Raw genomic sequence first — 49554 nt, forward strand, 5'->3', positions numbered from 1 at the left:
AGACAGTGCCGCGGGCGTCCGAGAGGTGGGACCGGTGGTCAGCCGGCCTGTTCGAAGAGGAGGGCGCCCGGCCGGGAGCCCCTGGACTGGAGCTCGGCGGCGAAGAGCTGCCAGCTCTGTGCGTAGACCTCGGCCAGCTCGGCCACGGCCGCCTTGCAGTGCGCGGGCAGGCTGGCCGCGATCCCCTCCCGGTTGCGGGCCACCACCGCGCCCGCGTCCAGCAGGCGCAGCACGGAGCGCCCGGTCTCGTTGAGGCGCAGCGAGGGGTCCCGGCGCAGCAGGTTGAAGATCTCCGCCGCGTCGGGCGGCGGCGCGCCGGCGTGACGGCGTACGGGGGCCGGCGCCGCCGCGTGGGGCGGGGCCGGGATCTCGGGAACCGCGGCGAGCTGCGCGCGGCGCGTGGCCTGCCGGGGTGCGGCCACGTCCTCGCCGCGCGCGATACGGTCGCGCACGTCGGAGACGGTGGCGGGGGAAATGCCCGCCTCCCGCGCGATCGAGCGCAGGGAGGCCTGCGGGTTGCGCTTGATGAGCTCGGCGGCCAGGCGCCGGCCGCGGGCCGGGTCGACCGGCCTGGCCCGGCCGTCGCGCCCCACCCGCTTGGCGTCGGGCGCCTCTTCGCCGAAGAGACCGCGGCGGATGTCGGCCGCCCTGACCGGGGAGACGCCCGCCACGGAGGCCACCGCGCGGTCCGACCAGTCGGGGTGCGCGGCGAGGATGTGCTCGACGGCCGCGGTGCGCTCCGCCATCGACAGGGGCAGCCCGTGGGCGACGTTCAGGGCCACCGCCAGCAGGCGGCTGTCGGCCGTGCTGCCGGCGAAGAAGCGTACGGGGATGCTGGTGCGGCCCCTCAGCTCGGCCGCCCGCAGCCGGTGGATCCCGTCGATGACGGTCATCGACGCCCGGTGCACCAGAACCGGCGGGAGCCGCTCGCCCAGTTCCGCGAGCCTGCGCGTGTGCTCCGGGTCCTCCACGGTGCTGCGCGGGGAGCCGTCCACTTTCAGGGCGCCGAGCGGAACGCTCTCCACCGGGATCTCGAGCACACCGTCCCGGAGCCTGAGCACGTACTCGGAGTCGTGCATCCCGGACAGCACCGCCATCACAGCCGACCCGCGGCGGCCGCCCGGACGACCGGCGACTGCCAGCCGGAGTCCGCCTGGACGGAGACCGGCTTCCCGGCCGACGGCCCGGCCGTGGTCATCCCCCCGGCGATGGCGGCCACGGCCGCGAGCACTCCCCCGAAAAGCGCGACTCGACGCATCGTCATCTGTTCTCTCCCCTGTTTCGCGTTCCCCCGGGCCATCGATCGACCCGGTACGAGTCTCCCCCGGGGCGGGGGCGCGCAGAAGCGTCTACGGGAGGGGCAGAGCGGCCATGGCCGCCACAGGCCAGTTGGCCGCCACAGGACGGCTCAGGTCACCCGGCGGTGCGGGGCCACCACTCGACGTCGGGGATCAGCGGGGCCTCGGCCTGCAGGAAGGCCCATGCGCCGAACCACGGCAGGGCCCGTACGACACCGTGCCAGGCGCGGCGCGCGGCGGCCTCTGCGAGGTCCAGCGCCGCGGACTCCAGGTAGACGCCGACGACCGGGCCCGGCCCGCCCGAGGGGTGCACCGCGACGTGCAGGACCCCGGCGTCGGGCGGCACGGCTCCGGCTATCACGGGGGCCGCCTGGAGGGGCAGCGGTATGCCCGCCGGGTGCGGCGCGAGGTGAACATGGATCAGGTACAGCATATCGCCCATCGCCTAAATAAATGGAGACGGCCGAGCGAGAGGCAGACCACAGCGGCCCCCGACCCCCTCATCCATATAATCGATACGAAGATCTCGGTTTGCGCTCGACGGACAACTCGACGGACAAGACGTTCAGGGACGGGGAGGAATTCCATTGCTTTCCGGACTGGGTATTGATTCGGTCACCGAGGCCGTCTACCGAAGCATGCTGTCCCGCCCCGAGGGGGGCATCTGCGACTGGGCGCTCGACCTCGGCCTGCCCGAAAACCAGGTGCGCGAGGCACTGGACCGGCTGAGCAGCCTCGCACTGGTGCGCCGCTCGGCGGCGGACCGGGCCGAAGTGCGCGCGGTGAACCCCCTCCTCGGCCTGGAAGCCCTGCTCGCACAGCAGCAGGCGGAACTGGCCGCGCATCAGCAGCACGTCGAGGCGAGCCGCGCGGCCATCGCGGATGTCATCGCCCAGTACGCCCATCAGTACGCGCCCGGCGCCGGTCCGAGTTTCCATTACCTGGCGGGCCTGGACGCCATCCGGGAACAACTCGAAATTCTCAACGGCCAGGTCCGGGAAGAGTTCCTGACGTTCGCGCCCGGAGGCCCTCAGACCCCGGCCAACATGGCCGCATCACGCCCTCTCAACCTCCGGCTGCTCCATCGGGGGGTACGGATGCGAACGGTATACACCGACAGTATCCGGCGCGACCCGCCCACCGTTGAACACGCCGAATGGCTGGCGGCCCAGGGCGCCCAGGTCCGCACCGTGCCCGCGCTGCCGAACCGCCTCATCGTGATCGACCGGCGCGTGGCGCTCATCGCCGCCGACAGCCACAACACCGGTATCGGTGCGGTGGTCGTGGAGAACCCCGGCACGATCACCCTCCTGTGCGCGCTCTTCGAGACCGTGTGGCAGTCCGCCCAGCCGCTGGGATCGCGGCCGGAGCGGGAACCGAACGGGCTCACCAAGCAGCAGGCCGAGGTGCTGCGCCTGATGGCCGACGGATGCACGGACGAGGCCATCGCCCACCACCTCGGCATCTCCGCCCGGACCGTCCGCCGGACCACGGCGGGCCTGCTCGCGGACCTCGGTGCCCGCAGCCGCTTCCAGGCCGGCGTCCGCGCCGTACAGCAGGGGTACTTGCCGGCCGACGCCGACTGAGGCGCGCGCGCCGGGACGCCGGATCAACTGCCTGTGGACGGCAGTTGAACACCCGGCGGGGACACCGCCCGGCCGGCGCGGGCCCCCGGCTGACTCCGGGCCCGCGCCGACGCCGGAGCGGCCTACTGGGGCAGCGGGCCGCTGAGCCGGGCGACGAAGCCGCTGCCGCTGTAGCCGGTGGTCCACAGGGTGGCGCCGCCGGGATCGGTGCGCAGCCGCTCGATCGAGGTGGCGCTCAGGGGCGGGCTGGTCTTGACCCAGGAGGTGCCGTTCCAGCGGCGCAGCGCGTCGTACCGCTGGGCGGCGCCCGGGGAGTGCAGTCCGACCAGCCACTCGCCCCCGTACTTGGCGTACGTGTTGATGAGCGGGGAGGTGGTCTTGTCGGTCCCGCAGATCTTGGACGTCTGGAAGGCCGAGCCGTTCCAGTGCACGGCGGTGCTGCATCCCGCGCCGGTGTCGCGGCCGCCGAGCCACAGGTCCGTCGAGGTCCCGGCGATCTCGCCGTCGGTGGCGTAGAGCCCGCCGGGCAGGGTGGGCGCCGCCATCCGCGTCCAGGTGGTCCCGTTGAAGCGGGCCACGTAGAACTCCGAGGTCGTGCGGTCCGCCGACTCGATGGTCCCGGTCACCCAGAGGTCGCCGGGTCCGGCCTGCCGGATCTTCTCCAGCCGGACCGAACGCCCGGCGGGCTGGGGCAGGGCGGTACGCGCCCAGGCGCTGCCGTCCCAGCGCAGTACGACGGGTACGGCGGGCTGGGCCGGGCTCTGCGACCAGTCGCTGCCGGCCACGAGGACCTCGCCCGCGGTCACGGACACGGCGCCGCCGTAGGAGAACCCGCTCGGGAAGGGCCGCTCGGTCCAGGTCTGCCCGTCCCAGTGGTGGGCGTCGGCGGCGCCGAGGGTGGGGAGGCCGACGGCCCAGACGTCATCGGGCGAGGTGCCGGTGACGGCGTCGGCCGATCCCTTGAACGGGGGCGGGGCGGGCTTCTGCGTCCAGGTGGAGCCGTTCCAGTACGTCATGGTCAGCGGGAAGGCGCAGGCCGGGAAGGCGTCGCAGAATCCGTCGTACGAGGCTTCCACGACGACCACCGAGTCCGGGCCGAAGGCCAGGACTCCGCTGTGCCCGGCGCCGGGGCCCGAGCCGTAGCCCGGGATGGGCTGGGTCACGTTCTCCCAGGTGCCCGCCGCCGCCCGGGCCGAGGTGGCCCCGGCCAGGGCGAGGAGGGCCGCCGACGCGGCGACCGCGAGGCGGCCGAGGGCAGGGGTGCGCAGGTTCATCACAGCGCTCCGGTGAACCGCGACACGAACCGGCCGGTCGCGTCGTTGCCGACGGCCCAGAAGCCGGCGCCGCCGGGCTCCGCCGTGAAGCGGCTGACCACCGTGCCGGTGGTGCGCGGGGACGCGATCGGGGACCAGGCCGTGCCGGTCCACTTGCGCAGGCCCGTGGAGCCGCCGTTCGCGACCCAGGTGGTGCCGTACTTCACGACCGAGCTGATCTCGGTGCCGTCACAGGTGGGCACGGTCGTCCACGTCGTCCCGTTGAAGCGCAGGGACGTGAAGCAGCCGTCCTTGGTCTTCTTGCCGGTGATCCACAGATCGGTCGAAGTGCCGGCGATCTGCTCGCGGACCAAGTCGTAGGGGGCGTTGAGGGCGGGTGCGGCGACCTGCGTCCACGTCGTGCCGTTGAACCGGGCGACGTACATCTCCGTCACCCCGTTGCCCATCTGGGTCTCGCCGACGACCCAGATGTCGTTCGGGCCGGCCTGGTGGATGGCGTCCACGTGGACGTTCTTGCCCGCGGGCGAGGGCAGGACCGTCACGGTCCAGGCACCGCCCGCCCAGCGCCCCACGGCGGGGCGCCAGACGGAGGTCGTGTTGTCGGTGCCGACGGTCAGGACCTCGTTGCGGGTCACCGCGATGGAATCGGTCCCCCCGCTGAACGTGGAGGGAAAGCCGTACGTGGTCCAGGAGGCGCCGTTCCAGTGCTCGACGCCCCCGTTGGCGATTCCGCCCGGGTAGCCGAAGGACCACAGGTCGTCGGGGGCGGTGCCCGCCGTACGGCCCTCCGGGTAGTCGTAGCCGTAGCTCGCCTGCTGCGCGGTCACGGCGGAGCCGTTCCAACTCCACACGTACTCGGGCAGCCAGCAGCCCCCGATCCCGCACGGTCCCGTGTGCTCGGTCAGGACGGCCGACGTCGCCGAGAAGGGCAGGATGGTGGCGCCGCCGGGGGCGTACCCGCCCGGAATCGGCTGCTGGACGAACTGCCAGCTGCCCGCCGCTTGCGCTCCCTGTGCGGGGAGCAGGGCGGCGGCGAAGGCCAGCAGGCCGGCGGCGGCGCCCATGGCGAACTTGCGTGCGTCCCCTGTTCGGAACTTCAAGACATGCCTCTCCGTAGGCCGGCGCCGCCCGGTGGCGTCGCCGGGGATGGTGCGCTCAGCCGAGGTCGAAGGTGGTTCCCAGGCCCTGGGCCCGGGCCGCCTCGACCGCGGCGAAGCCGGACATGATGTCCTGCACGCCGAGGCCGAGGGACTTGTAGACCGTCACCGCGGCGGGCCCGCTGCGGCCGCCGTGGCGGCCGAGCAGCACCTCGCCGAGCTCCGCCCGCAGGTGGTCCGCGCCGGCCAGGCCCTGGTCCAGCGCGGCCCGGATGTCGCCGGACTCCGCCAGGGCCGACTCGCGGCTGTCGACGAAGAGTTCGGCGCGTGCGACCGCCTCGGCGGTCAGTTCCCGCTGGTCGGGGAAGGAGCTGCCCACGGCGTTGACGTGTGCGCCCGGGGCCAGGTCGATGGCGTCCAGCAGCGGGGTCGTCGAGGAGGTGGTGGTGCACACCAGGTCGGCGCCGGTGACGGCCTCCCGGGGCCCGGCCACGACCTCGACCTCGATGTCCAGTTCGGCGGCGGCCCAGTCGCGGTAGGCACCCGCGTTCTCCCCGCTGCGGCTCCACACCCGTACGCGCCGCAGTACGCGTACCTCGTGCATGGCGCGCAGGTGGCTGCGGGCCTGCACCCCCGATCCGAGGATCGCGAGGTCGCCGGCGTCGGGCCGCGCCAGGGTGTCGGTGGCCACGGCGGAGACCGCCGCGGTACGGACGGCCGTGACGGCCCCCGCGTCGAGCAGGCCGACCGGCTGCGCGGTGTCCGGGTCGAAGACGATGACCATGCCGATGTGCAGGTCGAGTCCGCGGGCCGGGTTCTCCGGCTTGAGGGCCATCACCTTGACGCCGAAGCCCGCGTACCGCTCTCCCGACACGTGGCCGGGCATGGAGCCGAGCAGTCCGCTCTCCCCGGCGGGCCGGACGATGGTGCGCAGCGGCTGCGCCGCCCGGCCGCCGCTGTAGCGGCGCATCGCCTCGGCCATGACGGGGATGGCGGCGCGGACGGGGTAGACCCGCTGGACGGTGTCCCGGTCGAGGAGCAGCACGTCAGTTCTCCAGGACGAAGACGGACCACACCATCTGGATGGTGCGGGTGGAGGAGATCAGCACCAGGTTGTGGCGGCGGGCGGCCGGCAGCGTGGTGAGCGCCAGGTCGGCCTCGCCCTCGCGGACCGCGCGGGCGGCCGCGCTGGTGGAGCTCACCAGCGAGACGTGCGGCTCTCCGAAGGACTCGTCGAGGAGCTGGCCGATGATGGGCACCGGCGCGGGGTGGCTGGCGACGGTCGGGCGGTTCATGTTGGTGCCGCCGGGCAGGGCGACGATGCCGTAGGGCGGGGTCTCCATGAAGAAGGCGGCGGCCAGCTCCAGGCGCGGGTCCATGTAGAACCGGTTGACTCCGGCGTAGGCGTTGGCGACGACGAGGTGGCTGGCCCGCCCGTCGAGCAGGGCCTCGCCGGCCTCCTCGTACGTGTCGAACAGGCGCAGTTCGGGGGTCCGCCCGCGGCCGTCGGGCAGCCGCTGCCACAGCTGGCCGGCGGCCTGCTCGCTGCTGGTGCCGGGCGGTCCGAGGGTGGCGACGGCGGTCAGCGGGTGGCGCTCCAGCGGGGGTCTGGTGACCCAGTCGGCCGTCGCGGCGAGGGCCGCGGGGAGCGCGGAGGCCATGGGGATGGGCAGGGTCGCGGTGATCGTCATCGGAAGTCAGCCTCGCTCGATCGGAACGATGGTGAGCCAGTGGTCGTGGCGGGGGTCGCCCGCGCCCCGCACGGTCCTGTCGTACGCCTCGACGATCCGCGTGGTGAGCGGGCCGGGGGCGCCGTCGCCGACGGGACGGCCGGCGACGGCGACGACGGGGGTGATGCCGACGCCGGTGCCGGTGAGGAAGACCTCGTCGGCGGTGAGCAGGTCGGGGACCTGGAGGTCGTGTTCGCGGGTCTCGACGCCCATGGCCTCGGCGAGCACCCGCACGGTGTCGCGGGTGATGCCGGGCAGCAGGTCGGCGCTGGGCGGCGGGGTGATCAGGTGTCCGTCGCGCAGGGCGAAGACGTTGGCGGTGCTCGCCTCGGCGACCTGGCCGCGGTCGTTGAGCAGGATCGCGTCGTCGTGGCCGGCGGCCCGCGCCTCCTCGACGGCGAGTGCGCTGTTGACGTAGCCGCCGGTGACCTTGGCCTGGACGGGGATGGCGGAACTGCGCGGGCGGCTCCAGGAGCTGATGGCACAGCGGATCCCGCCGGGCGGCGTGTACGCGCCGAGGGTGAAGGCGGTGATGGACACGCTCTCGCTGAGCCCGGTCAGCCGGACGCCGGGCGGGGTGCCGGGCAGCAGGCCGAGTTTGTACGCGATCGGGCGCAGGTACGTGTCGTGCGCGACGGCGTTGCGCCGCAGCAGGTCGAAGGTGCGCTCGACGAGTTCCTCGGCGGTGTGCTTGACGTCGATGCGCAGCAGCCGGCAGGAGCGCAGGAACCGCTCGTAGTGGTCGTGGGCGCGGAAGATCGACAGCTCGCCGGGGCGGCCGGCGACGGAGTAGGCGCGGATCCCCTCGAAGACGCCGGTGCCGTACTGCAGGCCCTGGGTGGTCAGGGGCAGCCCGACCTCGGCGAAGGGCACCAGCGCCCCGTCGTGGAAGACCCAGGGGGCGACCCCGGGGCGTACGGGCGCGGCCGCACCCTTGAGCTCCTGGACGGTCATCAGGACCTCCCCGCGGCGATGCCGGCGGCGGCCAGCGCCTCGAGCTCGTGCGCGTCGTCGATGCCGGTGCGCAGGTCCACCACGCGGGCCGCCTTCCAGCTGACCATCGCGCCGGTGCTGGTGACGCTGCCGAACGTGGACTCGCTGACGTCGAGTTCGAGCCCGAGCCCGGCCCGTACGTCGGCCTGTGTCGCGGCGACGGCCTCCAGGTCGGCGGTGCGGCCGGCCGGGTGCTCCAGGCGCAGCGAGAGCCGGTCGACGCCGTCCTGCCGGTCGATGACGACCTGGTAGTCGAGCCAGCCCCGGACGTGGCGCAGCACCAGGTTCTCCAGGTCGTAGCCGGTCAGGCGGTGGCTGCCGAGCGGGATCCGGTCACGGACCCGGCCGAGCGCCTCCAGCGTGGGGGCGGGCACGGTCTGACCGGGGCGGGCGTCGCGCATGCGGACGAGGTCGCCGGTGCGGTAGCGCACGAGCGGCTTGGCGCCCTGGTAGAGGTGGGTGACGACGAGTTCGCCCTCGCGGACCCCGGCCGGGTCGGGCAGCGCCCAGCGGCCGGTGTCCGGGTCGATGACCTCGGAGTAGGAGATGAGCGGGGCGGTGTAGAGCTTGCCGTCGGCGGCGACGGCGCCCTTGACGCTGGCTTCCTGCGAGGCGTACAGGGCGTTGTGCGCGCGGGCGCCCCACAGTTCGCCGAGGTTGGCGAGGAGGTTCGGGGAGGCGAGCTCGCCGGTGGTCATGAGGACCTGGAGGCGGAAGTCGCGGCGCGGGTCGAGCCCGGCCCGTACCGCGTGCTTGGCCAGGGTCATCGCCATGCCGGGGGTGCAGAACAGGCCGGTGATCGGGAAGTCCCGCATGACCTGCAGGGCCCGCTCGAAGCCCACCATCGGGGAGTGCGGCCACATCTTGGCGACGGTCAGGTTCAGGTTGCGGCAGACGTCCCCGAAGGTGTCGGAGAAGGCGTGCAGTTCGGTGGGGCCGCTGGAGCCGATGACCTGGCCCTCGCCGAACTCCTCGAAGACGGTGCCGTAGTAGTGCGTGAGCACGGTGTTGTTGTGGATCGAGTCGATGTCGTCGCGCGGGCACGGGGTGGACCGGCCGGTCGTCCCGGTGGTCTCGTAGAAGATCCACGCGTCGGACAACGGCCGGGACAGCATGGCCTGCTGGGCGCTGCGCAGGTCCTCCTTCGTGGTGAAGGGGATCGAGGCGAGGGTCTCCTCGTCGAGCCGGGTGATGCGGTCGGGGTCGACGGCCGCGAGGTGTTCGCGGTAGAAGGGCGAGTTCTGCTTGACGTAGCGGACGGTCTGGCGGGCGAGCGCGGCCTGGTGAGCGGCGACGCGCTCGGCGTCCCACTCCCCCGCGAGGAAGGAACGGTGCTGATCGCGCAGCGTGGCCGCGATCTCGGCGAGTTCCGGCCGGTAGACGGTGTACATGGCGAGCCTCTCTCTTCGTGCGGGGGGTGTACGCCCGGCGGGCTGGGTTGCCGCGCGGCGGCACGTCCAGCCCCCGGCGGCAGCGGCGGGGCGGGCGGTCAGGCGGCGGCGGCCGGGTCCTCCACCAGGTCCGCGATCACCCAGGTGCTGATCTCCTTCCACAGGTCGGCGGACCTCTGGTGGAAGGGGTGGACGAGGTAGCGCCCCAGCGCCTCCTCGTCGGGGACCAGCCCGACGATCGCGTAGTCGTACGCGACCGGCCGGTCCGTGACGTTGCGCCCGGCCCGCCACTCCAAGAGCTCCGGCACCTCGGCGCCGATCCGGACCGCCAGCGCCTCGGCGGCAGCGACCCGCGGGTGCTCCCAGTCGTAGCCGGGCTTGAACTTGAACAGCGCGATGTGCCGGATCATCTGATCACCACAGGCTCTCTTCGCTCTCGCCGAAGGCGAGCAGCGCCTCCAGCTCGTCCTCGCCGGCCAGCGGTACGTCGGCCACCACCGCGGCCGGGTCGGCCACCGCGGCCTCCAGGAAGCGCAGGTAGGCGGCGGCGAAACGGTCGGCGGTCGCCGCGTCGAACAGGTCGGTGTCGTAGCTGAAGACGGCCGTGGTGCCGGCCGGTTCCTGCTCCAGGCGCAGCATCAGGTCGAGCTGCCCCTCCTGCTGCGGTACGTCGATCAGCGCGAGGCCCAGTCCCTCGTACTCCAGCGCCGGGCCCTCGGGCAGCCCGCGCGGCACGGTCGGGACCGGCGGCTCCATCCGGTCCATCTGCACCAGGAACGCCCCGATCCGGAACAGCGGGGAGCCGGCCGGCCGCGGCCCGATCAGCGTGCAGGGGTAGCGGGCGTTGACCATGCCGCCGAGGATCCCCTCGCCGGCGGCGGTGGCGGCCCCGGCGAAGGTGGTCGCGGCGGTGAACCGGCCTCGTACCGGCAGGGTGTTGAGGAAGCAGCCGATCAGGTCGCGGGCGTGGCGGCCCATGCGGCTGCTGGCCGGAACCCCGACGAGGAAGTCCTCCTGCCCGGTCCAGCGGGCCACCAGGGACTGGAACACGCCCAGGTGCAGGGCGAAGGGCGTCTGCCCGATCTCCTTGGCCCGGGCGGCGACCCGGTCGGTCAGCCCGTGCTCCAGCGGTACGGCCACGGTGTCCCCGCGGTGTCCGGGGCGCGGCGGGCGGGGCCGGTCCAGGGGGAGTTCGGCGGCCGGCACCCCGTGGGTGAGCTCCTGCCAGTACGCGGCTCCGCGCAGTCCGGCCGGGGAGTCCAGGTAGGTCTGCTCCTGCTCGACCTGGTCGGCGTAACTGCTGGTGAGCGGGCGCCACTTGGGCCCATCACCGGCCGCGATGCCCCGGTAGGCGTCGAGCAGGTCGCGGACCAGCAGCCAGCGGGAGGTGAAGTCGCCGACGATGTGGTGCGTGGCGGGGACGAGCGCGAAGTCGTCGTCGGCGCGCCGCAGCAGGACGACGCGCAGCGCGCCGTTCTCCTCCAGCGCGAACGGCCGCTCGCCCTCCTCGCGGGCCAGGCGCCGCAGCCCGTCCTCGTCGATGCCGGGCACGTCGCGGACCTCCAGGACGGCGAGCGGCTCGGCGCTCTCCTCCCGTACGGGCACGCCGTCGACCTCGGTGAAGCGCGAGCGCAGCTGCGCCTGGCGGCGGCCGGTCTCGGCGACGGCCTCGGCGAGGGCGGCCACGTCCAGCGGGCCGCGCACGCGCAGGGGCATCACGATGTTGTAGACGGAGCTGTCCGGGGAGATCCGGTGGGCCGCCCACATCATCCGCTGGACGGCGCTGAGCGGGGCGGGCGTCATCCGCAGCCTCCGGCGTGGCTCATGTCGGTGGTGCGCCCGCCGACGAGCGCGAGCTCGCGCTCCTCGAACGCACCGGCCAGGGCCGCCGCGGAATCCGGAACCTCCGCCGGGACCCCCGCCGGGACCTCCTGCGGGACCTCCTGCGGGAACGAGGCCGTGAAGTCGGCGAGCCGGTCCAGACCCCAGTAGGGCTCCGAGCCGTTCACGAAGTACGGCACGCCGAAGACCCCGTCGCGCTGGATGTCCTGGAGCGCCTTCACGCCCAGGGCGCGGATCTCCGGGTCGGTCACCGCGCCGGCCGCCTCGTCCGGGTCCAGGCCGATCGACTCGGCCAGGTCGCGGACGGTGGCCAGGGAGCAGATGTCGCGTCCCTCCTGCCAGCGGGCGCGGGAGACCCGCTCGACCCATTCGACGCCCTTGCCGTGCCGCTCGGCCACGAACCAGGCGAGGTGGGCCGGCTCCCACCACGGGTCCTTGTCCACCGGCCAGGTCACCGCGAGGCCGCGCTCCGCCGACAGCCGGCGCACGTCGCGCAGGATGTAGAACTGCTTGGCGCGGGACATCGGCGTGTACGGGAACTCCCCGCCGGCCTCGCCGAGCAGCCGGGCGCTGGTCGCGTCGGGCTCCCAGAACGGCCGCCACTGGAGCCGGGCGGCGAGCTCCGGATGGTGTTCGCGCAGCTCCAGCAGCGCGAACCACGAGTACGGGCTGCGCAGGCTGAAGTAGAAACGGGGTGGCTTGGGCGCGCGCGCCATGGGCCTACTCCTTTCGAAGAGGGTGTGATCCGGTGCCGGTCCGGTGCGGACGCGGCTCAGACGACGAGTCCGCCGTCGACCTGGAACACCTGGCCGGTGATGTAGGCGGCGCGCTCGGAGGCGAGGAAGGACACCAGCTCGGCGACCTCCTCGGCGGTGCCGAAGCGGCCGAGGGGGATCTTGGCGGTCATCTCCTTGACGTGCTTGTCGGAGAGGCCCGCGACCATGTCGGTGTCGATGAATCCGGGGGCGACGGCGTTGGCCCGCAGGCCCGCCCGCCCGGCCTCCTTCGCCAGGGCCCGGGTGAAACCGATGATCCCGGCCTTGGAGGCGGAGTAGTTGGTCTGGGTGGCGTGCCCGGCGGCCGCCACCGAGGACAGGGTGATGACGGTCCCGCGGCGCCGCTTCATCATCGGGAAGGCCACGGCCTTGGCGAAGTTGAAGGTGCCGTCGAGGTTGGTGCGCAGGACGTCGTCCCAGTCCGCGTCCGACATCATCGCCAGGTGGCTGTCGCGGACGATGCCGGCCGCCGTGACCAGCACCTCGACGGGCCCGAACTCCTCCTCGACCTCCGCCACCAGGGCGCGGACGGCGTCGCGGTCGGTGACGTCGGCCTTGCGGACCAGGACCCGGCCGCCGTGCTGGGCGGCCGACTTGGCGGTGAGCGCCGCGGCCTCTTCGTTGGACTGGAAGCACAGCGCCACGTCGTAACCGTCGCGGGCCAGGGTCTCCACGATCGCGCGCCCGATGCCGCGTGATCCTCCGGTGACGAGCGCCACCGGCCGTACTGCTGCGGCGGGGCCGCTTGTCTCGGACATGCTCGTCCGCCTTCCTCAGGGGTGGGTGGTCGGAATCACGAGCCCAGGCGCAGCAGTCCGGCGCCCGCCGTGCCGTCCCGGTCCACGGCGGTGACGAGCGCGAGGCGCCCGTGCAGCGCCGGATTGGCGGCCGACTCGGCGAGTACCGCGGCGATCTGGAACGCCCCGGACGCGGCCGAGGTGTCGCCGATGAGCCGGCGCGGGGTGAGCGTGAGGTACGGGCCCGGCAGCGCCCGCAGCGCGGCCTCCTCCTGCTTGCCGAGCACGCCCGGCGGCAGTCCGGGGGCGACCAGGGCCAGGTCCTCGGGCCGGGCGCCCGCGGCGTGGAGCACGTCGGCCACGCAGCGCTCCAGCGCGGCCTGCGCCCGGTGGCTGTCGGGGAAGGCCCGGAAGCGCAGGCCGAGCACCGAGGCGAGCGGGGTGCGCCCGCCCACCAGCGCGCCCGCGGCGCTCTCCAGGACGAACAGCGCGGCGCCCTCGCCCAGCGGCTGCGGATCGTCGCCGCCGTGGTCCGCGACGTGCTCCAGGCGGGCGCGCTGCGGGGAGAACTCCTCGACGGCGCCGGCCAGCAGGGTGTTCGCGTGGCCGCCGCGCAGCAGCCGGGAGGCGTAGTTGAGGGCGAGCAGGCCGGTGGCGGAGCCGCCGGAGACGGTGACGTTGGGCCCCTTGAGGGTGTGCCGGATGGCGCTCTGGCCTGCCGGGCAGTTCATGACCGTGTTGGGAAACTTCGCCGGGTCCACGTGGAACGGCTTGTCGCCGGTCAGCGCCGACTCCGTGAAGTCCATGATCGACTGCACGCTGCCGGAGGTTCCGAGCACCAGCCCGGTGCCCTCCGGGTCCGCGTCCAGGCCGTGGCCGTAGTCGGCGAGCAGCATGCCCACCGTGGCGGCGGCGATCCCGGTCACCCGGTCCATGGATCGGGTGCCCTTCTTGCCGAGCACCTCACGGACGTCGAAGCCGGGGATGAGCCCGGCCTCCTCGTACGGGACGGGCCACTGCTCGCCGTCCAGCGGGGCCAGGGCGCTGCGCCCGGCCCGCAGGCCGTCCGTGAACTCCTCGCGCCCCAGCCCGTACGGCGAGGCGACGGCCCACCCGGACACGACCAGCGAGGCCGCGGGGGCGGTTCGTACGGTGACTTCTGCGTCGGGCACGGTGGCCCTCCTCTCGGGGATCTCAGGACGCGGCTGCATCGGGACCGTCCCAACGGCCCATGACGAGCACGGCGTTGTTCCCGCCGAAGGCCAGTCCGTTGTTCTGGACCACCTTCAGGTCGGCGGCCACGGCCTCGTTGGGCACGCAGTCCACTCCGCACTCGGGGTCGGTCTCGCGGTGGTTGACGGTCGGCGGCACGAACCCCTCGCGCAGTGCGAGCGCGCAGGCCGCGGCGCCCAGGGCGCTGGCCGCGCCCATGGTGTGGCCGATCATGGACTTGATGGAGATGGTGCGCGGCAGGTCCTCGCCGAACACCTGGCGGATCGCGCCCACTTCGGTGACGTCGTTTGCCTTGGTGCCGGTGCCGTGGGCGGAGATGAAGTCCACGTCCCGGGGCGTGATCCCGGAGTTGCGGTGGGCCGCCTTGATGCACCGGGCGATGCTGTCGCCGTCCGGGGCCACGGGGTGGCTCGCGTCGCAGGACAGCCCGTACCCGAGGACCTCGGCGTAGATCCGCGCTCCGCGGGCGAGCGCCGATTCCAGGGACTCCATGAGCAGGATCCCGGCGCCCTCGCCGGTGAGGATGCCCTGCCGGTCGCTGTCGAAGGGACGGCAGACGTCCGGGGCGATGGTGCCGAGCCGGTAGAAGCCGGTGAAGGTCTTGAAGCACAGGGCGTCGGCGCCGCCGCACAGGGCCATCTCCACGTCGCCGGTGCTGATGGCGTCGTAGCCGTACCCGACGGCGTAGTTGCCGGCCGCGCAGGCCGTGGCGACCGTGACGGTCTCCACGTCCTCCAGGCCCAGCTCCCGCACGATCCCGGCGGAGAGCCGCCCCGGCCACACCCGGCGGGCGACGACCGGATCGAGGCGGTCCTCACCGGCCGCGACCTGAACGCCGACCAGGTGGTCGAGGTCGCGGGACTCGCCGTCCGTCGTGCCGACCGAGACCAGGGAGCGCCTCGCGCGTACGTCGTCCTCGGTGAGCCCGGCGTCGGCCACGGCCATCCGGCCCGCGGCGACGGCGAACTGCGAGGCCCGGCCGAGGTCGTCGGCGGGCAGCCGGCGCAGGTACGCGTCGGCGTCGAAGTCGGTGATCTCGCAGGCGTTGGCGTGCGCGAAGCCCTCGGTGTCGAAGGCCCCGATGGGCTTCGCGCCGCTGCGCCCCTGCCGCAGGCCCTCGGCGAAGGCGCCGACCCCCGTGCCGATGCTCGTCACCACGCCCAGGCCGGTGATGACCACGCGGTGCCGGGCGCCCTGGGCGTGCCCGGCGGCGTTCTCGGTCGACGGGAGGCTCACTTGCCCTCTGCCTCCGCCACGACGCGGTACACGCCCTCCAGGTTGGTCATGCGGCTGAGCTCGGACTGTTCGAGGGTGATGCCGAAGACGCGCTCCAGGCTGGCGAGGATCTCGATGGCACGCAGCGAGTCCGCGTCGTGCTCCTCCTTGAAGAGGCTGGTCTCGGTGACCTCGTCCAGTTCGAGTTCGAGGATGTCGCAGACGATGTCCTTGATCTCGGCCTTGCGTTCGGCGTCGAGGCCGGTCTCGGTGGTGTTGACGGTCATCACTGCCTCCTGGGAAAAACGGTTCACGAGCTGATGACAGTGATTCTTCGAACCCGCGCTATCCGTGCCCTATACCGGTTCTGTGTGCGCCCGGGCCGCAAAAAAGCGCGTGGCAGCCCTGTCTCCAGGACTGCCACGCGCTCGGCGTGACGGTAGTGCGGCGCCGCTGCCGGGGCTCAATCGCCGGCGGGGCTGAACCTGCCCTGCGGGCAAGCCGGCCCGCCAAGAGGCGGCATCAGCCAAATCCAGCCCCGCCGGCGTTTGAGGCGCGGGGGTCCGGGGGCTGGTCCCCGGCAGCGGCGCAGCGGGCGGGCGGTGGGCTAGTCCACGGCCGCGGTGAGGCGGACCGCCGGAATCCGCAGGGCCAGCCAGGCCGGCACCAGTACGGCTGCCAGCGCGACCAGCGTGCAGGCCCCGGCGGTCGCCAGGAACGGCGCCAGCGGCACCGCGACCTCGGCTCCCGCGACCAGTTGCTGCAGGGCCGCCCACAGGCCCGTCAGGCTGACCGCGACCACCCCCGCCGCCAGGAGGCCACCGACGGCCACGACCAGCAGGGACTCGCCCGCCACCATCGCCAGGAGCTGGCGCGGGGTGGAGCCGGTGAGGCGCAGCAGGGCGAACTCGCGGCTGCGCCTGCGGGTGGACATCACCAGGGTGTTGGCCACGGCCACGCCGGTGTAGAGGACCGCGATGCCGCCGATGACGTACAGGGCCATCCTGGCGTCGTCCTCGCGCTTGGTGTCGCCCGCCGCCGTCCACGCGGCGATCGGCACGGCCTGCGCCGACTGGCCCTTGAGGACGGCGTCGAGCTGCGTCCGGACGGCCGCCGGGTCGGCGCCCTCCTTGAGCTTCACGTAGACCGCGGCGGGCAGTTCACTGCCGGCGTGGCCCGGGGTGAGCACCGCGCCGTTGCCGCTCGTGCTGGTCTTGAAGACGGCGGCGACGGTCAGCTGCTGCTTGGTGCCGTCGCCCATCCAGACGTCGACCTTCTCACCGACGGAGCGGTTCCAGGACTGGTCGACGGCGATGGAGCCGTCGTCGAGCTTGCGGGCGTCACCGTCGACCACCGGCAGGCCGAGCACGTTCCCGATGGCCGCCGGGTCGACGGTCTCGGCGGAGTACGGGATCAGCGCGCCGCCGCCGGAGGGGTCGGAGAAGGCGTCCGGGCCGGGCACGGTGAAGACGGTGGTCGGGGTGGTGGCGGCCACCGAGATCCCCGGGAGCGCGGACACCTTGTCGACGACCTCCCGGGTCAGCCCGGGGGCGTGCGCGGGGGCCACCACGAAGTCGGCGCTCCGCACCCGGCTCAGGGCCTCCTTGGCGCGGGCGCCCTCCAGCGAGCCGGAGGTGCTCCACAGCGAGCACACCAGGCCGACGGTGATCAGCACCGGCGCGGCGGTGGAGGCGGTCCTGCGGACCGAGGTGACGGTGTTGGCCCGCACCAGCATGGCCCCCGCTCCGCGGGTCCAGGCGACCGGCGCCGTGGCGAGCTTCGCGAGCAGCGGGATCACCACGGGCGAGAGCAGGGCGAAGGCGAGGATGAGGGCGGGACCCACGGAGGTGGCCAGGCTCGCCCAGTACAGCGGCGGCAGCAGCGGGGCGACGGCGATCAGACCGATGCCCGCGGCGAGGGCGGCGAGCCCTCCCAGCCAGCGCGGCCAGGTCATGGTCCCGGTCTCGACGGCCGCTTCGCGCAGCGCCTCGATCGGGCGGACCCGGCCGGCCCGCAGGGCGGCGGCCCCGGCGCCGACCACCGCGAGGAAGACCCCGAGGAGGAAGACGGCGGCCAGAACGACGATGGAGACGCCGTCCACCGGGACGGTGAACCAGCTGGGCGCGACGCCCTCGGCGGCGAGCTTCTCGGCGAGCGCGGGCGCCGCGGCCAGGCCGAGCAGCACGCCCGCGCCGGAGGCGACGGCGCCGACGCCGACGGCCTCGGTGAGCACGAGGCGGCGCACCTGCTGCGGGGTCGCGCCGGAGACCCGGAAGAGGGCGAGCTCGCGGCGGCGCTGGGCGACGGAGAAGGCGAAGGTGGAACCGACGACGAAGACGGAGACGAAGCCGCCGACGCCGGCCGCCATGCCGAGCATGGTGGAGACGCCGATCAGCGCGGACTCGTCCGCGCGGTACTGCGGGTCGGCCTGGCCCCGGTCGGTGCCGGTCAGCACCTCGCCGCGGGAGCCCACGGCCGCCCGTACCGCCTCGGCCCCGCCGCCCAGCACCAGTGCGTCGACCCGCGGCGAGAGCCGCTCGGCCTCGGCGTCGGTGAAGAACACCGCCTGCTCGAACGGGAGATCGGCGACCGTCCCGGCCACCGTGTACGACCGCTGCCCCTGGGCCGTCTGTACGAGGACCCGCGCGCCGGGAGCCGCGCCGGACCCGGCACCGACCACGACCTGGTCATCGCCGGCCGGGGCCTGCCCGGCCGCCAGCCGGTAGCCGCCGAAGCCGGCCGAGCTCCACGGGTGGCCGACCTGGGAGGACGGGCCGCCCGCGAGCTGGGCGTAGAAGGTGCGGTCCACGGCCGCCTTGCCGACGGCGGACACGTCCGCCACCACCTCGGCGGGCAGTCCGCGCGGCTCCTCCAGCGGCAGGCTCTGGGTGCCGCCCCAGTCCGCGGGGACCGTCAGGTCCGGCGCGGCCCGTACGACGACCTCGGCCTGGGCGAAGCGGCCCGGGCCCCGGTCGGGGCTGGTGGTGGTGGCGGCGAGCACGAGACCCATGGCCGACATCAGCCCCACACCCAGGGCGAGCGCCAGGAAGGTCCCGCCGAATGCGGCCCACCTGCTGCGCAGGGTGAGCCAGGCGATGTTCAGCATGTGCAGTACTCCAGTGGGGGGTTGGGGCGGTCAGACCGACGTTGTCACAGGAACCGCGGGAGCGGTGAGGGTCGCCGGCAGGAAGTCGTCGATCCGTACGCCGATCCGCCACCGCTGCGCCTGGTCCGCGACCCAGCGCGCGAGCGCGAGGTCGAGGGCGGCGGGCCCGGACGGCGAGCACACGGTGACCCGGTCCGGGTCGGGGCGGACGCCGCCGGGGTCGCGCAGCAGGGCGCCGATGGAGGGAGCCCTGAAGTCCCCCGCACGGGCGGCCGGTTCGGCCCAGTCCAGGACGGTCGTGCCGGGGCGGGCCGCCTGCGGACCGGGGTGGGGGGTGGTCGCGGTGGCGGACAGCGACACCAGCTTGTGGGCCGCCACGGCCTCTTCGGGCGTCTCGGCGTAGTGGACGGCGGCGCCCGGGACGATCTTTCGGGCCTCGCGGGCGAAGACGATCGCCCGCTCCTCGTCCGGGTCGAAGACGGTGAGCTCGATCAGCGAGTGGAACCGCGCCTTGACGAAGCGCAGCACCTCCAGGTTGACGGGGCCGAGTCCGACGAGGGCGAGGCCGCGCGGCTCGGGTTCGGTGCGGAGCAGTCCGGCGGCCAGGCCCGCCGAGGCGCCGGCGCGCTTGGCCAGGATGATCGAGGCCTCGACGAACACCTCGGGGCTGCCGTCGGCCGGAGAGCCCAGCACGATGCCGGCGCCCGCGCGCGTGGTGCCCTCGCAGACGCTGCCGGAGGGGCCCGCGAGGCCCTCTCCGTACAGCCGGTGGGCGTCCGCGACGACCTGCAGGATCTCCGGCTCCTTGCCCTTGAGGATGTCGCGCACCTCGCGGTGTCCGATGATCAGCACAGCACCGTCTCCCTCAGTAGCTCGCCGGCCGCGAAGCCGCGGGCCGGGTCCTTCCAGAGGTGGGCGACCTCGCCGAAGTGCCGGCGCACCCAGCTGTCGTTGTAGATGGTGTCGAGGTAGCGGTCGCCGCCGTCGGGCAGGACGAGGACGACGTTCGAGCCGGGCTCGATGGCCGGGGCGAGCCGCTCCAGCGCGGAGACGACCCCGCCGGAGGAGCCGCCCGCCAGGATCGCCTCGCGCCGCACCAGCCGACGGCAGCCGACCACGCAGTCCAGGTCGGTGACGTGCAGGACCCGGTCGGCGTCACCGCGGCGCAGCAGCGGCGGCCGTACGGAGGCACCGTGGCCGGGGATGAGCCGCGGGCAGGCCACGGGCGAGTCGAAGAGCACGCTGCCGAGGGCGTCGACGGCGTTGACGGTGGTGTGCATGCCGGTGCGCCGGATGTACTCGGCGCAGCCGCCCAGGGTGCCGCTGGTTCCGGCGGCGACGATGAGCTGGTCGACCTTGCCGTCCAGGGCCTCGGCGATCTCGGCCATGGTGGTCTCGTGGGCGAGCCGGTTGCGGGGGTTGGCGTACTGGTCGGGCCAGTACGCGTACGGGGTGGAGGCGAGCAGGTCTGCGACCCGGCGCAGCCGCATGGGCAGCAGTTCGCCGGTGACGGGATCGGGTTCGGTGATGATCTCGACCTCGGCGCCGTAGGCGTCCAGGATCGCGATGTTCTGCTCGGTGGTGCGGGCGTCGACCACGCAGATCAGGCGCAGGTCGAAGTACGCGCACAGTTGGGCGAGGCCGATGGCGAGGTTGCCCGAACTGGACTCGATCACGGTGGACTTGCCGGGGATGAGCTCCCCTGACTGGATGCGGCCCAGGACCATGCTCAGCGCGGAGCGGTCCTTGACGCTGCCGCCCGGGTTGAACCGTTCGATCTTGGCGAAGACGCGCGAGGTGAACCCCGGTACGACTCGCTCCAGTTCGACGAGCGGGGTTCCTCCCACCGTCGACAGGATTCCCTTGAGCCCCGGAGCAGCCAGGGGCCCGGCGGCGGCCTTCCTTTCGTACGCCATGTGATGCAGCCATCCTCTGCTGGGGTCGCGGGACGTGCGGGACGCGCCCCGGCCCCCGCCGCCGAGCGGCGGCAGGGGCACGGAGACGTGGGGTGGCACCGTCAGGCGTTGTTGCCGTTGTTGCCGTTGTCGTCGTTGTTGTTGTTCACGTTGTTGTTGATGTTGTCGTTGTTGTTGTTCGAGTTGTTGTTCAGGTTGTTGTTCGGGTTGTTGTTGCTCATGCGGGTTCCTCTCGTAGAGCGTCACTGCCCTGTAGCAGCGGATTCAGATTGGCCGCGAGGGCTATATCCGAGCCATACGGAGCGAGTCGGGGCATTGACAAGCCCTATAGGGGCGTCATAGCGGCGGTGCCGACTCTGTTCGCATCCGCTCGATCGCCCTGCTCCGGAAGAGAGACCACTCATGACCGTGACCGGCACCGACGCCCGCATCCGGAAAGTCGTCATCCTCGGTGGCGGTACCGCCGGCTGGATGACCGCCTCCTACCTCGGCGAGGCCCTCCAGGGCACTGTGGACATCACGGTGCTGGAGGCCCCGGCGATTCCACGGATCGGTGTCGGCGAGGCGACGGTCCCCAACCTGCACCGCGCGTTCTTCGACTTCCTCGGCATCAACGAGGACGAGTGGATGCGGGAGTGCAACGCCAGCTTCAAGATGGCGGTCCGCTTCGTGAACTGGCGCACCGGCGGCGAGGGCGAGGCCGGCGCCCGCGAGCTGGAGGCGGGCGGCCCGGACCACTTCTACCACCCCTTCGGCCTGCTCCCGGACTACGACCAGACCCCGCTCTCGCACTACTGGTTCAAGCGCAAGCACGAGGGCCTGACCACCGAGCCCTTCGACTACGCGTGTTTCCGCGAGCCGCCCGTCATGGACGCGCTGAAGTCCCCGCGCTGGATGGACGGCCGCCCGGCCACCCGCTACGCCTGGCACTTCGACGCGGCCCTGGTCGCCGACTTCCTCCGAAGATTCGCGACCGAGAAGCTCGGGGTCCGTCACGTCCAGGACGAGATGACCGAGGTCGAGAAGGACGGGCGCGGCTTCGTCACGGCCCTGCACACCAAGGAGGGCCGCACCCTCGACGCCGACCTCTTCGTGGACTGCTCCGGCTTCCGCGGCCTGCTGATCAACCAGGCCATGGGCGAGCCGTTCATCGACATGAGCGACCACCTCCTGTGCGACAGCGCGGTGGCCACCGCCGTCCCGCACGACGACGCGGCCGACGGCATCGAGCCGTACACCTCGGCCATCGCCATGAAGTCGGGCTGGACCTGGAAGATCCCGATGCTGGGCCGCTTCGGCACCGGCTACGTCTACTCCAGCAAGTTCGCCACGCAGGACGAGGCCACCGAGGAGTTCTGCAAGCTCTGGAACCTCGACCCCGAGACGACGAAGTTCAACCACGTCCGCTTCCGCGTCGGCCGCAACGAGCGCGCCTGGGTCAAGAACGTCGTCAGCATCGGCCTGTCCTCCGCCTTCCTGGAGCCGCTGGAGTCGACCGGCATCTACTTCATCACCGCCGCGATCTACCAGCTCGCCAAGCACTTCCCGGACCGCAACTTCACCCCGGCCCTCACCGACGCGTTCAACCGCGAGATCGAGGTGATGTTCGACGACACCCGCGACTTCATCCAGGCGCACTTCTACTACGCCCCGCGCAACGACACCCCGTTCTGGCAGGCCAACAAGGAGCTCACGCTCCCGAAGAACATCCAGGAGAAGATCGCCGCGTACAAGGCGGGCCTGCCGATCAACTCGCCGATCACCGACGAGTCCACGTACTACGGCAACTTCGAGGCCGAGTTCCGCAACTTCTGGACCAACGGCAGCTACTACTGCATCTTCGCCGGCCTCGGCCTGGAGCCGGACGCGCCGCTGCCCTCCCTCGCGCACAAGCCGGAGTCGGTCGCCGGAGCCGAGCCGCTGTTCAACACGGTCAAGCGCCAGCAGCAGAACCTCCTGGAGACCCTGCCCAGCACCTACGACTACCTGCGCCAGCTGCACGGCAAGCAGTAGTCCGTCCCCCGCACGGCCCGGCCGCCCGGATCCCCCCTCCGGCCGGCCGGGCCGTGCTGCTCCCGGCCGGGCCGTACGCCGTACCGCCCGTGCGCCCGTGCGCCCGTATCGCCGTACGCCCGTAGTGCCGTGTGCCCGCGTGCCCGTACCGCCCGCCCGGCTCGCGCAGCAGCCCGCAACCTCCCCACTCAGGAGCCCGACATGCCCGAAGCAGTGCCTCACACGCCGGCCGCGGAGGCCGACATACGGCCGTTCATGGCCGGCTTCCCGACCGGCGTCACCGTACTGACCACCCTCGACGAGGACGCCGAACCCCGCGGGATGACCTGCAGCTCGCTCGCGAGCGTCGCCCTGTCCCCGGCCACCGTCATGGTCGGCGTCCGCACCGCCAGCCCCACCCTCGAAGCCATCCTGGCCGCGGGACAGTTCGCCATCAACCTGCTCCACGAGCAGGCCCGCGCCACCTCCGACCTCTTCGCCTCGGCCACCGCCGACCGCTTCGGCCTCACCGAGTGGCGGCTGCCGCTGGGCGCCGCCGGTCCGCACCTGACGGCCGACGCCCACGCCACCGCCGACTGCCGGGTCATCCGTACGATGCCCTTCGGCGACCACACGGCCGTCTTCGCCCACGTCGAGCGCGTCACCCTGCGCGATACCGTCGGCGCACCGCTGCTCTACGGCCTGCGGCAATACGCCGCCTGGTCCGACGCCGTCCGGGAAGGAGCCGGCCATGGCCGCCACGCCTGATCCACTGCCCGCCGTACTGCTCGCCGTACCCGCCGTGATCCTGGCGTGCCGGGCGGGCGCGAGCCTGGTCCGGCGCTTCGGCCAGCCGGCTGTCATCGGTGAGATAGCCACCGGCATCCTGCTCGGGCCCTCGCTGCTCGGCTGGCTCTGGCCCGCCTCGCAGGCCTGGCTCTTCCCCTCCTCCGTGATCCCCTTCACCGGGATGCTCGGCAACATCGGCCTGCTCGCCTTCATGTTCCTCGTCGGCCTGGAGCTCGACCTGGGGGCGCTGCGCGGTCACAGCCGCACCGCCTTCGGGGTGAGCGGGGCGAGCATCGCCCTGCCGCTGGCGCTGGGCGTCCCGCTGGCCCTCGGCCTGTACGCGGGCTACGCCCCCGACGGCGTCGGCCGGCTGCCGTTCGTCCTGTTCGTCGCCGTCTCCGTCAGCGTCACCGCCTTCCCGGTGCTCGCCCGGATCCTCACCGACCGCGGGATGTACGCCACCCCGACCGGGGCACTCGCGATGGCCTGCGCGGCCGTCGACGACGTGGCCGCCTGGTGCCTGCTCGCCGTGGTCGTCGCCGTCACCACCAGCAGCTCGGCGATGGGCGCGGTGCTCACCGCGGCGCTGACCGTCGGCTTCGTGGTGCTCATGCTCAAGGTCGTACGTCCGCTGCTCGCACGGATCGTGGCCCGCGCGACGGGGGTCGGCTCGGGCGCCGGCTCGGGCTCCGGCTCCGGCTCCGGCTCCGGCCACCGCGACGGCATCCTCCTCGCGGTGCTCTTCAGCGGCCTGTGCCTGGCCGCGCTGGCCACCGACCGGATCGGGATCCACGCCCTGTTCGGCGCCTTCCTCTTCGGCGTCGTCACCCCGCGGGGCAACCCGGAGGTAGCCCGCTCCGCCGGGCGGCTGCGCGCGGTCACGGTGCCGCTGCTGCTCCCGCTGTTCTTCGTGCACACCGGGCTGAAGACCGACCTGGCGCTGCTGGCCGCCGATCCCGTGCAGTGGCTGTGGGCGGGCGCGGTGCTCGCCGTCGCGGTGTGCGGGAAGTGGGGCGGGGCCGCGCTCGCGGCGCGCGCCACCGGACGGCCGTGGCCGCAGGCGATGACGCTGGGCGCGCTGATGAACTGCCGGGGCCTGACGGAGCTGGTCGTGCTCAACATCGGCCTGGAGCTGGGGGTGATCGGCCCGAAGCTGTTCACCATGCTGGTCCTGATGGCGCTGGTGACCACGGCGATCACGGGCCCGGCCGTGGACCGGCTGGAACGGCGCCGCAGGAAGGTGGAGTTCCCGCAGCTGACGGTGGTCCCGGACGCGCAGCCGGAGCCGCAGCAGGGGCGGGAGCAGGTGCGGGAGCGGGAACGAGCGCCGCAGCAGGTGCCGCAACTGACCCGGACCTGACCACGGCTGATGGTGGCCGCGCGGATCGGCCCGTACCCGCCGAACCGTCCCCTCCCGGACGGAGGGCACGGGCAGATCCGGCGCGGCCACCGGAGCACGGCGGGGCACGGGCTCGTGGCCCGCGCCCTCCCCCGAATACGCCGTGGTAACACTGTGCCTGTTCGGCATAAGCTCCAGCGGGCCGGAGGGCATCGTCTTGGTGCCTTGCGGGAACACGAGGGGTTTACGAACAGCCACAGGCCGGGACGAATATGCACATGCCAGCGGATGCTTCCTCCTCTCCACGAGGCCACCGGCTGAGCCCTGCCGCCCTGGAGCTCTACGCCTACGCGGTCGAGCGGCGCTCCTTCGCGGCGGCCGAGGCGACCGCCGCCCTCGGCGCCCCGGCCGATCCCGCGATCACCGAGCTCACCTCGGCCCACCTGCTCCAACGGCTCCCGGACGGCGCCGCCGACGACGGGGGCGCCGAGCGGTGGAGCGCCGTGTCCCCCCGCGCCGCCGCCGTCCGTTCACTGGCCCCGCTGGCGCTGCGCGCCCGCGAGACCCACGACGAGATGGACCGCCTGCGCGGCCTGCTGGAGACCCTGGTCCCGGCGTACGAGGCGGCCACCGTGCAGCGCGACCTGGAGCAGGCGGACGTGCTGGAGCTGATCACCGACCCCGCCGCCATCCAGCAGCTGATCGGGCAGCTGATCGCCTCGGCCGAGCAGGAGGTGCTGACCTCCCACCCCGGCGGCGGCCGCCCCACGCGGGTCCTGGAACAGGCGATCGGCCGGGACGAGTCCCTCCTGGGCCGGGGAGTGCGCCTGCGCACGATCTACCAGCACACCGCCCGCTATTCGCGCCCGACGGCCGCGTACGTGGAGCGGATCGCGGCCAAGGGCGGGCAGGTCCGCACCCTCGGCGACGGTCTGATGCGGATGATCCTCATCGACCGGCACACCGGGATCATGGCCGTACGCGACGACGTCGCCGCCGCGCTGGTGGTGCGCGAGCCGAACGTCGTCGACTTCATGGTCCACGCCTTCGAGCGCTCCTGGGTCGAGGCGGAGCCCTTCGCCACGACGGTCGGCCCGGACCAGGCCCGGTCCATCTCCGACGAGCTGCGCCAGACCATCGTCCGGCTCCTGGCGGAAGGGCTGGAGGACAAGGTCATCGCCCGCCGGCTGGGCATGTCGGAGCGCACCTGCCAGCGCCACATCGCGGAGGTCATGCGCGCGGTGGGGGCCAAGTCCCGTTTCCAGGCGGGCTTCCTGCTGTCAGCGGCGGCATCCGCATCGGCCACTGCCTCCGCGTCGGACACGGACCCGCTCAGAGCTCCGGCAGCAGCTTCCCCCGACGGGACAACAGGAACCGCTTGAACTCCGCCACCGGCGGCGTGTCCGGATGTCCGTCGAGCCAGGCCACGCCGATCTCCCGGGCCGCGCGCGGAGCCGTCACGGTCAGCTCGACCACGCCCGGCCGGGGCACCGCGGGCGGCGGCAGCAGGGCCACCCCCAGGCCCGCGGCGACGAGGCCGCGCAGGGTCTCGGCCTCCTCGCCCTCGAACGCCACCCGGGGCGTGAACCCGGCCTCGGCACACAGGTCGTCGGTGATCCGGCGCAGGCCGTAGCCGGGCTCCAGGGTCACGAAGGTCTCCTCCGCGGCCTCGGCGAGGCGGATCCGCTTGCGCCCCGCGAGCCGGTGGTCGTCCGGGACCACGAGCCGCAGCCGCTGCTCGTCGAGCCGGCGGCCCACCAGGTCGGGGGCGTCGGGCACCGGCGAGGTCAGGCACAGGTCGAGCTCGCCGGCGCGCAGCCGCTCCAGCATGGCCTCGCCGTAGTTCTGGACGAGGGAGAAGCGCACGCCCGGATGGTCGGCGCGGAAGGCCCGGATCAGCCCGGGCACGGTCTCGGGCCCCAGGGTGTGCAGGAAGCCGAAGGCGACCTTCCCGAAGGCCGGGTCCGCGTCCTGCTGTACGGATTCGGCGGCGCGGGCGATCTCGGCGAGCGAGTCCTGCGCCGAGGCGAGGAAGGTCCGGCCCGCCGTGGTCAGGGCGACCGTACGGCCCTTGCGGGCGAACAGCGTGACGCCGAGGTCCTGTTCGAGCCGGACCATGGCCCGGGACAGGGTGGACTGCGGGACGCCCAGCTCGTGCGCGGCCCGGGTGACGTGCTCGTGCCGGGCCACGGCGACGAAGTACGCGAGGCGGGGGGCCAGCACCCGTGTCACTGCCATGTCTTCTTCGTAACGGTTCATCGACATACGACCCTCTGAACTGGGGTGATGCATCAGTGGATCGATTATCTCGATTCTGTGCATTGGACGCATGAAAAACGGCGGCCTACCGTTTTCCCATGCCTCCCGCTCATACCGGGGCGCCCGTCATCGCGGGTGCCTCCACCTCGTCGTCTCCTGCACCGGCGCTCGAAGCCCACTCCCCCGGCCGCCCCGGCTACCGCCGCCTGAGCCTCGCGCTCTTCGCCGCCGGACTGGCCACCTTCGCCCTCCTCTACTCCACCCAGGCGCTGCTGCCCGCGATCTCCGGGGACTTCGGGGTGACGGCGGGTCAGGCCAGCTGGACCGTGTCCGCGGCCACCGGGGCGCTCGCGCTGTTCGTCCTGCCCCTCAGCGCCCTGTCCGAGCGGTTCGGCCGGACCCGGATGATGACCTGCTCGATGGCGGTGGCGGTCGGGGTCGCCCTCCTCGTGCCCCTCGCGCCGAACCTGGAGTGGCTGGTCGCCCTGCGCGCCGTCCAAGGCGCGGCGATCGCCGGCATCCCCGCCTCCGCGATGGCGTACCTGGCCGAGGAGGTCAAGCCGAAGGCCCTGGTCGCCGCGATCGGCCTGTTCGTCGCCGGCAATTCCATCGGCGGCATGAGCGGCCGCCTCGTCACCGGCTGGGCGGCGCAGGCCTGGGGCTGGCGGGCGGCCCTGTTCACGGTCGGCGCGCTGTCCCTGGTGTGCGCGGTGGCCTTCCGCGTCCTGCTCCCCCGGGCCCGGTTCTTCCGCCCGGCCCCGCTGAACCCGCGCGCGGTGCGGCGTACCGTCTCCGGCCACCTGCGCGACCCGCTGCTGCTGCGGCTGTACGGGATCGGCGCGCTGTTCATGACCGTGTTCGGCGCCGTGTACACCGTCATCGGCTACCGCCTGGTGGAGGAGCCGTTCTCCCTCGGGCAGGGCGTGATCGGCTCGATCTTCCTGATCTACCTGGTGGGTACGGTCTCCTCCGCGGCCGCCGGCCGGCTGGTGGGCCGCCTGGGCCGGCGCGGCGCGCTCTACCTGGCGGTCACCACCACCGCGCTGGGCCTGCTGTGCTCCCTCTCGCAGTCGCTGGCGGTGATCCTGCTGGGCCTGGTCCTGATCACGGCCGGGTTCTTCGCGGGGCACGCCGTGGCCTCGGCGGCGGTGAGCCGCACGGCGAAGACGGGCCGCGCGCAGGCCTCCGCGCTCTACCAGTCGGCGTACTACCTGGGCTCCAGCGCCGGCGGCACCCTGGGCGCGCTCGCCTACCACTGGGCTGGCTGGGCGGCCACGACCGGCATCGCCCTGCTCGCGGTGCTCGGCGTCGTCTCGATCACCTTGTACGGGTCGCACGCGGCGCGAGCCGCACGGTTCGCCCTCCCGGCCGCGACTGTCAGAGCCGTCCGGTAGTTTCCGAAGCATCGGGTTCTACCAGGGGGCGACGGACATGACGGATCTGGCGACGGCCAATGACCTCGACGCGGCGATGGACCGCCACCGCGTCGAGCTGACCGGCTACTGCTACCGGATGCTCGGCTCCTCCTTCGACGCCGAGGACGCGGTGCAGGACACGTACATCCGCGCCTGGCGCGCCTACGAGAAGTTCGAGGGCCGCTCCTCGCTGCGCTCGTGGCTGTACCGGATCGCCACCAACGTCTGTCTGGACCTGCTGAACGCGGGGAACAAGCGGGCCCGCCCGATGGACCTGACCGCCCCGCAGCACCAGGCCTCGGCCGTGCTGAACGAGCGGCCCGAGGTGACCTGGCTGGAGCCGGTCCCGGACGGCCGCGTGCTGCCGCAGACCGCCGACCCGGCGGAGATGGCCCTCGCGAAGGAGTCCGTACGGCTCGCCTTCGTGGCGGCGCTCCAGCACCTGCCGGCCAAGCAGCGGGCCGTGCTGATCCTGCGCGAGGTGCTGGCCTGGAAGGCCGACGAGGTCGCCGCGCTGCTGGAGACCACCGTGGCCTCGGTGAACAGCGCCCTCCAGCGGGCCCGGGCCACCCTGGCCGGCCAGGGGCTGCGCGAGAGCGACCCGGCGGACCCGCTGGACGCGGATCAGGCCAGGCTGCTGGAGCAGTACCTGTCGGCCTTCGAGGCGTACGACATCACGCGCCTGACCACCCTCCTGCACGAGGACGCGGTGCTGTCGATGCCGCCGTTCGACCTCTGGCTGCGGGGCCACGAGGACATCGCCGCCTGGCACCTCGACCAGGGCATCGGCTGCAAGGGATCCCGCCTGATCCCGACGACGGCGAACGGCCTGCCGGCCTTCGGCCAGTACCGCCCGCGGGAAGACGGGAAGCCGGGCCACGTCCCGTGGGCACTCCAGGTCCTGGAGATCTCAAACGGCAAGATCGTCGGCCTCAACGCCTTCCTCGACACCGCCCGCTGGTTCCCCCTCTTCGACCTCCCCGAGCAACTCGACGAGCCCGACGAGGCCGAGCAGCGCGCGTAGCGCGGGCGCGACCCCGACCACCCGCAACGACCGCCCCCGCGCGACCAGCCGCAGCCGCGCGAGCACCTCGACGGCGGCCAGCCCGGGCGCGGTGACGGCGCCGGCATCACACACCACGGCGACGGCCCCGCCGTCGTAGAGCCGGGCCAGCCGCGCGCACAGCCGCGCCGCGTCCCGCCCGTCCAGGCCGGGTCCGGGCAGCACAAGTCGAGTGATCTCCACGAGGGGATGACTTCCTCACGGCCGGGAACTCATCGGCGCCGGGCGGTTCCGTCAGGGGGTGGGGAACGTGGAGGTGTCGATCTCGAGACCTGTGTGCTCCTCAAGCTGTTGGCACCGGCCCCAGCATGCCGAACGGGACCGGCGGAGGTCCACCGGTCCCGTTCAGTCAGACGAGTGAGCGCAGGTCAGGCGATGCGGTCCAGCACGATCGGGGTGGCCGAGAAGGCCGTGCCCGCCGGGGCGACGTCGTACGCGCCCTCCAGGGAGGCCAGGGCGTAGTCGAACTTCTCCGGGGTGTCCGTGTGCAGGGTCATCAGCGGCTGGCCCGCGGTCACCGTGTCGCCCGGCTTCGCGTGGAGCTCGATGCCCGCGCCCGCCTGGACCGGGTCCTCCTTGCGGGCGCGGCCCGCGCCGAGCCGCCAGGCGCCGACGCCCACCGCGTACGCGTCCAGGCGGGTCAGGACGCCCGACGCCGAGGCGGTGACCACGTGCTGCTCGCGGGCCACGGGCAGCGCCGCGTCCGGGTCGCCGCCCTGGGCCGCGATCATCCGGCGCCACACGTCCATCGCGGAGCCGTCGGCCAGGGCCTTCTCCGGGTCGGCGTCCTTGATGCCCGCGGCGTCCAGCATCTCCCGGGCCAGGGCCAGGGTCAGCTCGACGACGTCGGAGGGGCCGCCGCCGGCCAGGACCTCGACGGACTCGCGGATCTCCAGCGCGTTGCCCGCGGTGAGGCCGAGCGGGGTGGACATGTCGGTGAGCAGCGCGACCGTCTTGACGCCGTGGTCCGTGCCCAGGCCGACCATCGTGGAGGCCAGCTCACGGGCGTCCTCGATGGTCTTCATGAAGGCGCCGGTGCCGACCTTCACGTCCAGGACCAGCGAGCCCGTGCCCTCGGCGATCTTCTTGGACATGATCGAGGAGGCGATCAGCGGGATGGCCTCGACGGTGCCCGTCACATCGCGCAGCGCGTACAGCTTCTTGTCGGCCGGCGCCAGGCCGTCGCCCGCCGCGCAGATGACCGCGCCCGTGGTGTCCAGGACGTGCAGCATCTCCTCGTTGGAGAGCAGCGCACGCCAGCCGGGGATGGACTCCAGCTTGTCCAGGGTGCCGCCGGTGTGGCCGAGCCCGCGGCCGGACAGCTGCGGTACGGCGGCGCCGCAGGCCGCGACCAGCGGGGCGAGCGGCAGCGTGATCTTGTCGCCGACGCCGCCGGTGGAATGCTTGTCGGCGGTCGGACGCGACAGGGAGCCGAAGTTCATGCGCTCGCCGCTCGCGATCATCGCGGCGGTCCAGCGGGCGATCTCCGCGCGGTTCATGCCGTTCAGCAGGATGGCCATGGCCAGCGCCGACATCTGCTCGTCGGCGACGACACCGCGGGTGTACGCGTCGATGACCCAGTCGATCTGCTCGGGGCTCAGCTCGCCGCGGTCGCGCTTCGTACGGATGACGGAGATGACGTCCATGTGGTGCTTCCTTCTACGCGCATAGAGAGAGGGGTGGTACGGGAGGGAAGGGAAGGGGGACGGCCCCCCGCCCGGCAGGGCGAAGGGCCGTCGGTACGGCTATCTCAAGTGGTCGGGCCCGAAGGCCTGGGGCAGCATCTGCGCCAGCGTGAGGATCCCGTCGGGGGTCTCCACCAGCAGCTCGGGGCCGCCGAATTCGTACAGGAGCTGGCGGCAGCGCCCGCAGGGGACGAGTACGTCGCCCTTGCCGTCGACGCAGGTGAAGTGCGTCAGGCGGCCGCCGCCCGTGGCCTGGAGGGAGGAGACCAGGCCGCACTCGGCGCACAGGCCGAGCCCGTAGCTCGCGTTCTCCACGTTGCAGCCGACGACCACGCGGCCGTCGTCGACGAGCGCGGCGACACCGACCGGGAAGCCCGAGTAGGGGGCGTACGCCCGGGACATGGCGTCCCGGGCGGCCTCCCGCAGGGCCTCCCAGTCGGGGGTGGGCGCCGTCGTCACTTGCCCTGGCCCTTGCGGTACGGCATGCCGTCCGCCTTCGGCATCCGCAGCCGCTGCGCGGAGAGCGCGAGCACCAGCAGCGTCGTCACGTACGGGGCCGCGTCCACGAACTGGCTCGGCACCGAGTCGGTGAGGGCGTACCAGAGGAAGAGCAGCCCGGCGAAGACCGCCGCGATGCCCGCCTGGACGTACTTCTTCTTGTAGAGCTGCCAGGCCGCGACCAGGACCAGGACGATCGCGATCAGCAGCAGCATCGCGTGGACGTTCTCCGCGCCGCCGCGCAGCTTGAGGCTGTCGACGAAGCCGAACAGGCCGGCGCCCAGCGCCATGCCGCCCGGCATCCAGTTACCGAAGATCATCGCGGCGAGACCGATGTAACCGCGGCCGCCGGTCTGGCCCTCCTGGTAGATCGGGCTGGCGACGAGCGACAGGAACGCACCGCCGAGGCCGGCGAGGCCGCCCGAGACGATCACGGCGATGTACTTGTACTTGTAGACGTTGACGCCCAGGGACTCCGCGGCGATCGGATTCTCGCCGCAGGAGCGCAGCCGCAGGCCGAAGGTGGTGCGCCACAGCACCCACCAGGTGCCGGGGATGAGCAGCAGCGCGACGACGGTCAGCAGGGACAGGCCGGTGACCAGGCCGCCGACGAGGCCGGCGAGGTCGGAGACGAAGAACCAGTGTTTGCCCTGCAGGGTCGCCATCCAGTCGGACAGCCCTGGCACGGTGATCTTGTAGATCTCCTCGACGCGCGGGGACTGCTTGGAGGAGCCGCCCGGGGCGTCGGCGAACGTGAAGTTCGACAGGTACTGGGTGAACCCCAGCGCCAGGATGTTGACGGCCACACCGGAGACGATGTGGTTGACGTTGAAGGTGACCGTGATGATCGCGTGCAGCAGGCCGCCGATGGCGCCGCCGATGACGCCGGCGATGACGCCGGTCCACGGACCCCACTGGTAGCCGGCCCAGGCACCGAACCAGGTGCCGAGGATCATCATGCCTTCGAGGCCGATGTTGACGACGCCCGCGCGCTCGGCCCACAGGCCGCCGAGGCCGGCGAGGCCGATCGGGACGGCGAGGGAGAGGGCGCCGGAGACCTGGCCGATCGAGGTCAGGTCGTTGGCGCCGGAGATCAGCCGGACCACCGAGACCAGCGCGAGGCCGGCCGCGAGGATGATCATGATCCAGGGCAGGGTCAGCTTCTTGCGGCCGCTCGGCTTCTTGGGTGCGGCACTCGTGGCGGAAACGGTGCTGGTGCTCACGCCGCGACCTCCTTATCGGTCTTGATGGCGTGGCCTGCGGCCAGTTCCTCGCCGACCTTCTGCTGCTGGCGTCGGACGCCGTAGCGGCCGACGAGTTCGTACGAGACGACGACCGCGATCACGATCAGGCCCTTCATGATCGTGCCGATCTCCTTCGCGTACCCGGCCTGGTCGAGCGAGGCCGAGGCCTTGTCGATGAAGGCCATCAGGAACGCGGCGAAGAGCATGCCGACCGGGCTGTTGCGTCCGAGCAGCGCGATGGTGATGCCGGTGAAGCCGACACCGACCGGGAAGGCCAGGTTGTACGTGTGGGTCTCGCCCAGGAGCTGCGGCATGCCGGCGAGGCCGGCGACGGCTCCGGAGATGAGCATCGCGGTGACGATCATCTTCTTGGCGTCCACGCCGGAGGCCTGCGCGGCGGACTCGCTGGCGCCGGTGGCGCGCAGGTCGAAGCCGAAGCGGGTCCGGTTGAGGACGAACCAGTAGACGATGCCGAGGGCGAAGGCCACGAAGGTGAAGCCGTAGATCTCCAGGCCGTCACCCAGCGACACGGCCGGGAACCAGCCGGACTCCGGGATCTCGCCGGTGGTCAGGTCGTTGGAGCCGGCCGGCTGGACGCCGAGGTTCTTCGGCAGGATCAGCCAGGCGATCATGCTGGTCGCGATGGCGTTCAGCATGATCGTGGAGACGACCTCGCTGACGCCGCGCTTGGCCTTCAGGACGCCGGCGATGCCGGCCCAGGCGGCGCCGACCAGCATCGCGACGACGATGATCAGCAGGATGTGCAGCGGGCCGGGCAGCGTCACGGACGCACCGACGACCGCGGACACCATCGCCGCGAAGCGGTACTGGCCGTCGACGCCGATGTTGAAGAGGTTCATCCGGAAGCCGATGGCCACGGCCAGGGCCGCCAGGTAGTACGTACCGGCCTGGTTGACGATGAGGACCTGGACGTCCTCGTAGCCGGCGTTCTCCACCATCAGGCGCAGGGGCTCGATCGGGTCGATGCCCGTCGCCCCCAGCACGATCATGGTCAGCAGGAAGGCGCTGACCAGCGCGAGCACGGGCCCGGCGATGCCGAGGATCAGCCGGTCCTTGTCGAATTTCTTCATCGGGCCTCGTCCTCCGTGGGGTCGGTACCAGCGTCGGCACCGGCGGCGGAGTGGTTGTCGGTTGCTTCCAGGTGCCCCGAGGCGGCGCCCGTCATGGCGGTGCCGAGTTCCTCGGGGGTGACGGTCGCGGGGTCGGCGTCCGCGACCAGGCGGCCGCGGTAGATGACGCGCAGGGTGTCGGACAGGCCGATCAGCTCGTCCAGGTCCGCGGAGATCAGGAGCACGGCCAGGCCCTCGCGACGGGCCTCGCGGATCGCGTCCCAGATCTGCGCCTGCGCACCGACGTCCACACCACGGGTGGGGTGGGCGGCGATGAGGAACTTCGGGTTGTGGCTCATCTCCCGGCCGACGATCAGCTTCTGCTGGTTGCCGCCGGAGAGCGAGGCCGCGGTGACCTCGATGCCGGGCGTGCGGACGTCGTACTCGCGCACGATCCGCTCGGTGTCCTTGCGGGCGGCCTTCGTGTCGAGGATGCCGCGCTTGGAGTTGGGAGCCTCGGTGACGTGGCCCAGGATGCGGTTCTCCCACAGGGAGGACTCCAGCAGCAGGCCGTGCCGGTGGCGGTCCTCGGGGATGTACCCGATGCCGCCCGTGCGGCGCTCGCGCACCGGGGCCTTGGTGATGTCCCGGCCGTCCAGCGTGATCACGCCCGCGTCGGCGGGGTTCATGCCCATGAGGGCTTCGATCAGCTCGGTCTGGCCGTTGCCCTCGACACCGGCGATGCCGAGGATCTCGCCCTTGTGGATGGTGAAGGTGACGTCGTCCAGCAGGAGGCGGCCGGCTTCGACGTGCTCGCGGAGGGTGGAGTCCTCCGGGGCCTGGCGCACCAGGATCTCCGGCTCCGCGACGGCGGAGTCGCTCGCGGCGAGGGTCAGGCCCTCCACCTTCAGCATCGGGACGTCCGTCACGGTCGACTCGCGGGTCTCCGGCGAGGGCAGTTCCGCGCCGACCATCAGCTCGGCGAGCTGCTTGGTGGTGGCGGTCTTCGGGTCGGCGGTGCCGACCGTGGTGCCGCGCCGGATGACGGTGATGTCGTCGGCGACCTTCAGCACCTCGCCGAGCTTGTGCGAGATGAAGATGACGGTCAGGCCCTCGGCCTTGAGCTCGCGCAGGTTGTCGAAGAGCGCGTCCACCTCCTGCGGCACGAGCACGGCGGTCGGCTCGTCGAGGATGAGGATCTTGGCGCCGCGGTAGAGGACCTTGAGGATCTCCACGCGCTGGCGGTCGGCGACACCGAGGTCCTCGACCAGCGCGTCGGGGCGCACGCCGAGGCCGTACGCGTCCGAGATCTCCTTGATCTTCTTACGGGCCTTCGCGCCGATGCCGTACAGCTTCTCGCCGCCGAGGACCACGTTCTCCAGGACGGTGAGGTTGTCGGCCAGCATGAAGTGCTGGTGCACCATGCCGATGCCGCGGGCGATGGCGTCGCCGGGGCTGTGGAAGGAGACCTGCTCCCCGTCGATCGCGATGGTGCCCTCGTCCGGCTTCTGCATGCCGTAGAGGATCTTCATCAGGGTCGACTTGCCGGCGCCGTTCTCGCCGATCAAGGCATGGACCGTGCCCTTGCGGACGGTGATCGCGATGTCCTTGTTGGCGACGACGCCGGGGAAGCGCTTGGTGATGCCGTGCAGTTCTACGGCGGGGGGCGGGCTGGACGCGTTGATGACGCACTCTCCTTGGCGCGGAGGAGCCGGAGGCGGGGCAAGGGACAGGACGGATCGGCCGGGCGGGTGGGCGGGAGCAGGACGGTATCGCGTCCACGACGCCTCTACGCGCGTAGCACTGTCTAAAGTGAAAACTTGCGGCCAACTGGCCACACAAGACGGGCTTTGACTCTTGGAACGTGGCTCGGGGCCCGGGAGCGATTGAGACCGCTACCCGGACCCCGGAAACCGCGAACCAGTCGTCAGACGAGGCCTTACGGCGCGGTCTTGACGGTGATCTTCTTGGCGATGATGTCGGCCTTGGCCTTCTCCACCGCGGCGATGACGTCGGTCATCTTCTTGTACTCCGGGTTGGAGTCGGCCAGGCCGACGCCGTCCTTGTCCAGGCCGTAGCGGATCTCACCGGTCTGCGGCTTGCCGTCCTGGACCGACTTGATCAGGTTGAAGACGGACTGCGAGACCTGCTTCGTGACCGAGGTCAGGATGTGGTCCTTGTACTTCGACAGACCGGCCTGGTTGTACTGGTCGGAGTCGACGCCGATGGCCCACTTGCCCTTGGCGGCGGTGGCCTCGATGGCACCGGTGCCGGCCAGACCGGCGGCCGCGTAGACCACGTCGGCGCCACCGTCGAGCTGGCCCTGCGCGGTGGCCTTGCCGAGGTCGGGCTTGGAGAAGCCGTCGAAGTTCGGGGGCTGGGTCAGGTACTGGGTGAGCACCTTGGCGTTCGGGTTGGTGTCCTTGACGCCCTGGACGAAGCCCGCCTCGAACTTCTTGATCAGCGGAACCTCGACACCGCCGATGAAGCCGACCGTGCCGGTCTTCGAGACCTTGGCGGCGGCGACGCCGGCCAGGTAGGAGCCCTGCTCCTCGTTGAAGACCAGGTTGGCGACGTTCTTGTCGGTCACCGAGGTGTCGTCGATGATGCCGAACGTGGTGTTCGGGAACTTCGGCGCGACCTTCTTGATGGCCGGGGCGTAGGCGAAGCCGACGCCGATGACCGGGTTGTTGCCCTTGCGGGCCAGCTCGGTGAGGCGCTGGACCTTGTCGGCCTCGCCCTCACCGTCAGTGGGCTCCGCCTCGGCGCCCTTGACCTTCAGGTCCTTCTCGGCGAGCTGGAGACCCGCGTAGGCGGCGTCGTTGAACGACTGGTCTCCGCGGCCGCCGACGTCGTACGCGAGGGCGACCGACGCCTCCTTGTTGTCGGAGGCGGTGTCCGAGGACTTCTTACCGCCACAGGCGGTGGCCGAGAGGGCCAGCGCCGCGGACGCGACGCCCACGGTGGCGATCCTGGTGATCCGGCGCAAGGGGAGGCTCCTTCAAAACCTGACCGAAGCGCCACGACCGGCGCTGGTTTCGCGGCGATCGTAACGCGCGTAGATGTCAGTTAAAGGCCCGTTCATGAGTCGTTATCGGATCGTCGCGAACCAGACAGTGACCGATCGGTAACTCGTCACGTGTCCAGCCCTTGTGTACCAAGGGCTGGACACGTCCGTCGCCGGACACCGGGATGTCGTACCGACTTTTACCGGCCGACCCGCGCACGCCGCACGTCGAGGCGTCCCTCACCACTTCCGTCCAGCAGCGCGGCGGCCGTGAAGAACTCCACCCCGACCCCGATCGCGGACTCGTCCACGTCGAAGTCGCCCCGGTGCAGGTCCCCCTTGGCGGTGTCACCGGGCGTACGGACACCCAGGCGGGCCATGGCCCCGGGCACGTGCTCCAGGTACCAGGAGAAGTCCTCCCCGCCCAGGCTCTGCTCGGTGTCCTCGACCGACTCGGCCCCGAGCCGCGCCCCCATCGCCTCGCGCAGCAGTTCGGTGACCACCGGGTCGTTGACGACCGGGGGCACCCCGCGCACGTAGGTGATTTCGGACTTCGCCCGGTGCAGCGAGGCGATCTCGTCGATCGCCGCGTGGATCTGGTCCGGGGCCTCGTGCCAGGCGTTCAGGTCCAGGCACCGGACGGTTCCGGACAGCTCCGCGTGCATCGGGATGACGTTGCAGGCGTGCCCGGCCTCGATGCGGCCCCAGGTGACCGACATCCCCGAGCGGGCGTCCATCCGGCGGGACAGCACGGCCGGCAGGTCCACGGCGAGCCGGGCGGCCGCGGTCACCAGGTCGGTGGTCAGGTGCGGCCGGGCGGTGTGCCCGCCGGGCCCGGCGAGGGCGACCTCCAGCCGGTCGCAGGCCGAGGTGATGGGGCCGGGGCGCAGCCCGATCCGCCCCGCGTCGACCCGGGGGTCGCAGTGGACCGCGACGATCCGGCCCACGCCGTCGAGCACCCCGGACTCGATGGCCTCGGCGGCGCCGCCCGGGAGCACCTCTTCGGCGGGCTGGAACAGCAGCCGCACCGGCCGGGGCAGCAGACCCTCGCGGTCGAGCTCGGCGAGCACCAGGCCGGCGCCGAGCACGACGGCGGTGTGCACGTCGTGGCCGCAGGCGTGGGCGCGGTCCGGGAAGACGGAGCGGTACGAGACGTGCGTCTTGGCATCCGGGATGGGCAGGGCGTCGATGTCCGCGCGCAGGGCCAGCATCGGCCGGCCGCCGTCCCAGGTCCCCACGTCACAGATCAGGCCCGTGCCCGATTTCAGCACCCGTGGGCGCAGGCCGGCTTTTTCCAGCCGGGCTTTGATCGCCGCCGTGGTGCGGAACTCGTGGTTTCCGAGCTCGGGATGCATGTGCAAGTCCCGGCGGAAGGCGATCAGTTCGGCGCGCAGGTGGTCCGGAAGCGTGCCGGGCAGCTCGGGCCGGTCGGGCTTGCCGGGCAGGGCGGTCTGGGACTCGCGGGACATCAACTGGTTCACCCGTTGAAGGGTAGGCGCACGCGCCGGTCAACTGGTCGGGGATCACTAAAAGTTCATGCCGTTAGGGGAAAGAAACCCGGCCTCTGGACGCATGACCGGTTGCGCCCGGGGGTAAACTCGCGCGCTCATCCGGCCGCTGGAGCCGCCTGAGCCGGGAGTCTGCGCACATCACGGGCGGTGTCGGTGACCCCGGCGAGGAAGCTGCGGGCCCGCGCGGTGGCCGCCCCGGTGAGCCAGTCGGGGTCGATGTCGCATACGGCCACGGTCACCCCCGTGCCCGAGAGGGCGTACGGCAGGGTGTGGACGACCGTGGACGGAAAGCTGACGATCGTCCGTCCGACCGGGCCCCGTCGCGCGATCAGCTCCAGCGGCAGGTCCGGACGTACGATCTCCAGCCCGGTCGCCTCGCTCAGCGTGCGCAGCTTCTGCGGGGACTCCCTGCGGTGCGCGAAGTAGCGGGTCGCGCCGTGCTCCAGGGTCAGGGCGCGTACCGCGGCCAGATAGCGGTCCGGGTCCACGACGCCGGTCTCCACCAGGGAGGTGCCGACCAGGTCGGTCCCCTTGGTGAGCCGGGGCGGGCCGAAGCGGGCGCGGGTCCACGCGAAGTCGTTGGACCGCAGCTCCATCCCGGGCAGCGGGGTGACCGGCATCGAGGTGAACACCTCCACCCGCCGCCGCCCGCCCGGGGTCAGCCGGCGCCGCGCCCGCCCCGACACCGGGGCGTACGCGAACTCGCGCACCCGGGACGACATCCCGCCACCGGAGCGGTGCCAGCGGCGCAGCCGCTCCCCGCGGCCGAGCTGCGCCATGAACTCCATGGTGGCGGTGCCGTCGTCGACCACGACCAGCTCGGCGGCGCGGGCGGCCGGGACCAGCAGGAGCTGGGTGAAGCGGGAGAAGGGGTCGCCGATCACGATCCGCCGGGCCCGCCGCACCTCGCCGCCGAGGGCGGCGAGCGCCCCCAGCGGGGCCCCGAAGCCGCCCCGGGCCTCCTGCCAGTGCACGGCGTGGCCCTCGCCCCGGGCGATCCCGGCCATCCGGCGCAGTTGCCCGCGCGACATGGGGTCGGTGGGCGGCAGGACGACGATCCGCACCGGGTGCGCCGTGCCCGCTGCCCGGGCCGGGGGGTCCGCGGCGGTGGACGGGTCGTCCGCCGCGGCGGCCGGGCGCGGCGCGGTCCGGTCCGGCTGCCGCGGTACGCCGCCGAGCAGCGGCCCGCGGTCCGCCGGGTCGGCGCCGCGCGCGTACGCCCACTCGAGCACGTTGAGGAGCTGGACCGGACTCTCGACGAAAGCCAGGGTGGAGGCTGAGGGGGTCACCGCGTACTCCTCGATCGCTGGGCGAAAGGGCCGGCAGGGCGCGTCAGACGGCGAGGAGCTCGCCTTGGACGCGGCGGAGCTTCTTCATGGGGCCGAGCTCGGACGCGTAGACCCGCTTGACGCCGTCGCCGAGCGCGGTCTCGATGGTGCGGATGTCGCGGACCAGACGGGCCAGGCCGCCGGGTTCCACGGAGGCGGCCTGGTCGGAGCCCCACATCGCGCGGTCGAGGGTGATGTGCCGCTCGACGAAGGCGGCGCCGAGCGCGACGGCGGCCAGGGTGGTCTGCAGGCCGGTCTCGTGGCCGGAGTAGCCGATCGGGACGTTCGGGTACTCCTCCTGCAGGGTGTTGATGACCCGCAGGTTCAGCTCCTCGGCCTTGGCGGGGTAGGTCGAAGTGGCGTGGCAGAGCAGGATGTTGTCGCTGCCGAGCACCTCCACCGCGTGGCGGATCTGCTTCGGGGTGGACATGCCGGTGGAGAGGACGACGGTGCGGCCGGTGGCGCGCAGGGCGCGCAGCAGCTCGTCGTCGGTCAGCGACGCGGAGGCCACCTTGTGGGCGGGAACGTCGAACTTCTCCAGGAAGGCGACGGCCTCGGTGTCCCACGGGGAGGCGAACCAGTCGATGCCGCGCTCGGCGCAGTGCTCGTCGATGGCCCGGTACTCGGCCTCGCCGAACTCCACGCGGTGGCGGTAGTCGATGTACGTCATCCGGCCCCAGGGGGTGTCGCGCTCGATGTCCCACTGGTCGCGCGGGGTGCAGATCTCCGGGGTGCGCTTTTGGAACTTGACCGCGTCGCAGCCGGCGTCGGCCGCGGCGTCGATCAGGGCGAAGGCGTTGCCGAGGTCGCCGTTGTGGTTGATGCCGATCTCGCCGACGACGTAGACGGGATGGCCGGGGCCGGCGGTGCGGGAGCCGAGGGTGCGCAGGCGCGAGGTGGCGGTCATGGCAGGGGTGTCCTTCGGTACGGGGGGTGCGGGAGGGGTGTGGGGGATGCACGGGGCGGCAGTGGTGAGAGGAGCGGGAGGGGCCGGAAGAGCGCGAGGGGCGTCGAGCAGGGGGGCGAGGAGGCGGGCCCGGGCCAGCTCGTGCGGGTCGTCGATCTCCAGGACCCGTGCCGGGTCGGTGCGTACGGGCACCGTCCGCCCGAAGAAGCGGTGCCGGGCGGAGCGGAAGCCGGCGGCGTCCATCGCGTAGGCGGCGCCGGTCTCCAGCAGGTCCTCGGGCCGGTCCTGGCGGCGGGGCCGGTACGCCGTGTCGTGGTTGACCCCGTTCCCGGCCCCGTCGGCGGCGGCCCGCCACAGGAATCCGTGGAAGGGGGCCGCGGTGAGGGCCGAGTCGGCCCCGCCGGACGCGACCGCGGCGGCCACCGACTCGACGTCCCCGGCGGTGACGAAGGGGCTGGTGCACTGGACGAGGAGGACCACGGCGACGGTGCGGGAGTGCAGTTCCTCGAAGGTGTCGAGCGCGTGCAGCAGGGCGGCCTCGCTGCTCGCGGTGTCCCCGGAGATCCCGGCGGGCCGGCGCACGATGCCGGCCCCGGCGGCCCGCGCGGCGGCGGCGATGGCCTCGGAGTCGGTGGACACCACGACGTCGGTGACGGTCGGCGCGCCCAGGCAGGCCCGCACGGCGCGGGCCACCAGCGGCAGCCCGCCCACCTCGGCGAGGTTCTTGCCGACGACCCCCTTGGACCCGCCGCGCGCCGGGATCACGGCGAGCACGCGGGGCCGGGGACGGGGGCTCACAGCTCCCCCAGCCGGCGGATCAGCGGGGCCACGCGCTGGACGCCCTGGCGGTACGCCCCCCGGGCGGCCTCGCGCACGTGGGCGCGCACCCGGCGGCGCAGCCGGGACTCCCCGCCCTCCACCCGGACCGCGCCCGGCAGCGGGGTGCCGTCGGGGGCGAGGTGGTGCCGCGCGAGGATCCCGGGCAGGTACCCGGGCGCGGTGACCCGGGTGTAGTAGGGGGCGACGGCCGGGAGCGGGCCCAGCTCCAGCAGCCGCGCGAGCCGCGCGCGGGCGGCGGCGTAGCTGTCGTCGGCGGCGGCGTGGGCGTGGGCGTCATCGTCGGCAGCCACCGGAACACGTCGCGCCGCGGCCGGGCCGGTGACGCCCTGCGCGGCCAGCCAGGCGGGGTCGCCCTGCGGGAGCAGGCCGGCGTCGAGCTGGTCCCAGGAGGCAAGGCAGCCCGAGCCCAGGAAGTGGTGGTTGCCGAGGACCTCGCGCACGCCCAGGTCGGTCAGGACCGCTGTCGGGACGCCCCGGTGGAGGGACTCCAGGGCGGCCGTGGAGGAGACGGTGACCAGCAGGTCGGCGCCGTCCAGGACCTCGCCCATGTTCCCGTACACGAGGCGGCAGTTGGCCGGGAGCCCGCCCGGGATCCGCTCGACGAGGCGCTGGTAGGGGAACTCCTCCAGGTGCGTGGTGTGCTCCCCGGGGCGGCTGCGCAGTTTGACCAGCACCTCGCGTTCCGGGTGCAGCCGGGCGTGCTCCGCGGCCCGCCCCAGCAGGTACGTGCGGTCCGCGCGGCTCTGCGGCACCGACGGCTGCACCGCGAAGACCACGGTGTGCGCCCCGCTCCCGGCGGGCTCGTACGGGGCGCCCTCCAGGAACGGCAGCGCGGTCTCGGTGACGGCCGAGGCGTCGGCGCCCACTCCCTCGTACACGGCACGGAAACGCCCGGCGTCGTGGCGGGAGTTGGCGAGGACGAGGTCGGCCCCGTGGCGCAGCAGCAGCCCGTCGGCGAGCTTCTCGTACACGACGCCCACGTACCCGGTGACCAGGACGGGGCGGTGGGCCGGCTCGGGCCACAGCGCACGCGCCCCGTGCAGGACGGCCTGCACCGCCCCGCCGACGAGGGCGAGCACGACGACGTCGTAGCGCTCGCGCCGCAGCTCCGCGAGGAACTGCGCGCAGGTCACCTCGGTGAGCCGGTCGGCCCGCACCCCCACTTCGCCGAGCTGGCGCGCGGTGGGCGTGGCCCGGCCGCGCAGCAGGTAGCCGGTCAGGTGGGGTTCGAGCCCGGCTTCGAGCCCGGCCTCCCGCTCGGCTCCGGGGCCGGAGGCGAGGCGCCGCGCGGTGAGCGCACCCCATTTCCATCGCGTATCGGAATCGGCGAGTACGGCGACGCGAAGAGCGCCACGTGGAACGGCGCGATTGCTGTCTGGCACCCGGCAGAAGCTATTGTGCAATTTCGGTGATCGGCCCAACGACCGCACAACAGCGGGTTAACAACCCGTCGACGAAATGCGAAAGAGCACGGGTTAACGCGCCTGCCGCGCGTCGTTCACACGGAATCCGCGTCCGGGCCATGATGAATGCCGAGCGGCGGCCTAATGTCTCCCGGGTGCTCAAGCTCTCTGTTGTCGTGCCGTTCTTCAACGTGCAGACATACGCGCCGGACGCCCTGAAAAGTCTCGAACTCAACGCCCGGGACGACTTCGAGTTCCTGCTCGTCGACGACTGCTCGACGGACGGGACGCCCGAACTCCTGGAGCGCGCCGCGCGCGACCTTGCGGGCGCGGTGCACCTCAGACGCGACCGGAACGGCGGCCTGGCCTGCGCCCGGAACACGGGCCTGGACGCGGCCCGCGGCGAGTACATCGCCTTCCTCGACGGGGACGACTGGCTGGCGCCGGGCCACCTCGCCCGGACACTGGCCGCCATCGAGGCCCTGAGCTGCGATTTCGTCCGTACCGACCACGTCCAGTGCACCGGCCGCACGCGGCAGGTCAAGCGGGTCCCCTACGGGCCGCAGGCGGTCGTCGCCGCCCCGCGCCGCGGGATCCTGCCCGCCACGCGCCCGACCTCGGTGGACTATCCGTACGCGTGGGCCGGCATGTACCACCGACGGCTGCTGGACCGCGGGCTGCTGCACTTCACCGACGGGCTGCGGACGGCGGAGGACCGGCCGTGGATCTGGCGGCTGCACCGGGAAGCGGAGAGCTTCGCGGCGGTCGGCCTGCCCGGAATCTTCTACCGGCGCGGGATTTCCACCTCTCTGACGCAGATCGGGGACGAGCGGCAGCTCGATTTCATTCGCGCATTTGATCAAGTCCTGTCGGATACGGCAGCGGACCGGGAAGCCGATCTCCTGCTGCCGAAAGCCGTCCGAACATATTGTGCAATCATCGCGCACCACATCGGATCCATCGAAAGGTTCGAACCGGCCGTGGCCAGGAATCTCCGCTCCATGAGCAGGGCCGCGCTCGGCCGCATGCCGCAGGACGTGCTGGACGAGGCCCTGAACGCGATGGACCTCGAACGCGCCGACCGGCTGCGCCGCCTGCGCCGCCGCCCCTCGGGAGCCACGGGGGCCGCGGCGTGAGCGTCACCCAGATCTTCCTGGCCTCCACCCTGTACGGCGCGGCCACCCTCGCCGCCGGGATCGACGCGGGCACCTTCCCGCCCGCCGGCCGCCGGATCCTGCTGGCCAGCAACCACTCCGTCACCGCCGAGATCGCCCCGGGCCTCGCGGACATGCCGGGCTTCACCACCCTGCGCACCCGCTTCGACGAGGTGCTCGACTGGAACGCCGTCATCGCCCCGCAGCACCCGAGCACCTGGGCCCCCCGGCCCGACGACGTCCCGCTGTGGGAACGGCAGTTGCGCGCCCTGTGGGCCATCGGCGAGGACCGCGTCGAGCTGATCGTGGAGTCCCTCCAGGTCCCGCCCGCCCAGAGCCTGTGCCGGCTCTTCCCCGGCGCGACCGTGGACGTCTACGCCGACGGGCTGATGAGCTACGGCCCCACCCGCTTCCGCCTCGACCCCCAACTCGGCATGCGCGTACGGCGGGTGCTGCACCTGGACCTCGTACCGGGGCTGGAGCCGCTGCTGCTCACGGAGTTCGGCGTACCCGCGGAGCTGGTCCCGGCGTCGGCCTTCCTGAAAATCCTGGCCGAACTCACCCTCGAATCATCGGAGTCGGACACACCGGCCATCCCCGGCGCGCCGGCCGGCGAGCCCCCGGCCCCGGCGCTGCTGCTGGGCCAGTACCTCTCCGCGCTCGACCTGATGTCCGCCGCCGAGGAGGAGGAACTGCACGTCGAGATGGTCCGCGGCGCGCACGCCCTGGGCCACCGGGAGCTGGTCTTCAAACCGCACCCCGGCGCCCCCGCCGCCTACTTGCGCCGCGCCGAGGAGGAAGCCGGGCGGCTCGGCGCCCGGCTCACGGTGGTCGCCGCCCCGGTGCTCGCCGAAACCCTCTACGAGCGGCTGCGCCCGGCCCTGGTGGTCGGCTGCTTCTCCACCGGGCTGCTCACCGCGGCCACGCTGTACGGACTCCCGGTCGCCCGGACCGGCACCGCCGCCGTACTGGCCCGCCTCACCCCGTACCAGAACAGCAACCGCATCCCGCTGACCGTGGCCGACGCGGCCCTGCCGGACCTGGCGGACGCGGCGGCCGTACGCTCCTGGACCCCGCCGGGCCCCGAACGGGTCGCCGCGGAGCTGACCGGCCTGCTCACGGCCGTCGGGTTCACGATGCAGCCGCAGATCCTCGCGGCCCGGCGCGCGGAGGCCGAGCAGTACCTGGCCCGGCACCTGGGCCCTCACACCTGGCGCTACTTCAAGCGCCGCCGGCTGACCACCCTCGGCCTGCCGGGCGGCATTCCGGCGCGGCTGTCCTTCCTGCCCCGGCACCCGGCGGTCCGCCGCCTGGCGCGCCGGCTGCGCAAGGCGATCGGCTGACCGGCGGGCCGGCAGGCCGGCGGCCGGCCGGTCCGCCGGCTCAGCCCATGGCGAGCTTCGCGGCGAAGCCGAGGAACAGCACCCCCGCCGCGGAGCTCGCACCGGCGGCCAGCCGCTTGCGGCGCCGGAAGGCCGCCGAGAGCCGGGCCCCGGTGAAGATCAGCGTGGTCAGGTAGAGGGCGCTCACCAGCTGGGACACGGCGCCCAGCAGCAGGAACGACAGTGCGGGGTAGGCGTAGCCGGGATCCACGAACTGCACGAAGAAGGACAGCAGGAACAAGATGGCCTTCGGGTTGAACAGGCTCACCACCAGCGCCCGCCGGTAGGTCCGCTCGACCTTCACCGCGGGCTCGGCCTCCTCCTGGAGCAGCTCGGCGCGGCGCTGCTCGCGCTCGCGCCACATGGTCCAGGCGGCCCGCATCATCCCGACGGCGAGCCACGCCAGGTATCCGGCGCCGAGGAACTTCACCACGGAGAACAGCAGCGGGCTGGTCTTCAGCAGCGCGCCCGCACCGGCGGCGGTGAGCACCATCAGCACGGTGTCCCCGGTGAACACGCCGGCGGCGGCCGTGTACCCCTTGCGCACACCGCCGCGCGCGGCGACGGACAGCACGTAGAGCGAGTTCGGCCCCGGCAACAGAATGATCAGTACGAGTCCGGCCATGTAGGTCGGCAGATCGGTGACTCCCAGCATGTTTCCGAGTTTCGCACGGGTGTCCATACCGGTTCTCCGAGGCCGCACAGCGGCGGGATCCGCTCAGAACACGTCCGCCGGGACGTACGTCCCCCACACCTCCCGCAGTGCCCCGCAGACCTCCCCCACCGTGGCCCGCGCCTTCAGCGCCTCCTTCATCGGATACAGCACGTTCGCCGAGCCTGCCGCCGCCTCCCGGACCCCCGCGAGCGCCGCGGCCACCGCCCCGGCGTCCCGGTCCGCCCGCAGCGCGGCCAGCGCCGCCCGCTGCCGCGCCTCGATCTCCGGGTCCACCCGCAGCGGCTCGTACGGTTCCTCGCGCTCCAGCGCGTACCGGTTGACGCCCACCACCACCCGCTCCCCGCTCTCGGTCTCGCGCGCGATGCGGTACGCGTTCCGCTCGATCTCCCCCTTCTGGAACCCGGCCTCGATCGCCGCCACCGCCCCGCCCAGGTCCTCCACCCGGCGCATCAGCGCGAGCGCCGCCTCTTCCACGTCGTCCGTCATCCGCTCCACCGCGTACGACCCCGCGAAGGGGTCCACGGTGTGCGGCACGTCCGTCTCGTACGCCAGCACCTGCTGCGTCCGCAGCGCGAGACGGGCCGATTTCTCCGTGGGCAGGGCGATGGCCTCGTCGAAGGAGTTGGTGTGCAGCGACTGGGTGCCGCCGAGCACCGCGGCCAGCCCCTGCACGGCGACCCGTACGAGATTGAGCTCCGGCTGCTGCGCCGTCAGCTGCACCCCGGCCGTCTGGGTGTGGAAGCGCAGCATCAGCGACTTCGGGTCCCGGGCCCCGAACTCCTCGCGCATCACCCGCGCCCAGATCCGCCGGGCCGCCCGGAACTTCGCGACCTCCTCCAGCAGGGTGGTGCGGGCGACGAAGAAGAAGGACAGCCGGGGCGCGAAGGCGTCGACCGGCATCCCGGCGGCCAGCGCGGTGCGCACGTAGGCGATCCCGTCGGCCAGCGTGAAGGCGATCTCCTGCGCGGGCGAGGCCCCGGCCTCGGCCATGTGGTAGCCGGAGATGGAGATGGTGTTCCACTTGGGGATCTCTTCCCGGCAGTACCGGAAGGTGTCGGCCGTCAGCCGCAGCGACGGCTCGGGCGGGAAGATGTACGTGCCGCGCGCGATGTACTCCTTCAGAACATCGTTCTGGATCGTCCCCGTCAGCCGGTCGGCCGTGACCCCCTGCTCCTCGGCGACCAGTTGGTACAGCAGCAACAGCAGCGCGGCGGGCGCGTTGATGGTCATCGAGGTGGAGACCCGGTCCAGCGGGATCCCGTCGAACAGCACCCGCATGTCGTCGAGCGAGTCGATCGCGACGCCCACCTTGCCGACCTCGCCGTGCGCGAGCGGGGCGTCGGAGTCGTGCCCCATCTGGGTGGGCAGGTCGAAGGCGACGGACAGCCCGGTGCCGCCGCCCGCGATGAGCTGCCGGTACCGCGCGTTGGACTCGGCGGCCGTCCCGAAGCCGGCGTACTGCCGCATCGTCCACGGCCGTCCGGTGTACATGGTGGGGTAGACACCCCGTGTGTACGGGTATGCCCCTGGTGAACCCAGTTTGGTCTCCGGGTCCCATCCCGTCAGATCCCCCGGCCCGTAGACGGGTTCGACCGGGATTCCGCTCTCGGTGCTTGCCATGTGACGTAGTCCTCCGTAGAGCAATCGCCCCCGGGCCTGATACAACCTTGCCCGCGACGGCAGTGACCGTCCGCGTGGCGGACGCTGGTCACAATGGCGCAACATCCCGTGATCGTGTGCAACTCTCCACGCCCGTCAGGCATCACCTAGATACACGACGTCAGAATTCGGGGGAATGCAATGCTCCGCCTGCACCGCCAGAGAGTCATAATCCGCACGCTCGGGGTGGCCACCGCCGTCGCGCTCGCCGCGACCGCCTGTGGGCCGCAGAAGTCGGAGTCCAAGGGCTCAGCTTCCGCGTCCCCCTCCGCGCCCGCGGCGGACCCCACCCCTTCCGCCTCGGCCTCCTCGGACGCCAAGCCCGGCGACGCCTCGCCGTCGCCGTCCGCCTCGGCCTCCGCCTCGAAGTCCCCCTCGCCCTCGCCCTCGCCGACCGTGAAGCAGGTCATGGCCAACGGCGACGACAGCGAGCAGGTCCGCGAGCTCCAGGCCCGCCTGCGCCAGCTCAAGCTGATGACGGTGGCGCCGACCGGGTTCTACGGTTCGAAGACGACCGCCGCGGTCAAGTCCTTCCAGGGCAAGAACAAGCTCACCGCCACCGGTGGCGTGGACGAGCCCACCTGGAAGAAGATCCAGAGCCTCACCAAGAAGCCCACCGCCGACGAGCTGCGCCCGCCGGCCGTCAACGAGGCCGACGCCCCGGACCCGCGCTGCATGGAGGGCCGGGTGATGTGCATCAGCAAGGAGAGCCGCACCCTCGCCTGGATGATCGACGGCAAGGTCGTCTCCACGATGGACGTCCGCTTCGGTTCGGAGAACACCCCGACCCGCGAAGGCGTCTTCAACGTGGGCTGGAAGGCCAAGGAATGGACGTCGACGATCTACCACACGCCCATGCCGTACGCGATGTTCTTCAGCGGCGGCCAGGCGGTCCACTACTCGGCGGACTTCGCCGCCCGCGGCTACGCCGGGGCCTCGCACGGCTGTGTGAACGTCCGGGACAAGGCCAAGCTGTCGGCGCTGTTCGACGCGGTCCAGGTCGGCGACAAGGTCGTCGTCTACTGGTGAGCCGCTCCCGGAGGCGGTCGGAGAAGTAAGGGGCGCGGGCAGGGCCGGGGGAACGTGCCCCGCCCGCGCCGGTTGCGCAGAGCCCAGGGGTACGGGGGGAACCCCGGCTCATGCGCGGCCGATGACCAGTCGGCTCGATACGTACTGCGCCGCCGGTTCGAAAAGTGTTACAGCCGCGTCGGCGAATGTTTCAGGCCACTGTCCGATACCCGTTCAGCGGCGGGCGCGCAGCAGCAGCGAACCGTCCGCCGGCAGCGCCGGGGTGAGCGTCGGGGCCCGCAGTACGCCGCCCCCCTGGTCGGCGCGACCGGGGTCCGCGCCCGGAGCGCCCGGCGCGTCGCTGTGTGTGGCGCCGTCGGAGCCCCCGGCCAGCAGGGACTCGCAGTAGCGCGGGATGCGCGTGAGTCCGTTGGCCAGCCGCGTGAGCTTCTCGCGGCGTTCGTCGTTGAGGCGGCCCGCCCGGAAGTCCTGGCAGAGGTTCACCGCGCGCAGGCGGTTCTCCCGGTCCTTGGCGGCGGTGCCGCCGTCCAGGAAACGGTCCTTGGTGGTGCCGCCGTCCTTGCCTGCGGTGGCCGCCCCGTTCGCGGACGGTTCCGTCACGGTTCCGCCGCCCTCGACCGCTCCGGTTCCGGGCGTCGTACGGTCTCCCGTGCCCGGCGCGGCGCCGGTGCCCGGGGTGCCGCTCACACCCTCGCCGCCGCGCGGCGGCGAGGGCTGGAACCCCGGGGTGAGGGCCGGGTTCGGGCCGGCGCCGTCGGGGGCGGGCGAGTCGCCTGAGCTCACGGACACCGCCGGGGCGGGTCCCGCGGTGGCGTGCCGGGGCCCGTCCAGCAGCCCGGCCCCCGCGGCGGCGGCCAGTCCGCCGAAGGCGACGCTGGCCAGGGCGGCGGCGAGCCCGAACCGCACGGGCCGCATGCGCCGGCCGTCCACCAGGGAAACAGGGGCGGAACCGGCGGCGGGCGCGGACGCGTGGACGGCGGCCGGGTGCCACGGGCTGAGGTCGACCACCGGTTCCCCGGCGCCGAAGGCATCGGTCCGGACCGGGGCGGCGGCGGGCGCCGCGCCGCGCGCCGCGCGGAAGGCGGCCAGCGCGGCGGCCTCCCCGGGCAG

The 49554-nt window shown here is 72.6% G+C and carries 44 protein-coding genes and 1 pseudogene; 10 read left to right on the top strand and 35 right to left on the bottom strand.

What is annotated here, in order from left to right:
* Positions 1-38: 38 nt before the first annotated feature.
* The 3 genes from ACFWB8_RS23490 to ACFWB8_RS23500 all read right to left on the bottom strand — a co-directional run bounded on the left by ACFWB8_RS23490 (position 39) and on the right by ACFWB8_RS23500 (position 1740).
* Positions 39-1079, bottom strand: coding sequence for a transcriptional regulator (locus tag ACFWB8_RS23490; RefSeq protein ID WP_385230328.1), 1041 nt, complete (start codon positions 1077-1079; stop codon positions 39-41).
* Positions 1080-1096: 17 nt separating this feature from the next.
* A complete protein-coding gene (locus ACFWB8_RS23495; RefSeq protein ID WP_385230331.1) occupies positions 1097-1264 on the bottom strand; it encodes a hypothetical protein in 168 nt (55 codons plus the stop codon).
* 149 nt (positions 1265-1413) lie between these two features.
* Complete coding sequence (locus tag ACFWB8_RS23500; RefSeq protein ID WP_385230334.1) at positions 1414-1740, bottom strand: hypothetical protein; 327 nt, start codon at positions 1738-1740, stop codon at positions 1414-1416.
* A gap of 145 nt (positions 1741-1885) precedes the next feature.
* On the opposite strand from ACFWB8_RS23500, the gene ACFWB8_RS23505 reads away from it, so the two are divergent.
* Positions 1886-2884 (top strand): LuxR C-terminal-related transcriptional regulator, encoded by a 999-nt coding sequence (locus tag ACFWB8_RS23505; RefSeq protein WP_385230337.1) that lies wholly within the window; start codon positions 1886-1888, stop codon positions 2882-2884.
* 122 nt (positions 2885-3006) lie between these two features.
* Here the strand turns inward: ACFWB8_RS23505 and ACFWB8_RS23510 are convergent, their stop codons facing one another.
* From ACFWB8_RS23510 to sbnA, 16 genes are all read right to left on the bottom strand, one after another.
* On the bottom strand, positions 3007-4158 hold the full coding sequence (locus ACFWB8_RS23510; protein WP_385230340.1) for a hypothetical protein: 1152 nt from the start codon (positions 4156-4158) through the stop codon (positions 3007-3009).
* Positions 4158-5258: a hypothetical protein gene (locus ACFWB8_RS23515; RefSeq protein WP_385230343.1), complete on the bottom strand. Its 1101-nt coding sequence runs from the start codon at positions 5256-5258 to the stop codon at positions 4158-4160. The genes ACFWB8_RS23510 and ACFWB8_RS23515 overlap by 1 nt, the downstream gene beginning before the upstream one ends.
* Positions 5259-5313: 55 nt before the next feature.
* Complete coding sequence (locus ACFWB8_RS23520) at positions 5314-6300, bottom strand: ornithine cyclodeaminase family protein (RefSeq protein ID WP_385230346.1); 987 nt, start codon at positions 6298-6300, stop codon at positions 5314-5316.
* Position 6301: 1 nt separating this feature from the next.
* Positions 6302-6946, bottom strand: a complete 645-nt coding sequence (locus tag ACFWB8_RS23525) for a prephenate dehydratase domain-containing protein (protein ID WP_385230349.1) — start codon at positions 6944-6946, stop codon at positions 6302-6304.
* A 6-nt stretch (positions 6947-6952) separates the two neighbouring features.
* Positions 6953-7939, bottom strand: coding sequence for a branched-chain amino acid transaminase (locus ACFWB8_RS23530; protein ID WP_385230352.1), 987 nt, complete (start codon positions 7937-7939; stop codon positions 6953-6955).
* A complete protein-coding gene (locus tag ACFWB8_RS23535) occupies positions 7939-9369 on the bottom strand; it encodes a phenylacetate--CoA ligase family protein (RefSeq protein ID WP_385230355.1) in 1431 nt (476 codons plus the stop codon). The genes ACFWB8_RS23530 and ACFWB8_RS23535 overlap by 1 nt, the downstream gene beginning before the upstream one ends.
* A gap of 98 nt (positions 9370-9467) precedes the next feature.
* On the bottom strand, positions 9468-9779 hold the full coding sequence (locus tag ACFWB8_RS23540) for a Dabb family protein (RefSeq protein WP_385230358.1): 312 nt from the start codon (positions 9777-9779) through the stop codon (positions 9468-9470).
* A 4-nt stretch (positions 9780-9783) separates the two neighbouring features.
* Positions 9784-11172: a condensation domain-containing protein gene (locus ACFWB8_RS23545; protein WP_385230361.1), complete on the bottom strand. Its 1389-nt coding sequence runs from the start codon at positions 11170-11172 to the stop codon at positions 9784-9786.
* On the bottom strand, positions 11169-11927 hold the full coding sequence (locus ACFWB8_RS23550; protein ID WP_385230364.1) for a 2-hydroxychromene-2-carboxylate isomerase: 759 nt from the start codon (positions 11925-11927) through the stop codon (positions 11169-11171). Before ACFWB8_RS23550 ends, ACFWB8_RS23545 begins: the two co-directional genes overlap by 4 nt.
* 56 nt (positions 11928-11983) lie before the next feature.
* Entirely contained in the window at positions 11984-12745 is a 762-nt protein-coding gene (gene fabG / locus ACFWB8_RS23555; protein WP_385230367.1) for a 3-oxoacyl-[acyl-carrier-protein] reductase, read from the bottom strand.
* 35 nt (positions 12746-12780) lie between these two features.
* The gene (locus ACFWB8_RS23560) at positions 12781-13896 is read right to left on the bottom strand and encodes a beta-ketoacyl synthase N-terminal-like domain-containing protein (RefSeq protein WP_385230370.1); all 1116 of its coding nucleotides are present in this window, start codon (positions 13894-13896) and stop codon (positions 12781-12783) included.
* 22 nt (positions 13897-13918) lie between these two features.
* Positions 13919-15193, bottom strand: coding sequence for a beta-ketoacyl-[acyl-carrier-protein] synthase family protein (locus ACFWB8_RS23565; protein ID WP_385230373.1), 1275 nt, complete (start codon positions 15191-15193; stop codon positions 13919-13921).
* Complete coding sequence (locus tag ACFWB8_RS23570; RefSeq protein WP_385230376.1) at positions 15190-15459, bottom strand: acyl carrier protein; 270 nt, start codon at positions 15457-15459, stop codon at positions 15190-15192. Before ACFWB8_RS23570 ends, ACFWB8_RS23565 begins: the two co-directional genes overlap by 4 nt.
* A gap of 320 nt (positions 15460-15779) precedes the next feature.
* Complete coding sequence (locus ACFWB8_RS23575; RefSeq protein ID WP_385230380.1) at positions 15780-18278, bottom strand: FtsX-like permease family protein; 2499 nt, start codon at positions 18276-18278, stop codon at positions 15780-15782.
* A gap of 30 nt (positions 18279-18308) precedes the next feature.
* The gene (locus ACFWB8_RS23580; RefSeq protein ID WP_385230383.1) at positions 18309-19130 is read right to left on the bottom strand and encodes a 2,3-diaminopropionate biosynthesis protein SbnB; all 822 of its coding nucleotides are present in this window, start codon (positions 19128-19130) and stop codon (positions 18309-18311) included.
* Positions 19124-20194, bottom strand: a complete 1071-nt coding sequence (gene sbnA / locus ACFWB8_RS23585) for a 2,3-diaminopropionate biosynthesis protein SbnA (RefSeq protein ID WP_385230386.1) — start codon at positions 20192-20194, stop codon at positions 19124-19126. The genes ACFWB8_RS23580 and sbnA overlap by 7 nt, the downstream gene beginning before the upstream one ends.
* A gap of 402 nt (positions 20195-20596) precedes the next feature.
* On the opposite strand from sbnA, the gene ACFWB8_RS23590 reads away from it, so the two are divergent.
* The 4 genes from ACFWB8_RS23590 to ACFWB8_RS23605 all read left to right on the top strand — a co-directional run bounded on the left by ACFWB8_RS23590 (position 20597) and on the right by ACFWB8_RS23605 (position 25696).
* Positions 20597-22207 carry a tryptophan halogenase family protein gene (locus ACFWB8_RS23590; protein ID WP_385230389.1) on the top strand — a complete coding sequence of 537 codons (1611 nt, stop codon included), beginning with the start codon at positions 20597-20599 and terminating at the stop codon, positions 22205-22207.
* Between the two features lie 201 nt (positions 22208-22408).
* The gene (locus ACFWB8_RS23595; RefSeq protein WP_385230392.1) at positions 22409-22954 is read left to right on the top strand and encodes a flavin reductase family protein; all 546 of its coding nucleotides are present in this window, start codon (positions 22409-22411) and stop codon (positions 22952-22954) included.
* Complete coding sequence (locus tag ACFWB8_RS23600; RefSeq protein ID WP_385230395.1) at positions 22938-24335, top strand: cation:proton antiporter; 1398 nt, start codon at positions 22938-22940, stop codon at positions 24333-24335. The genes ACFWB8_RS23595 and ACFWB8_RS23600 overlap by 17 nt, the downstream gene beginning before the upstream one ends.
* A gap of 257 nt (positions 24336-24592) precedes the next feature.
* Positions 24593-25696, top strand: coding sequence for a LuxR C-terminal-related transcriptional regulator (locus tag ACFWB8_RS23605; RefSeq protein WP_385230398.1), 1104 nt, complete (start codon positions 24593-24595; stop codon positions 25694-25696).
* Here ACFWB8_RS23605 and ACFWB8_RS23610 read toward each other — a convergent pair.
* Positions 25647-26609: a LysR family transcriptional regulator gene (locus tag ACFWB8_RS23610; RefSeq protein ID WP_385230449.1), complete on the bottom strand. Its 963-nt coding sequence runs from the start codon at positions 26607-26609 to the stop codon at positions 25647-25649. The genes ACFWB8_RS23605 and ACFWB8_RS23610 overlap by 50 nt on opposite strands.
* A 62-nt stretch (positions 26610-26671) precedes the next feature.
* On the opposite strand from ACFWB8_RS23610, the gene ACFWB8_RS23615 reads away from it, so the two are divergent.
* Both ACFWB8_RS23615 and ACFWB8_RS23620 read left to right on the top strand, forming a co-directional pair.
* Entirely contained in the window at positions 26672-27967 is a 1296-nt protein-coding gene (locus ACFWB8_RS23615) for an MFS transporter (RefSeq protein WP_385230401.1), read from the top strand.
* Positions 27968-28004: 37 nt separating this feature from the next.
* On the top strand, positions 28005-29012 hold the full coding sequence (locus tag ACFWB8_RS23620) for a sigma-70 family RNA polymerase sigma factor (RefSeq protein ID WP_385230404.1): 1008 nt from the start codon (positions 28005-28007) through the stop codon (positions 29010-29012).
* Here ACFWB8_RS23620 and ACFWB8_RS23625 read toward each other — a convergent pair.
* The 12 genes and pseudogenes from ACFWB8_RS23625 to ACFWB8_RS23680 form a co-directional block, all read right to left on the bottom strand.
* Positions 28899-29234 (bottom strand): STAS domain-containing protein, encoded by a 336-nt coding sequence (locus ACFWB8_RS23625; protein WP_385230407.1) that lies wholly within the window; start codon positions 29232-29234, stop codon positions 28899-28901. The two genes, ACFWB8_RS23620 and ACFWB8_RS23625, sit on opposite strands and share 114 nt — an antisense overlap.
* A 185-nt stretch (positions 29235-29419) precedes the next feature.
* The gene (locus tag ACFWB8_RS23630) at positions 29420-30697 is read right to left on the bottom strand and encodes a thymidine phosphorylase (RefSeq protein WP_385230410.1); all 1278 of its coding nucleotides are present in this window, start codon (positions 30695-30697) and stop codon (positions 29420-29422) included.
* Positions 30698-30796: 99 nt separating this feature from the next.
* Positions 30797-31195 (bottom strand): cytidine deaminase, encoded by a 399-nt coding sequence (locus tag ACFWB8_RS23635; RefSeq protein WP_385230413.1) that lies wholly within the window; start codon positions 31193-31195, stop codon positions 30797-30799.
* Positions 31192-32457, bottom strand: a complete 1266-nt coding sequence (locus ACFWB8_RS23640) for an ABC transporter permease (RefSeq protein WP_385230416.1) — start codon at positions 32455-32457, stop codon at positions 31192-31194. Before ACFWB8_RS23640 ends, ACFWB8_RS23635 begins: the two co-directional genes overlap by 4 nt.
* Positions 32454-33569: an ABC transporter permease gene (locus tag ACFWB8_RS23645; RefSeq protein WP_385230419.1), complete on the bottom strand. Its 1116-nt coding sequence runs from the start codon at positions 33567-33569 to the stop codon at positions 32454-32456. Before ACFWB8_RS23645 ends, ACFWB8_RS23640 begins: the two co-directional genes overlap by 4 nt.
* A complete protein-coding gene (locus tag ACFWB8_RS23650; protein ID WP_385230451.1) occupies positions 33566-35233 on the bottom strand; it encodes an ABC transporter ATP-binding protein in 1668 nt (555 codons plus the stop codon). Before ACFWB8_RS23650 ends, ACFWB8_RS23645 begins: the two co-directional genes overlap by 4 nt.
* Before the next feature lie 254 nt (positions 35234-35487).
* Positions 35488-36537, bottom strand: coding sequence for a BMP family protein (locus ACFWB8_RS23655; protein ID WP_385230422.1), 1050 nt, complete (start codon positions 36535-36537; stop codon positions 35488-35490).
* Positions 36538-36755: 218 nt separating this feature from the next.
* Positions 36756-38024: an amidohydrolase gene (locus ACFWB8_RS23660; protein WP_385230454.1), complete on the bottom strand. Its 1269-nt coding sequence runs from the start codon at positions 38022-38024 to the stop codon at positions 36756-36758.
* A 137-nt stretch (positions 38025-38161) separates the two neighbouring features.
* Complete coding sequence (locus tag ACFWB8_RS23665) at positions 38162-39355, bottom strand: hypothetical protein (RefSeq protein WP_385230425.1); 1194 nt, start codon at positions 39353-39355, stop codon at positions 38162-38164.
* A 43-nt stretch (positions 39356-39398) separates the two neighbouring features.
* Positions 39399-40301: an N-acetylneuraminate synthase family protein gene (locus tag ACFWB8_RS23670; RefSeq protein ID WP_385230457.1), complete on the bottom strand. Its 903-nt coding sequence runs from the start codon at positions 40299-40301 to the stop codon at positions 39399-39401.
* A gap of 384 nt (positions 40302-40685) precedes the next feature.
* Positions 40686-41099: pseudogene (locus ACFWB8_RS23675) on the bottom strand (cytidylyltransferase domain-containing protein); the annotation flags it as partial.
* Positions 41096-42523 (bottom strand): DUF6716 putative glycosyltransferase, encoded by a 1428-nt coding sequence (locus tag ACFWB8_RS23680; RefSeq protein WP_385230428.1) that lies wholly within the window; start codon positions 42521-42523, stop codon positions 41096-41098. The pseudogene ACFWB8_RS23675 and the gene ACFWB8_RS23680, both read right to left, overlap by 4 nt.
* A gap of 176 nt (positions 42524-42699) precedes the next feature.
* Between ACFWB8_RS23680 and ACFWB8_RS23685 the strand changes: the two genes are divergently transcribed.
* Together ACFWB8_RS23685 and ACFWB8_RS23690 are read left to right on the top strand one after the other, a co-directional pair.
* Entirely contained in the window at positions 42700-43680 is a 981-nt protein-coding gene (locus ACFWB8_RS23685; protein ID WP_385230431.1) for a glycosyltransferase family 2 protein, read from the top strand.
* Positions 43677-45041: a polysialyltransferase family glycosyltransferase gene (locus ACFWB8_RS23690; protein ID WP_385230434.1), complete on the top strand. Its 1365-nt coding sequence runs from the start codon at positions 43677-43679 to the stop codon at positions 45039-45041. The genes ACFWB8_RS23685 and ACFWB8_RS23690 overlap by 4 nt, the downstream gene beginning before the upstream one ends.
* A gap of 40 nt (positions 45042-45081) precedes the next feature.
* Here ACFWB8_RS23690 and leuE read toward each other — a convergent pair whose 3' ends face one another.
* Together leuE and ACFWB8_RS23700 are read right to left on the bottom strand one after the other, a co-directional pair.
* Entirely contained in the window at positions 45082-45735 is a 654-nt protein-coding gene (gene leuE / locus ACFWB8_RS23695) for a leucine efflux protein LeuE (protein WP_385230437.1), read from the bottom strand.
* Positions 45736-45798: 63 nt separating this feature from the next.
* Complete coding sequence (locus ACFWB8_RS23700; protein ID WP_385230440.1) at positions 45799-47376, bottom strand: methylmalonyl-CoA mutase; 1578 nt, start codon at positions 47374-47376, stop codon at positions 45799-45801.
* Positions 47377-47556: 180 nt separating this feature from the next.
* On the opposite strand from ACFWB8_RS23700, the gene ACFWB8_RS23705 reads away from it, so the two are divergent.
* Positions 47557-48444 carry a L,D-transpeptidase family protein gene (locus tag ACFWB8_RS23705; protein WP_385230443.1) on the top strand — a complete coding sequence of 296 codons (888 nt, stop codon included), beginning with the start codon at positions 47557-47559 and terminating at the stop codon, positions 48442-48444.
* Positions 48445-48657: 213 nt separating this feature from the next.
* Here the strand turns inward: ACFWB8_RS23705 and ACFWB8_RS23710 are convergent.
* A partial coding sequence (locus ACFWB8_RS23710) for a hypothetical protein (RefSeq protein WP_385230446.1) occupies positions 48658-49554 on the bottom strand: 897 nt, incomplete at its 5' end.

The organism is Streptomyces sp. NPDC060031 (genome assembly GCF_042736805.1).
Lineage (GTDB): Bacteria > Actinomycetota > Actinomycetes > Streptomycetales > Streptomycetaceae > Streptomyces.

Excerpts from the sequence above, each read along its gene's own strand:
- ACFWB8_RS23600 (WP_385230395.1), top strand. The coding sequence starts at position 22,938 with ATGGCCGCCACGCCTGATCCACTGCCCGCCGTACTGCTCGCCGTACCC.
- ACFWB8_RS23620 (WP_385230404.1), top strand. The coding sequence starts at position 28,005 with ATGACGGATCTGGCGACGGCCAATGACCTCGACGCGGCGATGGACCGC.
- ACFWB8_RS23530 (WP_385230352.1), bottom strand. The coding sequence starts at position 7,939 with ATGACCGTCCAGGAGCTCAAGGGTGCGGCCGCGCCCGTACGCCCCGGG.
- ACFWB8_RS23705 (WP_385230443.1), top strand. The coding sequence starts at position 47,557 with ATGCTCCGCCTGCACCGCCAGAGAGTCATAATCCGCACGCTCGGGGTG.
- ACFWB8_RS23490 (WP_385230328.1), bottom strand. The coding sequence starts at position 1,079 with ATGCACGACTCCGAGTACGTGCTCAGGCTCCGGGACGGTGTGCTCGAG.
- ACFWB8_RS23540 (WP_385230358.1), bottom strand. The coding sequence starts at position 9,779 with ATGATCCGGCACATCGCGCTGTTCAAGTTCAAGCCCGGCTACGACTGG.
- ACFWB8_RS23570 (WP_385230376.1), bottom strand. The coding sequence starts at position 15,459 with ATGACCGTCAACACCACCGAGACCGGCCTCGACGCCGAACGCAAGGCC.
- ACFWB8_RS23550 (WP_385230364.1), bottom strand. The coding sequence starts at position 11,927 with ATGGCGCGCGCGCCCAAGCCACCCCGTTTCTACTTCAGCCTGCGCAGC.
- fabG (WP_385230367.1), bottom strand. The coding sequence starts at position 12,745 with ATGTCCGAGACAAGCGGCCCCGCCGCAGCAGTACGGCCGGTGGCGCTC.
- ACFWB8_RS23615 (WP_385230401.1), top strand. The coding sequence starts at position 26,672 with ATGCCTCCCGCTCATACCGGGGCGCCCGTCATCGCGGGTGCCTCCACC.
- ACFWB8_RS23660 (WP_385230454.1), bottom strand. The coding sequence starts at position 38,024 with ATGTCCCGCGAGTCCCAGACCGCCCTGCCCGGCAAGCCCGACCGGCCC.
- sbnA (WP_385230386.1), bottom strand. The coding sequence starts at position 20,194 with ATGGCGTACGAAAGGAAGGCCGCCGCCGGGCCCCTGGCTGCTCCGGGG.
- ACFWB8_RS23500 (WP_385230334.1), bottom strand. The coding sequence starts at position 1,740 with ATGGGCGATATGCTGTACCTGATCCATGTTCACCTCGCGCCGCACCCG.
- ACFWB8_RS23575 (WP_385230380.1), bottom strand. The coding sequence starts at position 18,278 with ATGCTGAACATCGCCTGGCTCACCCTGCGCAGCAGGTGGGCCGCATTC.
- ACFWB8_RS23525 (WP_385230349.1), bottom strand. The coding sequence starts at position 6,946 with ATGACGATCACCGCGACCCTGCCCATCCCCATGGCCTCCGCGCTCCCC.
- ACFWB8_RS23645 (WP_385230419.1), bottom strand. The coding sequence starts at position 33,569 with ATGAAGAAATTCGACAAGGACCGGCTGATCCTCGGCATCGCCGGGCCC.
- ACFWB8_RS23670 (WP_385230457.1), bottom strand. The coding sequence starts at position 40,301 with ATGACCGCCACCTCGCGCCTGCGCACCCTCGGCTCCCGCACCGCCGGC.
- ACFWB8_RS23700 (WP_385230440.1), bottom strand. The coding sequence starts at position 47,376 with ATGGCAAGCACCGAGAGCGGAATCCCGGTCGAACCCGTCTACGGGCCG.
- ACFWB8_RS23590 (WP_385230389.1), top strand. The coding sequence starts at position 20,597 with ATGACCGTGACCGGCACCGACGCCCGCATCCGGAAAGTCGTCATCCTC.
- ACFWB8_RS23545 (WP_385230361.1), bottom strand. The coding sequence starts at position 11,172 with ATGACGCCCGCCCCGCTCAGCGCCGTCCAGCGGATGATGTGGGCGGCC.
- leuE (WP_385230437.1), bottom strand. The coding sequence starts at position 45,735 with ATGCTGGGAGTCACCGATCTGCCGACCTACATGGCCGGACTCGTACTG.
- ACFWB8_RS23510 (WP_385230340.1), bottom strand. The coding sequence starts at position 4,158 with ATGAACCTGCGCACCCCTGCCCTCGGCCGCCTCGCGGTCGCCGCGTCG.
- ACFWB8_RS23595 (WP_385230392.1), top strand. The coding sequence starts at position 22,409 with ATGCCCGAAGCAGTGCCTCACACGCCGGCCGCGGAGGCCGACATACGG.
- ACFWB8_RS23605 (WP_385230398.1), top strand. The coding sequence starts at position 24,593 with ATGCCAGCGGATGCTTCCTCCTCTCCACGAGGCCACCGGCTGAGCCCT.
- ACFWB8_RS23630 (WP_385230410.1), bottom strand. The coding sequence starts at position 30,697 with ATGGACGTCATCTCCGTCATCCGTACGAAGCGCGACCGCGGCGAGCTG.
- ACFWB8_RS23535 (WP_385230355.1), bottom strand. The coding sequence starts at position 9,369 with ATGTACACCGTCTACCGGCCGGAACTCGCCGAGATCGCGGCCACGCTG.
- ACFWB8_RS23495 (WP_385230331.1), bottom strand. The coding sequence starts at position 1,264 with ATGACGATGCGTCGAGTCGCGCTTTTCGGGGGAGTGCTCGCGGCCGTG.